General features: G+C 26.8%; 69 protein-coding genes (1 of these 69 only partly in view). 16 read left to right on the plus strand and 53 right to left on the minus strand.

Annotation, left to right across the window (positions count from 1 at the left end; translation table 11 throughout):
* From dnaA to gyrB, 3 genes are all read left to right on the plus strand, one after another.
* On the plus strand, window positions 1–1314 hold the full coding sequence (gene dnaA / locus ADFLV_RS00005; RefSeq protein ID WP_014472717.1) for a chromosomal replication initiator protein DnaA: 1314 nt from the start codon (window positions 1–3) through the stop codon (window positions 1312–1314).
* A gap of 171 nt (window positions 1315–1485) precedes the next feature.
* Window positions 1486–2556 (plus strand): DNA polymerase III subunit beta, encoded by a 1071-nt coding sequence (gene dnaN, locus ADFLV_RS00010; protein ID WP_014472718.1) that lies wholly within the window; start codon window positions 1486–1488, stop codon window positions 2554–2556.
* Between the two features lie 28 nt (window positions 2557–2584).
* Entirely contained in the window at window positions 2585–4906 is a 2322-nt protein-coding gene (gyrB, locus tag ADFLV_RS00015; protein WP_014472719.1) for a DNA topoisomerase (ATP-hydrolyzing) subunit B, read from the plus strand.
* Between the two features lie 33 nt (window positions 4907–4939).
* Here gyrB and ADFLV_RS00020 read toward each other — a convergent pair whose 3' ends face one another.
* Complete coding sequence (locus tag ADFLV_RS00020; RefSeq protein WP_129011398.1) at window positions 4940–5941, minus strand: NAD(P)-binding domain-containing protein; 1002 nt, start codon at window positions 5939–5941, stop codon at window positions 4940–4942.
* Window positions 5942–6081: 140 nt separating this feature from the next.
* On the opposite strand from ADFLV_RS00020, the gene queF reads away from it, so the two are divergent.
* Together queF and ADFLV_RS00030 are read left to right on the plus strand one after the other, a co-directional pair.
* Entirely contained in the window at window positions 6082–6459 is a 378-nt protein-coding gene (gene queF / locus ADFLV_RS00025) for a preQ(1) synthase (RefSeq protein WP_041654956.1), read from the plus strand.
* Between the two features lie 10 nt (window positions 6460–6469).
* Window positions 6470–7075, plus strand: coding sequence for a MerR family transcriptional regulator (locus ADFLV_RS00030; protein ID WP_129011399.1), 606 nt, complete (start codon window positions 6470–6472; stop codon window positions 7073–7075).
* 201 nt (window positions 7076–7276) lie between these two features.
* On the opposite strand, the gene ADFLV_RS00035 is transcribed toward ADFLV_RS00030, so the two are convergent.
* The 5 genes from ADFLV_RS00035 to ADFLV_RS00055 all read right to left on the minus strand — a co-directional run bounded on the left by ADFLV_RS00035 (window position 7277) and on the right by ADFLV_RS00055 (window position 9146).
* Window positions 7277–7543 (minus strand): zinc ribbon domain-containing protein, encoded by a 267-nt coding sequence (locus ADFLV_RS00035; RefSeq protein ID WP_206731472.1) that lies wholly within the window; start codon window positions 7541–7543, stop codon window positions 7277–7279.
* Window positions 7540–7851, minus strand: a complete 312-nt coding sequence (locus tag ADFLV_RS00040; protein WP_129011400.1) for a hypothetical protein — start codon at window positions 7849–7851, stop codon at window positions 7540–7542. Before ADFLV_RS00040 ends, ADFLV_RS00035 begins: the two co-directional genes overlap by 4 nt.
* Window positions 7852–7867: 16 nt before the next feature.
* Window positions 7868–8173, minus strand: coding sequence for a hypothetical protein (locus ADFLV_RS00045; protein WP_129011401.1), 306 nt, complete (start codon window positions 8171–8173; stop codon window positions 7868–7870).
* Window positions 8174–8181: 8 nt separating this feature from the next.
* Entirely contained in the window at window positions 8182–8436 is a 255-nt protein-coding gene (locus ADFLV_RS00050) for a hypothetical protein (RefSeq protein WP_129011402.1), read from the minus strand.
* A gap of 152 nt (window positions 8437–8588) precedes the next feature.
* Complete coding sequence (locus tag ADFLV_RS00055) at window positions 8589–9146, minus strand: hypothetical protein (protein WP_129011403.1); 558 nt, start codon at window positions 9144–9146, stop codon at window positions 8589–8591.
* 192 nt (window positions 9147–9338) lie between these two features.
* Here ADFLV_RS00055 and ADFLV_RS00060 point away from each other — a divergent pair, with 192 nt between their 5' ends.
* Window positions 9339–9593, plus strand: coding sequence for a helix-turn-helix domain-containing protein (locus tag ADFLV_RS00060; RefSeq protein WP_129011404.1), 255 nt, complete (start codon window positions 9339–9341; stop codon window positions 9591–9593).
* 313 nt (window positions 9594–9906) lie between these two features.
* On the opposite strand, the gene ADFLV_RS00065 is transcribed toward ADFLV_RS00060, so the two are convergent.
* From ADFLV_RS00065 to ADFLV_RS00085, 5 genes are all read right to left on the minus strand, one after another.
* Window positions 9907–10581, minus strand: coding sequence for a hypothetical protein (locus ADFLV_RS00065; protein WP_164968519.1), 675 nt, complete (start codon window positions 10579–10581; stop codon window positions 9907–9909).
* 343 nt (window positions 10582–10924) lie between these two features.
* Window positions 10925–11164 (minus strand): hypothetical protein, encoded by a 240-nt coding sequence (locus tag ADFLV_RS00070; RefSeq protein ID WP_129011406.1) that lies wholly within the window; start codon window positions 11162–11164, stop codon window positions 10925–10927.
* Entirely contained in the window at window positions 11152–11367 is a 216-nt protein-coding gene (locus ADFLV_RS00075; RefSeq protein ID WP_129011407.1) for a helix-turn-helix transcriptional regulator, read from the minus strand. The genes ADFLV_RS00070 and ADFLV_RS00075 overlap by 13 nt, the downstream gene beginning before the upstream one ends.
* 112 nt (window positions 11368–11479) lie before the next feature.
* Window positions 11480–12337 carry a hypothetical protein gene (locus ADFLV_RS00080; RefSeq protein ID WP_129011408.1) on the minus strand — a complete coding sequence of 286 codons (858 nt, stop codon included), beginning with the start codon at window positions 12335–12337 and terminating at the stop codon, window positions 11480–11482.
* On the minus strand, window positions 12330–13601 hold the full coding sequence (locus ADFLV_RS00085; RefSeq protein WP_129011409.1) for a tyrosine-type recombinase/integrase: 1272 nt from the start codon (window positions 13599–13601) through the stop codon (window positions 12330–12332). The genes ADFLV_RS00080 and ADFLV_RS00085 overlap by 8 nt, the downstream gene beginning before the upstream one ends.
* A 391-nt stretch (window positions 13602–13992) precedes the next feature.
* On the opposite strand from ADFLV_RS00085, the gene ADFLV_RS00090 reads away from it, so the two are divergent.
* Window positions 13993–14400: a YqaA family protein gene (locus ADFLV_RS00090; RefSeq protein WP_129011410.1), complete on the plus strand. Its 408-nt coding sequence runs from the start codon at window positions 13993–13995 to the stop codon at window positions 14398–14400.
* Window positions 14401–14427: 27 nt separating this feature from the next.
* Here the strand turns inward: ADFLV_RS00090 and ADFLV_RS00095 are convergent, their stop codons facing one another.
* The 8 genes from ADFLV_RS00095 to ADFLV_RS00130 form a co-directional block, all read right to left on the minus strand.
* Window positions 14428–14814 carry a 4Fe-4S dicluster domain-containing protein gene (locus ADFLV_RS00095; protein WP_129011411.1) on the minus strand — a complete coding sequence of 129 codons (387 nt, stop codon included), beginning with the start codon at window positions 14812–14814 and terminating at the stop codon, window positions 14428–14430.
* Between the two features lie 60 nt (window positions 14815–14874).
* The gene (gene clpX, locus ADFLV_RS00100) at window positions 14875–16131 is read right to left on the minus strand and encodes an ATP-dependent Clp protease ATP-binding subunit ClpX (RefSeq protein WP_129011412.1); all 1257 of its coding nucleotides are present in this window, start codon (window positions 16129–16131) and stop codon (window positions 14875–14877) included.
* A complete protein-coding gene (locus ADFLV_RS00105; protein WP_129011413.1) occupies window positions 16124–16948 on the minus strand; it encodes an SIR2 family protein in 825 nt (274 codons plus the stop codon). Before ADFLV_RS00105 ends, clpX begins: the two co-directional genes overlap by 8 nt.
* The gene (locus ADFLV_RS00110; protein WP_129011414.1) at window positions 16941–17465 is read right to left on the minus strand and encodes a thioredoxin domain-containing protein; all 525 of its coding nucleotides are present in this window, start codon (window positions 17463–17465) and stop codon (window positions 16941–16943) included. Before ADFLV_RS00110 ends, ADFLV_RS00105 begins: the two co-directional genes overlap by 8 nt.
* Window positions 17455–18984 carry a sigma 54-interacting transcriptional regulator gene (locus ADFLV_RS00115; protein ID WP_129011415.1) on the minus strand — a complete coding sequence of 510 codons (1530 nt, stop codon included), beginning with the start codon at window positions 18982–18984 and terminating at the stop codon, window positions 17455–17457. The genes ADFLV_RS00110 and ADFLV_RS00115 overlap by 11 nt, the downstream gene beginning before the upstream one ends.
* A gap of 84 nt (window positions 18985–19068) precedes the next feature.
* Complete coding sequence (gene nifT, locus ADFLV_RS00120; RefSeq protein WP_014472729.1) at window positions 19069–19278, minus strand: putative nitrogen fixation protein NifT; 210 nt, start codon at window positions 19276–19278, stop codon at window positions 19069–19071.
* Window positions 19279–19281: 3 nt separating this feature from the next.
* Window positions 19282–20928 carry an L-aspartate oxidase gene (locus ADFLV_RS00125; RefSeq protein ID WP_129011416.1) on the minus strand — a complete coding sequence of 549 codons (1647 nt, stop codon included), beginning with the start codon at window positions 20926–20928 and terminating at the stop codon, window positions 19282–19284.
* Window positions 20929–22035 (minus strand): aldo/keto reductase, encoded by a 1107-nt coding sequence (locus tag ADFLV_RS00130; RefSeq protein WP_129011417.1) that lies wholly within the window; start codon window positions 22033–22035, stop codon window positions 20929–20931.
* 332 nt (window positions 22036–22367) lie between these two features.
* Between ADFLV_RS00130 and ADFLV_RS00135 the strand changes: the two genes are divergently transcribed.
* Window positions 22368–22781 (plus strand): TOBE domain-containing protein, encoded by a 414-nt coding sequence (locus tag ADFLV_RS00135; protein WP_014472732.1) that lies wholly within the window; start codon window positions 22368–22370, stop codon window positions 22779–22781.
* A 17-nt stretch (window positions 22782–22798) separates the two neighbouring features.
* Here the strand turns inward: ADFLV_RS00135 and modD are convergent, their stop codons facing one another.
* The 18 genes from modD to nifH form a co-directional block, all read right to left on the minus strand.
* On the minus strand, window positions 22799–23644 hold the full coding sequence (modD, locus tag ADFLV_RS00140; RefSeq protein WP_129011418.1) for a ModD protein: 846 nt from the start codon (window positions 23642–23644) through the stop codon (window positions 22799–22801).
* A complete protein-coding gene (gene modB, locus ADFLV_RS00145; RefSeq protein WP_014472734.1) occupies window positions 23637–24311 on the minus strand; it encodes a molybdate ABC transporter permease subunit in 675 nt (224 codons plus the stop codon). Before modB (ADFLV_RS00145) ends, modD begins: the two co-directional genes overlap by 8 nt.
* Entirely contained in the window at window positions 24311–25015 is a 705-nt protein-coding gene (gene modA / locus ADFLV_RS00150) for a molybdate ABC transporter substrate-binding protein (RefSeq protein WP_129011419.1), read from the minus strand. Before modA (ADFLV_RS00150) ends, modB (ADFLV_RS00145) begins: the two co-directional genes overlap by 1 nt.
* 11 nt (window positions 25016–25026) lie before the next feature.
* Window positions 25027–25518, minus strand: a complete 492-nt coding sequence (locus tag ADFLV_RS00155) for a molybdopterin-dependent oxidoreductase (protein ID WP_129011420.1) — start codon at window positions 25516–25518, stop codon at window positions 25027–25029.
* Entirely contained in the window at window positions 25515–26321 is an 807-nt protein-coding gene (locus ADFLV_RS00160; protein WP_129011421.1) for a class I SAM-dependent methyltransferase, read from the minus strand. The genes ADFLV_RS00155 and ADFLV_RS00160 overlap by 4 nt, the downstream gene beginning before the upstream one ends.
* A 12-nt stretch (window positions 26322–26333) precedes the next feature.
* A complete protein-coding gene (locus tag ADFLV_RS00165) occupies window positions 26334–27101 on the minus strand; it encodes an ABC transporter ATP-binding protein (protein WP_129011422.1) in 768 nt (255 codons plus the stop codon).
* Entirely contained in the window at window positions 27101–28111 is a 1011-nt protein-coding gene (locus ADFLV_RS00170; RefSeq protein WP_228712387.1) for a FecCD family ABC transporter permease, read from the minus strand. The genes ADFLV_RS00165 and ADFLV_RS00170 overlap by 1 nt, the downstream gene beginning before the upstream one ends.
* Window positions 28104–29123 (minus strand): ABC transporter substrate-binding protein, encoded by a 1020-nt coding sequence (locus ADFLV_RS00175; protein ID WP_129011423.1) that lies wholly within the window; start codon window positions 29121–29123, stop codon window positions 28104–28106. Before ADFLV_RS00175 ends, ADFLV_RS00170 begins: the two co-directional genes overlap by 8 nt.
* The gene (locus ADFLV_RS00180; protein WP_129011424.1) at window positions 29116–30114 is read right to left on the minus strand and encodes an LLM class flavin-dependent oxidoreductase; all 999 of its coding nucleotides are present in this window, start codon (window positions 30112–30114) and stop codon (window positions 29116–29118) included. Before ADFLV_RS00180 ends, ADFLV_RS00175 begins: the two co-directional genes overlap by 8 nt.
* Entirely contained in the window at window positions 30114–30968 is an 855-nt protein-coding gene (locus ADFLV_RS00185) for an ABC transporter ATP-binding protein (protein WP_014472742.1), read from the minus strand. The genes ADFLV_RS00180 and ADFLV_RS00185 overlap by 1 nt, the downstream gene beginning before the upstream one ends.
* The gene (gene modB / locus ADFLV_RS00190) at window positions 30965–31663 is read right to left on the minus strand and encodes a molybdate ABC transporter permease subunit (protein ID WP_014472743.1); all 699 of its coding nucleotides are present in this window, start codon (window positions 31661–31663) and stop codon (window positions 30965–30967) included. Before modB (ADFLV_RS00190) ends, ADFLV_RS00185 begins: the two co-directional genes overlap by 4 nt.
* The gene (locus ADFLV_RS00195; RefSeq protein ID WP_014472744.1) at window positions 31656–32057 is read right to left on the minus strand and encodes a TOBE domain-containing protein; all 402 of its coding nucleotides are present in this window, start codon (window positions 32055–32057) and stop codon (window positions 31656–31658) included. The genes modB (ADFLV_RS00190) and ADFLV_RS00195 overlap by 8 nt, the downstream gene beginning before the upstream one ends.
* Entirely contained in the window at window positions 32054–32800 is a 747-nt protein-coding gene (gene modA, locus ADFLV_RS00200; protein WP_014472745.1) for a molybdate ABC transporter substrate-binding protein, read from the minus strand. The genes ADFLV_RS00195 and modA (ADFLV_RS00200) overlap by 4 nt, the downstream gene beginning before the upstream one ends.
* A 9-nt stretch (window positions 32801–32809) precedes the next feature.
* Window positions 32810–33592 carry a TOBE domain-containing protein gene (locus ADFLV_RS00205; protein ID WP_014472746.1) on the minus strand — a complete coding sequence of 261 codons (783 nt, stop codon included), beginning with the start codon at window positions 33590–33592 and terminating at the stop codon, window positions 32810–32812.
* Window positions 33593–33717: 125 nt separating this feature from the next.
* Window positions 33718–35262, minus strand: a complete 1545-nt coding sequence (gene nifK, locus ADFLV_RS00210; protein ID WP_014472747.1) for a nitrogenase molybdenum-iron protein subunit beta — start codon at window positions 35260–35262, stop codon at window positions 33718–33720.
* A 10-nt stretch (window positions 35263–35272) separates the two neighbouring features.
* Complete coding sequence (gene nifD / locus ADFLV_RS00215; RefSeq protein WP_014472748.1) at window positions 35273–36730, minus strand: nitrogenase molybdenum-iron protein alpha chain; 1458 nt, start codon at window positions 36728–36730, stop codon at window positions 35273–35275.
* A 33-nt stretch (window positions 36731–36763) separates the two neighbouring features.
* The gene (locus ADFLV_RS00220) at window positions 36764–37123 is read right to left on the minus strand and encodes a hypothetical protein (protein WP_014472749.1); all 360 of its coding nucleotides are present in this window, start codon (window positions 37121–37123) and stop codon (window positions 36764–36766) included.
* A gap of 40 nt (window positions 37124–37163) precedes the next feature.
* Window positions 37164–38078 (minus strand): nitrogenase iron protein, encoded by a 915-nt coding sequence (gene nifH, locus ADFLV_RS00225; RefSeq protein ID WP_014472750.1) that lies wholly within the window; start codon window positions 38076–38078, stop codon window positions 37164–37166.
* A 320-nt stretch (window positions 38079–38398) separates the two neighbouring features.
* Here nifH and ppk2 point away from each other — a divergent pair, with 320 nt between their 5' ends.
* Together ppk2 and ADFLV_RS00235 are read left to right on the plus strand one after the other, a co-directional pair.
* On the plus strand, window positions 38399–39157 hold the full coding sequence (ppk2, locus tag ADFLV_RS00230; protein ID WP_014472751.1) for a polyphosphate kinase 2: 759 nt from the start codon (window positions 38399–38401) through the stop codon (window positions 39155–39157).
* Window positions 39154–40398 carry an MgtC/SapB family protein gene (locus tag ADFLV_RS00235; RefSeq protein ID WP_014472752.1) on the plus strand — a complete coding sequence of 415 codons (1245 nt, stop codon included), beginning with the start codon at window positions 39154–39156 and terminating at the stop codon, window positions 40396–40398. The genes ppk2 and ADFLV_RS00235 overlap by 4 nt, the downstream gene beginning before the upstream one ends.
* 10 nt (window positions 40399–40408) lie before the next feature.
* Here ADFLV_RS00235 and ADFLV_RS00240 read toward each other — a convergent pair whose 3' ends face one another.
* The 14 genes from ADFLV_RS00240 to nifN all read right to left on the minus strand — a co-directional run bounded on the left by ADFLV_RS00240 (window position 40409) and on the right by nifN (window position 49943).
* Window positions 40409–41827, minus strand: coding sequence for a PAS domain-containing sensor histidine kinase (locus ADFLV_RS00240; protein ID WP_129011425.1), 1419 nt, complete (start codon window positions 41825–41827; stop codon window positions 40409–40411).
* Window positions 41828–41879: 52 nt separating this feature from the next.
* Window positions 41880–43127, minus strand: coding sequence for an RNA polymerase factor sigma-54 (locus ADFLV_RS00245; RefSeq protein WP_014472754.1), 1248 nt, complete (start codon window positions 43125–43127; stop codon window positions 41880–41882).
* 53 nt (window positions 43128–43180) lie between these two features.
* Window positions 43181–43477, minus strand: a complete 297-nt coding sequence (locus ADFLV_RS00250) for a 2Fe-2S iron-sulfur cluster-binding protein (protein WP_014472755.1) — start codon at window positions 43475–43477, stop codon at window positions 43181–43183.
* A 10-nt stretch (window positions 43478–43487) separates the two neighbouring features.
* The gene (locus tag ADFLV_RS00255; RefSeq protein WP_014472756.1) at window positions 43488–43832 is read right to left on the minus strand and encodes a hypothetical protein; all 345 of its coding nucleotides are present in this window, start codon (window positions 43830–43832) and stop codon (window positions 43488–43490) included.
* A gap of 92 nt (window positions 43833–43924) precedes the next feature.
* On the minus strand, window positions 43925–44317 hold the full coding sequence (locus tag ADFLV_RS00260) for a nitrogen fixation protein NifZ (RefSeq protein WP_014472757.1): 393 nt from the start codon (window positions 44315–44317) through the stop codon (window positions 43925–43927).
* Complete coding sequence (locus tag ADFLV_RS00265; RefSeq protein ID WP_129011426.1) at window positions 44307–44642, minus strand: nitrogenase-stabilizing/protective protein NifW; 336 nt, start codon at window positions 44640–44642, stop codon at window positions 44307–44309. The genes ADFLV_RS00260 and ADFLV_RS00265 overlap by 11 nt, the downstream gene beginning before the upstream one ends.
* 11 nt (window positions 44643–44653) lie before the next feature.
* Window positions 44654–45175 carry a flavodoxin domain-containing protein gene (locus ADFLV_RS00270; protein ID WP_014472759.1) on the minus strand — a complete coding sequence of 174 codons (522 nt, stop codon included), beginning with the start codon at window positions 45173–45175 and terminating at the stop codon, window positions 44654–44656.
* A 10-nt stretch (window positions 45176–45185) separates the two neighbouring features.
* Entirely contained in the window at window positions 45186–45617 is a 432-nt protein-coding gene (locus ADFLV_RS00275; RefSeq protein WP_014472760.1) for a NifX-associated nitrogen fixation protein, read from the minus strand.
* On the minus strand, window positions 45617–46012 hold the full coding sequence (gene nifX, locus ADFLV_RS00280) for a nitrogen fixation protein NifX (protein WP_118915997.1): 396 nt from the start codon (window positions 46010–46012) through the stop codon (window positions 45617–45619). Before nifX ends, ADFLV_RS00275 begins: the two co-directional genes overlap by 1 nt.
* Before the next feature lie 64 nt (window positions 46013–46076).
* On the minus strand, window positions 46077–47330 hold the full coding sequence (locus tag ADFLV_RS00285; RefSeq protein WP_129011427.1) for a nitroreductase family protein: 1254 nt from the start codon (window positions 47328–47330) through the stop codon (window positions 46077–46079).
* Window positions 47314–47757 carry an ankyrin repeat domain-containing protein gene (locus ADFLV_RS00290; RefSeq protein ID WP_129011428.1) on the minus strand — a complete coding sequence of 148 codons (444 nt, stop codon included), beginning with the start codon at window positions 47755–47757 and terminating at the stop codon, window positions 47314–47316. Before ADFLV_RS00290 ends, ADFLV_RS00285 begins: the two co-directional genes overlap by 17 nt.
* A complete protein-coding gene (locus tag ADFLV_RS00295) occupies window positions 47758–48279 on the minus strand; it encodes a thioredoxin domain-containing protein (RefSeq protein ID WP_129011429.1) in 522 nt (173 codons plus the stop codon). It abuts the gene before it with no gap.
* A 1-nt stretch (window position 48280) separates the two neighbouring features.
* Window positions 48281–48658, minus strand: a complete 378-nt coding sequence (locus ADFLV_RS00300; RefSeq protein ID WP_014472765.1) for a hypothetical protein — start codon at window positions 48656–48658, stop codon at window positions 48281–48283.
* Entirely contained in the window at window positions 48648–49943 is a 1296-nt protein-coding gene (gene nifN / locus ADFLV_RS00305; protein ID WP_129011430.1) for a nitrogenase iron-molybdenum cofactor biosynthesis protein NifN, read from the minus strand. Before nifN ends, ADFLV_RS00300 begins: the two co-directional genes overlap by 11 nt.
* Before the next feature lie 225 nt (window positions 49944–50168).
* On the opposite strand from nifN, the gene ADFLV_RS00310 reads away from it, so the two are divergent.
* The 3 genes from ADFLV_RS00310 to ADFLV_RS00320 are packed head-to-tail and all read left to right on the plus strand — an operon-like array spanning window position 50169 to window position 52683.
* On the plus strand, window positions 50169–51803 hold the full coding sequence (locus ADFLV_RS00310) for an AAA family ATPase (RefSeq protein ID WP_129011431.1): 1635 nt from the start codon (window positions 50169–50171) through the stop codon (window positions 51801–51803).
* A 2-nt stretch (window positions 51804–51805) separates the two neighbouring features.
* Window positions 51806–52252 (plus strand): hypothetical protein, encoded by a 447-nt coding sequence (locus tag ADFLV_RS00315; protein ID WP_129011432.1) that lies wholly within the window; start codon window positions 51806–51808, stop codon window positions 52250–52252.
* Complete coding sequence (locus tag ADFLV_RS00320; protein ID WP_129011433.1) at window positions 52249–52683, plus strand: hypothetical protein; 435 nt, start codon at window positions 52249–52251, stop codon at window positions 52681–52683. Before ADFLV_RS00315 ends, ADFLV_RS00320 begins: the two co-directional genes overlap by 4 nt.
* A 14-nt stretch (window positions 52684–52697) precedes the next feature.
* Here the strand turns inward: ADFLV_RS00320 and ADFLV_RS00325 are convergent, their stop codons facing one another.
* Both ADFLV_RS00325 and ADFLV_RS00330 read right to left on the minus strand, forming a co-directional pair.
* Window positions 52698–54038, minus strand: coding sequence for a nitrogenase component 1 (locus ADFLV_RS00325; protein WP_129011434.1), 1341 nt, complete (start codon window positions 54036–54038; stop codon window positions 52698–52700).
* Between the two features lie 101 nt (window positions 54039–54139).
* The gene (locus ADFLV_RS00330; protein ID WP_129011435.1) at window positions 54140–54670 is read right to left on the minus strand and encodes an NAD(P)H-dependent oxidoreductase; all 531 of its coding nucleotides are present in this window, start codon (window positions 54668–54670) and stop codon (window positions 54140–54142) included.
* Between the two features lie 102 nt (window positions 54671–54772).
* Between ADFLV_RS00330 and ADFLV_RS00335 the strand changes: the two genes are divergently transcribed.
* The 3 genes from ADFLV_RS00335 to ADFLV_RS00345 form a co-directional block, all read left to right on the plus strand.
* Window positions 54773–55117 carry a winged helix-turn-helix transcriptional regulator gene (locus tag ADFLV_RS00335; RefSeq protein WP_129011436.1) on the plus strand — a complete coding sequence of 115 codons (345 nt, stop codon included), beginning with the start codon at window positions 54773–54775 and terminating at the stop codon, window positions 55115–55117.
* Between the two features lie 75 nt (window positions 55118–55192).
* Window positions 55193–55582: a NifB/NifX family molybdenum-iron cluster-binding protein gene (locus ADFLV_RS00340; protein ID WP_014472773.1), complete on the plus strand. Its 390-nt coding sequence runs from the start codon at window positions 55193–55195 to the stop codon at window positions 55580–55582.
* A 9-nt stretch (window positions 55583–55591) separates the two neighbouring features.
* On the plus strand, window positions 55592–56133 hold the 5' portion of the coding sequence (locus tag ADFLV_RS00345; protein ID WP_014472774.1) for a NifU family protein. The gene runs 430 nt beyond the window's last position; 542 of the gene's 972 nt are visible here — the first part of the coding sequence; the start codon lies at window positions 55592–55594; its stop codon lies off the right edge, out of view.

Below are 56133 nucleotides of genomic sequence, written 5' to 3' on the forward strand. Positions count from 1 at the left end.
ATGACAAGCAAAGATTTTTTAACAATTATTCAAAAAGAAGCAAACAAAGTTGACTATGAAAGATACCTAAAACAATTGGTATATAAAAAAGTTTCTTCTGATGAAAAAATTGCCATTTTTGAAGTAAATAACAAGTATATTGCCTCTTGGATAAAGAGTAAATTTACAAATTTAATTCAACACTGTTTTGAAATTTATGATGGTTCAAAGCCATCAATTGAAATAAAGCTTGCCGGTGAAAAAAAATCTAAAAAAGAGATTATTTCAGAAAAAGTAAAAAATGAAACTGCCGAAAGTACGATACTTAACCCATCTTATACATTCGATTCATTTGTAGTTGGACCATCTAATCAAATGGCATATAATGCCTCTTTAGCTGTTGCAAACAAACCTGGAACTCAATATAATCCACTTTTTATTTATGGTGGGACGGGTCTAGGAAAAACACACCTTTTACAAGCAGTTGGAAATCATGCAATTGAAAAAGGAAGCACTGTTATTTATGTAACAATTGAACAATTTATGAATGATTTTACTTTTTCAATAAAAAACAAAAATATGGAACATTTTAGAAATAAATATAGAAAATGTGATGTACTTTTAATTGATGATATTCAGTTTTTATCTGGAAAAGAACAAACTCAAGAAGAGTTCTTTCACACTTTTAATGAACTTCACAATGCAAAAAAACAAATTGTTATGACAAGTGATAGACTTCCTTCACAAATTGCAGGACTTGTTGATAGATTAAAATCAAGATTTGAATGGGGATTAACAGCTGATGTTCAAATTCCAGGACTTGAAACAAAAATTGCAATTATTGAAAAAAAATCTGAATTAAATGGAATACACTTAAGTAGAGAAATTATCAATTTTATTGCAACAACTTTAGATAATTCAATTAGAGAAATTGAAGGTGTATTAATCAGAATTAACGCTAGTGCTTCTTTATTAAATCAAGAAATCACTCTTCCAATGGTTCAAAGTCTATTAAAAGAACAAATTAAAGAGACAAAAGAAAACATCAAACTTCCTGATGTTATTAATATCGTTGCAAATCAATTAAATATTAAACCAAGTGACATTAAATCTAAAAAAAGAACAGCAATAGTTGCAAATGCTAGAAGAATAGTAATATATCTTGCACGTGAGTTAACTCACAACTCTATGCCAGATATTGCAAAGTTTTTAGGTATGAAAGATCACAGTGCAATTTCGCATAATATTAAAAAAGCAAATGAATTAATTGAAAAAGATGAAAACTTTAAATTAATCATTGAAAATTTAAAAAATAAAATCATAAATAAGGAGTAGTAAAAGCTTTTAAAACAAAAAGTTTTAAAGACTTATGTGAAAAGATGTGAATACATTGAGTTTTTTAATCACTGGTAAAAGATCGCTATATCAGTGCTTTAAGAAGTGTTTTCATCTTTTCACATACACTACTACTTTTACTAAATTAAATAAAAAATATAGGAGAGAAAAATGAGGTTTGTAATCACTAAAAGTATTTTTGAAAATGTAATAGCTTCAATGCAACCTTTTTTAGAAAAAAAAGATTCTAGTTCAATAACATCACATATTTATTTAGAAATTAATAATGCTAAATTAATCATAAAAGCAACTGATTATGAAATAGGATTAGAATCTCACATAGATAATATTTTAGATACAGTTGATGGAAAAGCAACAGTAAATGGTTCAAATTTATTAGGAATAATTAAAAGATTAAAAAATGAAGAAATAAATATAGAAGCTTCAAATAACAATTTAATTATTAAACAAAATAAATCAACTTTTAAATTACCAACATATGATGCAAATGAATTTCCATCATTAAATAAATCAGAAAATTTAAAAGAATTATCTATGTCAACAATAAATTTTATAAATTCTATTAGAAAAATTACACCTGCAATTGATAATAATAATCCAAAATTTGAATTAAATGGTGCTTTACTTGATATAAAAAGTCAAAAAATTAATTTTGTTTCAACTGACACAAGAAGATTAGCAGTTTCATTTTTACAGAATATAAATAATGACGAAGCACAATTTATTATTCCTAAAAAAGCAATTATTGAAATTCAAAAACTATTTTTAGATGAAGCAAAAATTTCTTATGATGACACAAACTTAGTAATTTCAAGCGAACAAACTAAATTTTTTACAAAATTAATAAATGGTAAATTTCCTGATTATGAAAGAATTATTCCTGCAACATTAAAATACAATTTTCCATTACCAAAAAATATGCTTGTAGAATCAATTAAACTTGTAACATCTCTATTTTCAAATATTAAAATTACATTTAATTCAAAATCAATAATTTTTGAATCATTAGATGAAGATAGTGAAGCAAAAACTCAAATTGATATTGATTTAAATATTGATAAAGAGTTTTATTTAGCTGTTAATGCAAAATATTTATTAGACTTTTTAAGTATGTCAAATAATGAAAAAATCAAAATTGGATTTAATGAATCAAATTTACCATTTTTACTTGAAGATGATAAATTTTTTACTATTGTAATGCCAATAGTTTTAGAAAAATAAAAATTAAACAAAAATAAGGAAATCTATAATGAGTCAACAAGAATACGGTGCTAATAACATTAAAGTTTTAAAAGGTCTTGAAGCTGTTAGAAAAAGACCAGGAATGTATATTGGTGATACTAATACAAATGGTCTTCATCATTTAGTATATGAAGTAGTTGATAACTCTATTGATGAAGCAATGGCTGGTTATTGTAAAAATATAAAAATTACTATGACAAAAGATCATTGGATTAAAGTTGAAGATGATGGAAGAGGAATTCCTACAGCTATACACCAAGGTGAAGGTATAAGTGCTGCAACTGTTGTATTAACTGTTCTTCATGCTGGTGGAAAATTTGATAAAGATACTTATAAAGTTTCTGGGGGACTTCACGGTGTTGGGGTTTCTGTTGTAAATGCATTATCAAAACACTTAAAAATGACAATTTATAGAGAAGGAAAAATTCATTATCAAGAATTTAAATGCGGTATTCCTCAAGGTTCATTGGAAGTTATTGGAGATAGTCCAAGAAAAACTGGTACTACAATTGAATTTTTAGCTGATGATTCTATTTTTGAAGTTACTAAATACGAATTTGCAGTATTAGCAAAAAGATTTAGAGAAGTTGCTTATTTAAACTCTTTTATATCTATAACTTTAGATAATGAAATAACTAAAACTAAAGAAGTTTATCACTTTGAAGGTGGAATTAAACAATTTGTTGAAGATTTAAATAAAGATACTGCAATTTGTGATTCTGTTGCATTTAATGATAATATTGATGGTGTTGAAGTTGATATTGCAGTTATGTATAATGAAACTTATGTTGAAAAAACTTTATCATTTGTAAATAATATCAGAACAATTGACGGAGGAACTCATGAAGCTGGATTTAAAGCAGGTCTTACAAGAAGTATTGTTAAATATTTAAATGAGAATGCAGCAGCACGTGAAAAAGATACAAAAATTACTGGTGATGACGTAAGAGAAGGTTTAATTGCAGTTGTTTCAGTAAAAGTTCCTGAACCTCAATTTGAAGGACAAACAAAAAGTAAATTAGGTTCTTCTTATGTAAAAGCAATTACTCAAAAATTAACTGGTGATGCATTAGATAAATATTTTGAAGAAAATCCAACTCAAGCTAAAGCTATTATGGAAAAAGCTTTAATGGCTGCACGAGGTAGAGAAGCTGCTAAAAAAGCAAGAGATTTAACTAGAAAAAAAGATGCAATGACAGTTGGAACACTTCCAGGTAAACTTGCAGAGTGTCAAAGTAAAGATCCAGCAATTAGAGAATTATATCTGGTTGAGGGAGATTCTGCTGGAGGTTCAGCAAAACAAGGAAGAGATAGAGTTTTCCAAGCAATTTTACCACTAAAAGGTAAAATTTTAAATGTTGAAAAAAGTAGACTTGATAAGATTCTTAAATCTGATGAAATTAGAAATATGATTACAGCTTTAGGTTGTGGAATTGGTGAAGATTTTGATGATGAAAAAATAAGATATCATAAAATTATAATTATGACGGATGCCGATGTTGATGGTAGTCATATTCAAACTTTATTATTAACTTTCTTTTTTAGATTTTTAAGACCTGTAGTTGAAAAAGGTTATTTATATATTGCACAACCACCACTTTATAGATATAAAAAAGGTAAAAATGAAATATATTTAAAAGATGATACAGCATTATCTGCATTTTTAATTGAAAATGGTTTAGAATCATTTACTTTTGAAGGTTTAGGTTACAATGATTTACTTGATTTATTTAAAATTGTTGCAAGATATAGAAGTATGTTAGGACAATTAGGAAAAAGATATTCTTTACTTGAAGTTTTAAAATATTTAATTGAAAATAATGAATTAGTTAATTTAGATTTTTCATCTTTATATGAAAAAGTAAAAGAATTTTTAGATGCTAAAGGTTATAACATCTTATCAAAAACTGTTCTTGATGATAAAATTCAATTATTTGTTCAAACAAATGAAGGTTTAGAAGAATTAATAATTGATGAAGAGTTATTTGCATCACCATATTTTAGTGAAGCTACATACATTTATAATAAACTAATAGAAAGAGATTTAACTGTTTTTGAAGGAAGAGATTTATTAGAAATATTAGATGATATAGAAACTCTTGCTAAAAAAGGTGCATATATTCAAAGATATAAAGGTTTAGGGGAAATGAATCCTGAACAATTATGGGAAACAACTATGATTCCTGATAATAGAAGACTTTTAAGAGTAAAAATTGAAGATGCAGAAATTGCTTCAGATACATTTACTTTATTTATGGGTGATGAAGTAGAACCAAGAAGAAATTATATTGAAGAACACGCAAAAGACGTTGAACACTTAGACGTTTAATTTTTTTAAAGCATAGTTTTTGCTATGCTTTTTTTATTTTGAAAAATTTTCTGTAAAAGAAAAAATCTCCCCTCTTTTTCTCAAAATGTTATTTACAATATGATAACCATGATTTAAAGCAATAGCAATTGAACCACCACTTGCAAATGCAATATCTCCAGCCACATATATATCTTTTGCAGTTGTTTCTTGATGTTTATCAAATATAGGTTTTAAATCTTCATCTACTTCAATTCCACAGGCTTTTAAGAAATCAATAGGTGTTGTTCCTCCAATTGCATATATTATTCTGTCATAAAGAACAGTAAAGCCATCTGTAAAAAGAACTTTTACTTTTCCTTCTTCATTTTCCAGTGATTCAATATCAGTATTCATTCTAAGTCTAAGTTTTTCTTCACCATTATATTTATTTAAAAGCTCTTCATTTAGGTCATTTAATCTTGTAAAAGTAGGTTTTCTATATACTAAAGTCACATTGTTATTTTGATCAGCAAGATGATAAGCATATTCAGCTGCACTATTTCCTCCACCAACAACTAATATTTTTTCATTTGATGAACATCTATCTAAGTTAAAACCAACTTGTGATTTAATAGATGGAGGAATTTTATAATCAGGTTTATTTGGTTTTCCCATTTTGCCAATAGCTACTATTGCATTTTTTGTTTGAATTAAACCTTTTGATGTATGAACTTCTAATAAATCTGTTTCTTGATTTCTTGTAATTTTTTCAACTTCAGTGTTGAATATTGAATCTATTTTTTCATTATCTAACAAATCATTAAAATAATCCAATGTTGTCTCTTTTGTACCATCAAAAAAATCAACATTTCCTTGTAAAGTTATAACTTGACCTTTATAATCTTTATCAACTCTTTTATTGTCTTTATAAAATTTTCTTATTGTGTTTGAGTGATTTTCTGTTTTTTCAATTAATAGAATATTACCTATTTTATGAGCAGATGCTTCAATCGCACAACCAATTCCTCCTGGTCCTCCACCGATAATTACTATATCATAAATTTTATTTTTCATATAATTCTCTCTTATATTATTGGAATAGTTAAAAATTATACTTTAAATAATTAGTTTTTTCAATAAGTAACACTTATAAGGCAATTTTGGATAAAATTGGCAAAAATTTTATATTTATAAAGGTTAGTAAAGATATGGAAATCAAATATGGTGAAAAAGAGATTTTAGAATTTGATATTAATAAAGATGAAAATTTTTGGCCAAATGAACATGATAAAAATTATATAATTGATATTGAATTACCTGAATTTATGGCAAAATGTCCAAGAAGTGGTTATCCAGATTTTGCAACAATTAAAATACAATATACTCCAAACAAAAAAGTTATTGAATTAAAAGCTTTAAAAATTTATATTAATTCTTTTATGAATAGATATATTTCGCATGAAAATTCAGCAAATGAAATTTTTGATACTTTAAATAGTAAATTAGAGCCAAAATGGCTTAAAGTTATTGCTGACTTTAAACCAAGAGGAAATGTACACACTGTTATTGAAATAGATAGCTCAAAATTATAGGAATTAAACCTTGGAAAGATTAGTAACAACTTCACAAGCTGCTGAAATATTGGGCTTATCTTTACAAGGAATACATTATCGTATTAAAAAAAATCAATTAAAATCAATCAAAAAAGATGGAAAAATTTTTGTTTATGTTGATGACAGCCAAAAAAATTATAACTCACAAGAAAAAATCGAACCAATAACTTCTAATAATTCTAATAGTTTTGAAGCAATTATTGAAGTAAAAAATGAACAAATTGAACTTTTAAAGAAATCTATGAAATGGATGAAAAAACAGTATATCTCAGAAATTTTTAGACTTGAAAAAAATCAAAAAAGAATAATAGAGGTTTTCAATTCAGAGATAAAATTGCTTCAAAGTGCATTTAATGAAATGCGTTCAATATATAAACCTCAAATTGCAAATAAAGTTGATGAGAAACAAAAACAATCAAGTGGTTTTTTATCTTTGAAAGATTTTTTTATTTTAATGAAACGTGAAAATAAAACAGAATTAGAAATTAAACATATAATTTTTAATGCAATAAAAAAAGGTGATAGAAGATTTATTTATAATAAAATTGAAAAAAAATTGTTAATTTTAGATGCTAATTTTGAAGATTTGATTTGATTTTTTACAAAAAAAAAGAGTACATAAAGTACTTTCTCCAGACTCCTAATAAATAGCTATAAATCCCTTAATATAGGATTTTTTATAAATAACAATTTCTTAGAGTAACACTTAGAGTAACAAAATTTATATGTTCTATTTTTATTCCTTAAATGTATTTTTTTTTTAATTTGTAAGCGTGTATCGTTGTAATTATTTATTTTAGTTTAATTCTTTATTACAATAACGACAAATTTGTGCTTCTTCTTTTACAAATTCTGCACAATAAGGACATTTTTTCATACCGTCTCTTATTTTTTTTCTATCTAATTCTTCTTTATCAGCTGATATAAGTAAAGAGTGTATTAATGCAAATATAAATAGCATTGCGCCATATATCCACCAAAGAATAAACGAATGACCTTTTGATTGTGCTATTAAAGCAGGTATAAGTCCTAATATTGCACCCCAAATTAGTATTTCTATCATTTTATATATTCCTTTCCATTAGTTGAAATCTTATATAAAAATTCATTATATGGTAGACTAAAAAGTATTTTAGTTTTTTGTGTAACCGCATTTAACATCATACCTCTACATAATAGATTTAAACTACCCATTTCTCTTAAACACATTGCATCTGCACTATCAATAAAATTTGTTTTATTTAGTCTCAAAATAACAAGTGTTTTACCTTCTGGTATCGCACCAATAGGTTGGATACTAAATAAAGTTATTTGTGTGTATGTTACAAATAGTATTATTCCTATAATTAATGAAATGATTGTTTTTTTCATATATTTTCTTTGTATTTTATTTAGATATATACCAACTATTAATCCAAATTTCTGCAGGTCTTTTGTTTTCAGGATAAATACGAATTTTTGTTCGATATTGATTTGAATCATCTATAATACTAATTTCTTGCCCTTTTTCAAGTATAAAACAATAACCATAGTCTATTAAATAATTCATTGCTTTTTCATCTTTATTACCTATTGCATTATTCATTTCGGTTTCTTTATTTTCTGTAATACAACCCCAAGTATTATTTGTATTTATTGTACTTGATGCAAATAGAATTCCTGTAGAGAATAAGATAAACAATATTTTTTTCATTTAAGCTCCTATTTTATATATGCAGTTAATACATAATAGTAAGTATCACCATATCTTATTTTTGAAATATGTTGCCCCTCATGTACTACAGTAAAACCATATAAAATTTTACATTTATCATCACGAATTAAATCTTCCATAACAAAAATCCTAGAATTTTTATCTGTATCTGCAATTAAATAAAGAGAACTTTCACTTTTACAAGCAAACACATTAGCAAAACTAAAACTTACAAAGATAGATAAAAAAAATATTTTTTTCATTTAAACTCCTTTTTTAAATATTAACATAAGAAATAACTAATTTTAAATTATCTAGAAACTTATAATATTTTAGTTATTTAGATTTTAGGAAACCTTTGAATTTTTTTACTCATTCTAAGGTTTCTTAATAACTTTTTTAAATGTAATAAAATTTATTCACTTAAAACAATTTTTTTTGTAGTACCATTTTTTAGTTCAACCTCTTGAAGCATATTACCTCCTTGGTCAGAACCACCATATTTACCAGGTACAGTCCAAGTTACTACGGTAAGGACATAATAAGTTCCATCTATTAAATTTTGGAATTCAAAATTTCCTTGAGAATCACAAACAGTTATTTTACTGTCTTTTGGATAAGGATTTTTCAGATAATTCCAAGATTTCTTGTAGCCTTTACCATTACTAAAATATCCATAAGAATAGTACTCATTTTCAAACTCATATTGTAAATATTCTTTCGAATAATTTGTTTTTGGAAATAAAGCAACTTCATTTCCTGCACAAGTAACAATTCCTCCACCTTGTTGTTTTATTAATGCATTTCCACTAAGATTATTATTTCCAACTGAATTTAAAACCATTTTTATTGCTTCTTTATCATTAGGATTTTTATATACTTTTGGAGGTGGAGGAGGAGGTGGTGTGAAACATCCACTTAAAGTAAATACAAACGACAAGCTTATAGTTGCAGATAATATTTTATTTTTCATTGAGATTCCTTTTTTCGAAAATAATCAATAATTTGATTTTTCAGTATAGTACAAAAATAATAAATAAAAATAACAAATTTTAAATTATTCTGAAATTATAATATCTTTTGTTACATATTTACTCTACATTTGTAACTTGATAAGATTTTTTTACATAACTATACTTGCACTACATTTGTAATGTAGGAAAATATGAATAAAAAGTTTGATGATTTAAGTACAGAAGAACTATATAAACTTATTGGTAAAAATGTTGCTGAATTTAGAAAAAAAGCAAAAATGAGTCAATTAGAACTTTCTTTAGAGATGGGTAATAAATCTACTAGTTTGGTATCATCAGCTGAAATATATAAAAATAATCGTAAATTTAATATTGCTCAATTACACAAAATTTCTAAAATTTTAAATATAGAATTTTGTGAATTCTTTAAAATACAAAAAGACTAAATCCTAAAATCTAATATATCAGAAAAAATATCCAATTTAGCCATAATTATTCTACAATAGTAGAATCATAAAATAGGATAAACGCTTTAAACAGTTAAATTCATAATAAATTAAAACTAAATTATTTCTGTAGAGTATGGTAATTATCGATATTTAAAAGCCTTTATAAAATTTTTGTTATATATTTTTAGGTAAGCGTTGGTGTTTATTCTTTTGAAAAATAAATGGAATGTAGAGTAAAAAAGGGGCTATGGACACCCCTTTATATATGAAATATTTATAGGTAGTACCTATGGATTTATATAATTTATTTTTAAAGACTATCAAAATAGCGTCTTTTATAACCATTTAATAAGATTTCTATCTGTTTTTGATAAATATATTGAGTACAAAACTTTATATCTCCAAAACATTTTTTAGCTATATTAGATATATCATATATGTAATCAGCTATGTTTATATCTTTTAGTTTATATCTACTAATATTTATTGTTACTTCTAAGCGTTTCCAGTCAATCAATTTTTTAGATAATTTTTTGTTATTTTGATTTATTTCTTTTTGGTATTTATCATAATAAAGTATTTTTACAAAAATATCTGTATCATCTTCATTAGCTATTGGATTATTTATATAAAAGCTACTTTTGTAAAGATTTATATTTTTTTTATTATTGATATATTCTTTAAATAGATTTTGGTAAAAAAATTTGTTGGATTTAGATATCTCTTTTTTATTTAAACCATCTACACAAATATCCATAGTAGATATTTTAAATCTATTAATAAACATAGCTAAAATATCATAAGTGTCTTTTTTGATGGTTTTAGTTGGTTGTCTAAGTCCTGCAAATACTACCTCAGCAAACCAAGATTTTCTTTTTTTATTTGATTTTGATAAGTTTATAGTAGTGTCATTTAGTTTGATTATTGCATATCCACTAAGATTATTTACACTTGATATTTTTATAGCTTTTATTTGAAAATCCATTTTACTTTTTAACTCTTTTTGATAAAAACTGTTTATGACTGTATTGCTTATTTTATCTTCTACTTTTAAACCATTTTTATCTAACCATTTGTAAAGAGTATCACATGATATTATAAACCTTATAGTATCTATTCCTAAGGTGTTAATAAATATAATATTGTTACTGTTCAAAAACTAAATTTGCACTATATTAAGAGATAGTACAAAATAAAGTTTATATTAGTCTCATTTCCCTTGCCTATTTATAGGGAATTTGAGACTTTTTTATATCATATGATTTTACCCTTACCAAATCCCATTTTTTGTCGGGAAATAGATTAGATAAAATGACTTAAAAAATATTCTATTCAATTTCTGGTAAATTAATTTTTTTGAAATACTCATTTTGTTTATCCTGAGCTATTTGCATTAATTTATCAAGCACTTTATTATATATATGTTCTTTAGGATAATTTTCCATTACAAGATGTAAACTATTTTGAAATAATACTATTGAATCATAAGCATCAACTGCTTCATTGTAATCAATAGAAATTAAATTTTCTAATAACTCATTGAGTTTATGTAGTTTTACATTTTGCATATTAACTCCTTATTCTCTATGGGGTCTATAAACTCTATCTTTGTATCACTAAATAAACTATTTATTTCATCCAAATTAAAAACTGTTACACGATTTGATAATTTCTTTGGAGTTAATTTCCCTTGTTTTGCATATAACCATACTGTACTAAGTCCGATACTAAGATATTCAGCAACTTCTAAAGCTCTTAAGTATTGTTTCATTTTATGTCCTTTGGACACAATTAGCTAACTGTGTGTTTGTTGTATTTGATTAATCTAAGTGAATTGTATGAAATTTTAGAAAGAAAAAAAGGTAAAAAATATAGTTAAAAATTTACCTATCTGGACTATATCCTATTAGAAGTTCTTTATATCCATATTCTTCAATAAAAAATTTCATATTTTTTAAAATGGTTTTTTTATAGGTATCAACTGAATAAATATTTGTTTCTGAATTAATGTTTGTTTCTGAATCATAATATTTCCATAGTAAGTTATCTATTTCTCCAAATATTTTCTCATCAGATTTATTAGTTGAAGTTTTTAAAATTTTATAACAATCATAAATATAAAACCAATCTGCATATTTTTTTAATTCTGATTTTTTAAATTCCTTTGATAAGCTTTTAGAAGTACGTAATTCCATTATTATTTCAGATTTATTTTTTCCTACTTTTAACTTTGATTTATAAATCAATTTAATGTAATTTTCAATTTCTTTTATTGGTTTGTTAAAATTTATATTCAATTCAACATCATTTCTAAATTCTAAAGGAATATATAAAGTAGGTCGTGATGTACTCATAAATAATTTTCTTTTTGTTTCAGTATTTTCTGAAAAAGCTATTTCTTTTTTTATAATATCCCCATTTTTATTTTTTTTCTTTTCAGTTATATATGTAGATTTAGTTTTCTCAAAATTTGATGGACAATTTTTAAAGTGATTATATTTCTCTTTGTGTATATGATGTATATCTTCTTTCATCAACCAACATTTTTTTTCAATTTCATTTTCAATATTATAAAGTTTTAGTAAATCTAAATTATTTCCATCTTTTTTTAATTCTATATATTCTCTTACTAAAGGTGTTCTAATAGCCATTTCATATGCAATACAATCAGTTATTTCATAATTATCAAAGTTTTCTATATCTGTATATAAATTATTACTTCTAGTAGGCAAATTATTCACTTCTTAGTCCTTTTAAAAAATTACTCCACCACTTAACTAATGGCTTCATTTGCTCAAAAAATTCTGCTCTATGGTTATAGGCTAATTCTACTTTGTTATTATCGTGATGGTCTAAAAATCTTTTTTTCACATCATAATCTATATTGTGTTCTTTTTGATGTGTATCTATCAAACTTCTATATGTTCCTCTGAAGCCATGAAGCGTGTGTTTGTTCTTGTAACCCATTCTTTGAAGTGCTACATTTGGAGTATTTGAATTTAAGACTTTATTGTTTACAGATAGAAAAACATATTCTTGATGTGAGGTAAACTCATATTGATTTTTTAATATGCTTACTACCTCATCAGATAGTGGAACTTTAAAATCAGGTAGGTTTTTATTTTTTACTTTCATTAAGTTTCTTGGAATAGTTAAACTTCTTTTATCAAAGTCTATATATTCCCATTTCAAGTTTGTAAGATTAGATGCTCTTAAAGGTAAATGAATACCTAATTTTAAAGAATTTATAGTGCTAAAGTGTCCGTTATAGTTATATATATCATTGATTAAATTTCTTAGTTCATCTGTTTCTGTAATTTTTGCATAGTGTGTTGTATCTGCTTTTGGTATTATTAAGTCTTTTAATATGTTATCAAAAGGATTTTTTTCTGCATAGCCTAAAGTAATTGCATATTTGAATATTGTATTAAGATGGTTATATAGTTTATTTGCTGTTTCAATCCCATCAGGTGGATTTTCATTATCTTTAGCTGAATGAATCTTTTTATTTAATCTATCTTTTAAAACTTTGATAATATCTTGATGTGTAATATCTTCAATAGATTTATTTTGTAAATATGGATAAGCATCATTTACAACAATTGATTTTTTTCTTTTAAATGCTCTTGGAGTCATCCTTTTTTCTTCAAATTCTAACCATTGTTCAGTAATATTTTTAAAGTTGTTATTTTCTTTTTTAATTAGTTGTTGTTTTTCTTGATGTTTATTATCTATTGGATCTATACCTTTACTGATGAGGTCTAAACATTCGTTGGCTCTATCTCTTGCAGTTGCTAATGAAGTATTAGGATAATATCCAAATGTAGTTTTTCTTCTTTTCCTTTTTCCCTCACTTGTATATTGAGTAGGACTTGAAAAGATAAATTCCCATTTTTTACTTTTATCAGGTTTTATTAATATTTGTAACCCACTACCATCAGACAATGCATAATCTTTTTCTTTTGGTTTCAAACTCTTAATTTTTGTATCTGTAAGCTTACCCATAATATAGCCTTTAGATAAGTTAGTGTTACTTTGAGTATTACTCTAAATTGTTACTTTACATTAGAGGTAACAATTAAGGTAACAAATATGCAAAGATTTTGTTACTCTAACTTAGATTTAGTTAGATTATTGTATCATAAAAAAGTTATAAGATGATTGGTTTTGTGGACTTTGTTAGATTTGATTAGAGTACTTAAAGTACTCTTCTCCAGATACCCAAACACAACACTAAAAAAGGTGCCTTGCTATGTTCCCATCCTGGGGCGTTGTCTTTAGAAATGCTTGAAAAGGTCTAAAGAAGAGCATTCAAAATACCAAAGTATTTTCAATGTTCTTCTCTAAGAAGTGGAATTATATCTTAGCAATCTTTAATTTATAATAAAAGAGATGTATGGTTTATTTAATACTATTTTTTTCTGCTTTAATATCTGCAACTTTATTTCCTTTAGGAAGTGAAGCATTATTTATTTATGATATTAAAGAAGGATATAATATATATTTATTACTGTTTTTTGCCACTTTAGGAAATAGTTTAGGTTCAATAATAAATTATTTTTTAGGTTTAAAAGGTGAAGAATATCTAATAGAAAAAAAGCTTTTAAATGAAAAATATATAAATATTTCAAAAAAATATTTTGATAAATATGGTTTTATTACAATTTTATTTTCATGGTTACCAATAATTGGTGATCCAATAACTTTTGTAGCAGGTATTTTAAAATATGATTTTAAGAAGTTTATGATTTTAGTAGTTATTTCGAAGTTTTTTAGATATTTATTTATTGCTTTAGTAGTTTAAAACAAAGGAAAAACCTTTGTTTTAATATTAAAAATCAGATACGTTAGCGTGAGCTTCTCTTGTAGCCATTGTTATATCAGCTCTAAATTTTTGCTCTTTAACTTCTGGAAGCATTAAACCTTTTGTTTTATGTTCTCTAATTTTATATTCACCTTTTTCATTTCCAGTTAAATAATAAGAATTGAAGTCAACTGTGTAAGGCATATCCCAAACAATTGCACCTTCAGTTGGACATGCTTCAGCACATCTTGGAGAATCAGCATGGTCAACACACTCAACACATGATTCAGGTTTTACATATAAAATCCCATCTTTTGGATTTTTTTCATTTCCATCTGGTAATATAGCTGCAACTGGACATTCAGAAGCACAGGCCTCACAGCTTATACATTCTTCTGTAATTTTAACTGCCATTTTCTATCCTTTTTTATAAAAATATAAATATGACGTTGCAAAAGCTATTCCATTCTAAAATTAGTTAACTATTTTTTTGAATAAAATCTCTTTTGTTGATTCTTGAATATCATTATTTTCTTTATAAACTAACTCAATATCTTTTTCTTTGTTTATATATTCTTTTGTAATAATACATTTTTCCAAATTATCTTCAGAAGGAATAATATATTGTAAAGGAAGCATTATATTTTCTATAATACCTCTTAATCCTCTTGCTCCAACATCTTTTTCATAAGCAATCTCAGCAATTCTTTCAAGTGCATCATCAGTGAAAACAAGTTCAACACCATCTAATTCAAATAAGATTTCATACTGTTTTGTGATTGCATTTTTAGGCTCTTTTAAAACACGTATTAAATCTTCTTTTGAAAGTTTATTAAGTTCTGCAATAACAGGTATTCTTCCAATAAATTCAGGAATTAAACCAAAAGATATTAACTCTTTTGCTTCAATTGCTTTTCTATTTTCTTGGATATCTTCTTTTTTCAAAAATCCCATTTTAGGGGCTTTTTTAGTTTTTTTTGGGCTATCATCTTCTCTTAAACCAACAAATGCTCCACCACAAATAAATAGTACGTGAGTGGTGTCAAAAAGAATTGTTTCAGCACTAGAATTTTTTCTACTTCCTTTTACAGGAACATAAACTTCAGCACCTTCAAGAATTTTTAAAAGTCCTTGTTGAACTCCTTCTCCTGAAACGTCTCTTCCACTTGTTGAACTTTCACTTTTATTTGCAATTTTGTCTATTTCATCGATATAAACAATACCTCTTTTTGCTTTTTCTACATCAAAATCAGCAGCTGCAAGAAGTCTTGAAAGTATTGATTCAACATCTTCTCCAACATAACCAGCTTCAGTTAAAGCTGTTGCATCTGCAACGGCAAATGGAACATCCATAATTCTTGCTAAGCTTTTTGCAAGCAGAGTTTTTCCAGAACCAGTAGGTCCTATTAGCATAATATTTGATTTTTCAATCTCAACATTTTTAACTATTGGTTTATCAATTCTTTTATAGTGGTTATATAAAGCAACTGCTAGAACTTTTTTTGCTTCAACTTGCCCAATTACATAATCATCTAAATGTTCTTTTATTTTAACTGGAACACTAAGTCCTTTTTGGAACTCTTTTTTGTTATCTTTTATAAGTTCTTTTTCTAAAACTTTTGCACACATAGTTACACATTCATCACAAATGTGAGCCTCTTCACTAGAGAATATTTTTTTTACTTCTGTTATCTCTTTTCCACAGAAGTCGCAATTATGTATTTCACTCATGGCTTTTTATAAACTCATTAATACTCATATTTAACGCTGTCAAATTATGAGTTTTAATAAATTTATCCTCTTTTTTAGTTAATTCATCTTTGTTAAATAAAACAATTCCACTTTCTAGACCAATAGTAACTTCATTAGTAACCATTCTAAAAGTATCTCTTGAAAAATCCACACCTAAAAATAGATACTCTTTATTTTTTCTATACTCTTTTAAAATTTCAGGCATTGCATACCCACCCATAGCTTCAGTTAACCAATCAACAAAATCAGCATCAGAGATGATGAAGTTCATTTCAGGTTTTGTAGAACCCATTGGTTTAAATAAAATAGGTAAATCTAAAGTTAATTTATCTTTTTCTACTCTTGTATAAGCTTTTGTATCAACATCATAAAAATAAATAAGATATCTATCCCAATCAGCAGTTATTCTTGATACACCTGTAATTAAGAAGTGATTACAGTCACTATAGATTTTTTGTAAGCTATCATCCATATTTGTATCGATTACATATTTTGGTTTTAAAGTTGCTAACCATTTGTAAGTATCTGGAATTTCATACTCTTTTGAAGAGTAGATATGATTTGTCATTTGAATAATGAACTCTCTACCTTTTCTTTGTTCTAAACTCATAGCAGCTCGGCTATACTCATACATAAGTCTTGGACTCATGGCTCTACCATTATTCAAAGCTAAAATCATTGAATCGCTATCATAAGGAAGAGTTGACCCATCCTTACATTTTGTATCTTCAAATATTCCCATTCCTAAGAACGGAATAAGTTCCCCACTTTTTATCTTTTCAACTATACTATCCATGACAACCTGCTCCTGTGTATGACTGATAGACTTTGTTTAGTTCAACCCTAATTCTTTCTATATCTAAAGGTTTTTCTAAATCACTAGGCATATCAATATGATAAATGGCACCATCTTTACCGATTAAAAAAAGTGCTTTTGTTAATTTATTATCTAATGTACCACTTACAATTTTTGTTCCGTACATAGAAGCGAACTCTTCATTTATATCAAATATTGGAATTAGTTTTTTAAATTTATAAGGAATTTCAAACTCTTTATTAAAAATTATATAAGTAAAAATATCAACTTTTGCATTATTCATAAATTCATCAAAATTTACAATTTCATTTAAAAATTCATCAAATGAAGGAAAAGACATAAATATTTGTATATTTCTATTTGGACTAGCTCTTTTTATTTCAATCACATTTTTATTAATATCTATTGCTTCAAAATTTTCAGCCATATAACCAATATCAATAAAATCATCAGTTAATTCCATCTCTTCACTTTTATATATTATTTTAGATTTCATATTTTTTTATTTTGTACCCTATTTGTCTAAGAGTTATACCTAACTCAGCTGCTGCATTTGAATGATTATAGTCATTATTCTCAAGTGCCTCAATAATTGCTTCTTTTTCCATTTCATCTAAAGTTAAAGTTCTTTTTGAAATAGGTTTATAATCACTTTTTAACTTTTGATCATTTAGTGCTGGAAGTAGTAATAACATATCATATTTACTAATTCCTTCTTCATTTCCCATAAGAACAATTCTTTCAATTGTATTTTCAAGTTCCCTAACATTTCCAGGCCATGGATAGTTGCATAAAGCTTCCATTGCTTCATCTGTTATGGTTACCATTTTTTTATGATTTTTCATTGAACGTTCTAAAAAGAAATTTACAAGTTGTTTTATATCTTCACCACGTTCTCTAAGTGGAGGTAAATCAATAGGAATTACATTTAATCTATAATATAAATCTTCTCTAAATTTACCATCTTTTACCATCTCTTCTAAATTTCTATTTGTTGCTGCAACAAGTCTAACATTTACTTTTATTGTTTTACTTCCACCTACTCTTTCAAACTCTCTTTCTTGTAAAACTCTTAGCAGTTTTACTTGTGCAGAAGCTGATATATCTCCAATCTCATCTAAAAACAAAGTTCCACCATCAGCAAGTTCAAATCTTCCTTTTCTTGTCTCTCTTGCATCTGTAAATGCACCTTTTTCATGACCAAAAAGTTCACTTTCAAGTAAAGTATCTGTAATTGCTGCACAGTTTAATTTAATAAATGGTTCATCTTTTCTATTACTTCTTTTGTGAATTGCTGCTGCAACTAACTCTTTTCCTGTTCCCGTTTCACCTCTAACAAGTACAGTAACATCAGATTGAGCGATTCTTTGAATAACTTTGAACACTTGTTGCATTTTTGGACTATCACCTATAATATCTCCAAAGTTATGTACTTTTGAATCCCACTCCATTTTATAGTAAAGCTTTAACTCTTGAAGTCTATCTTTCTCTTTTTTGTTTAATTGATAAGAGTGAATAGTCTGTGCAAAAATTGAACTTACAATTGTCAAAATTCTAACTGTATCGTCTAGTTCAATTTCAGCTGTTTTTGTTATAACAGTTCCTAAAACACCAATAGCCTCATTGTCAATCATTAATGGAACTGCAACATAAGATTTACCATTAAAATCTCTTTTTCCTGATTTATTCAAAAAAAGAGAATTATTATGAATATTTTCAACTACTACTGGTTCTTTTGATTCTATTACCATTCCAGTAACACCTTCACCTACTTTATAACTTGATAAAGTTTTTTGGAATTTTGACAATTCAATAGAAGCAAAAACATTTAAAACATCATCTTCTAAAATATGTACAACACAATTGTCTAAATTTAGACTATGTTTTAATATCCTCATAGACTTTTCTAAAGAAGTCTGTAAATCATAATGATTAGAAATAATTGATGATATTTCATATAGTGTTGTTAGCTCTCTTATGGTAAGACAGCCCATACAGGCAGATTTATCAAACATCTATGCCTCCTCAATATTTTTAGTTTAATTATAGTTAGTTAATATGACTAAATGAACAGCCATTTGTATAATAAGTAACCAGTATTAATCTGAAATTTTTTTACAAACTTCTTCTTTTGGTAATTTTTTAGCTCCTGGTTGAATCCACCATGTTTCACCATTTGATAAAACAGCATTTCCACCCCAGTTTTCTTCTGTATCAAACTCTATTTCTTCAATAGTTTCTTCCATATCTTTTTTTGGAAAATAAAACGATACAATTCCATCCACTTCTCTTAACATTACTTTTGCCATTTTTTACTCCTTATTTATAAATAAATTTTTGATAATTTTTAAAATATCATTCTCCTTGAATGAAATTTTAAAGAAACCTTTTTTTAGCTCTTTTACTACAAAACTTCTATCATATTCTTTAGAAGTTGTAGGAAAATCTTCTCTAAAATGAGCTCCTCGGCTCTCTTTTCTTTTTAAAGCACTTAGAATTATTGCTTCAGAAATTTCTAGAGCATTTCTTAATTCTAAAATAGCTGTAAGTTCGACATTATTGTTTTTTTCTTTATTTATACAGTGAAGGGTATAAGAAATTTGCCTTAAATATTTAATATAATCAAAAGCCAATGTAAGACTTAGTTCATTTTTGATAATTCCAACTTTTTCAAAAAGTGTTTTTCCTAAATTTATTCTAATTGCATTGAAGTTTTTTGTTGTATCACTAGAAAAAATAAAATCTATCATTTCTATATCTTTTATTACAGTGTTATAATCTATTGGTGAGTATTCATTTTCTTGTGAAAACTTTAGTGCTTCTATTCCAGCTAATTCACCAAATACACAACCTTCAAGTAAAGAGTTTCCTCCAAGTCTATTTGCTCCATGAACTCCATTTGATGCCATTTCTCCACAAACATATAAACCTTTTAGTTCACATTTTGTCATATTTACATCAACTCCACCCATTGTATAGTGAGCTACGGGTTTTATTTCAAGTAGTTCTTCTGCTAGATTAATTCCCGTTTGATTTAATGCTGCATTGTATAAAGATGGTAGTTTTTGTTGAATTTTTTCAACTCCAAGATGTCTTAAATCCATAAAAACTTTTTTACCTTCAAGTTGCTCTTTTAAAATGGCCCTTGCAACTTTATCTCTAGTATCAAGTTCATTTACAAATCTATTTCCATCACTATTAACTAAGTAACCACCCTCACCTCTTGCAGCTTCAGTTACTAAATAGTTTGTTTTTACAAAACCAGTTGGATGAAATTGAACAAATTCCATATCCTTTAAATACAATCCAGCTCTTAATGCAACAGCTAATAAATCTCCCGTATAATCAGGAGCATTTGTAGAAAAACCTCTATAAATACCAGCATATCCACCACCTGCTAAAATAACAGCTTTTGATGAATATATCATTACTTGTGAATTATCTTTATTTAAAGATACTACTCCACTTACTCTATCTTGATATTTTGCAAGATTTAAAATATAGTTATTTGGTAAAAAAGTTATGCCTTTAGCTTTAGCCTTTTTTATAAGTGCCATCGTAATTGCACTTCCTGTTTTATCTCCAACATAACAAGTTCTATTTGAACTTCCTCCACCAAAAGGTCGTTGAGCTATTGTTCCATCTTCGTTTCTATCAAATTCTACACCATATTCAACTAATTTATTTACTATTTTAGAAGCTTGTTTACACATGTAAGTGATAGCTTTTTTATTTCCTAAACCTTTTCCTGAAATCAAAGTATCATTTATATGTTGGTTTATCTCTTTTGTATTATTTGGGTCAAGTACTGCATTTATTCCACCACTTGCCATTGAAGAGTTAGATTTAAAAACATTTCCTTTTGTGATTAGGGCAACTTTGTTATTCTCATTTTTAGCTTCAATTGCTGCCATTAATCCTGCAATTCCACCTCCAACTACTATTACATCATAAATCATTTATACTCGATACATTAAATCATATTTAGCTCTTGATGTTGCAGGAACTTTTGTGATTTCTAAATTCTTTTTTATATGTACTGGTACTTTTGAAGCGAACAAAGATGAAATTAATCCAGGAGTTGAACGAACAAATTGAAGTGCTAGTTGGATGTCATTTTCTAAAACCATTTTAGAATCAAGCAAGTAACCAACTTGGGCATTAAATGATTTTTTAAATAGATTCATTTGTAAAAGAGAAGAACTTGAAATTACTCCTATTTTTAGTCGGTGCGCTGCTTGAAGTAAAGTACACTCTTCATCTTTTACAGTTTGTGTTGGCATCGTATAAATTGAAGTTTTTGCCATGTTAAAAGGTGTTTGAATATATTTAAAGTTGTGATTCTCTCCACCTACTTTTATAGCTATTTCAACTAAATCTTCTAAATTGATATGTTCATTTGTACTTTTATCAATAAAACCATTCCAAACGGCAACACCATAAGATTTTATCATTCCTTTAGTTACCATTTTTTCAAATCTTTTAAATATTGTTTCGATTTTTTTTAACCAGTTTTTATATCCAAGTTTACTTATTTGTATTTCTGGATTATGTAAAAAATAGATATCAAGTGTTTTTACACCAAGATTTTCTAAAGATTTTTGACATGACCATTCTAAATAATCAGGTGTCATACAATGTTGGTCTAGTTCTATATCTTCAAGTTTTGCCAATGAAGTATTAATAATATTTTCTTCAATCCAAGCATAAGGATTTTCGGGAAATGGATAATCAAGTTGAATAAATCCACCTTTTGAACATATTATTAACTCTTCTCTTTTTGTATCACCTTCTTCAAATAGTTCTTTTAAGGCAATACCAATCTCTTTTTCACTTTGTCCATATCTATAGTTACTTGCTGTATCTATAAGATTAATACCACTTTTAATAGCTTCTTTTACACCAGCTATATAGTGAAATAGATAGTTTTCTTCTTTATAAGGTTCTTTATTAAAAGTACCTAGTCCTAGTTTTGAAAATATCAAATTATTGTGTTTTACATAGAAATCTTTATAATGAGCAAATTTTTTTGCAAAATTGTAAGTATCATCAAATGTAGCAATCATAATCTTAACTCTTTTTATTTATAAAATACACTTATTTTAAGAACTTCTTGCAAATAAAAAGAACAAAAATTGTTCTTTTTATTTCTAAGCTTAAAGGGTGTATTAATTATATGCAATAAGTGTTCCATAGTATAAAAGTACTATAAAAATAATTTTTATTTACTAACTTAAATTTATTTTACTAAAGTATTAAATTATCGTTGTTTAGGCATATATATAAGCAACGATGTCTAATTAATATACAATATATTCATAAATAAATAACTAAATTAAGCTTGAATTTATAATTTAAAGTTTAGAATTTTCTTATAATTTATAGTAAAAGGATTGAGATGAAAACAAGTGCAAGAAATGAGTTAAGTGGAAAAATTACAAATATTATCAATGGTGCTGTAATGAGTGAAGTTAAAATCACAGTTTCTCCTGAGGTAACAATAAGTGCAACAGTTACAAAAGATGGAATAGAATCTTTAGGAGCAAAATTAAATGATAATATAACTGCAATTATTAAAGCATCTTCAATTATAATCACAAAAGATGCTGTAAAAACAACAGCTAGAAATGTATTAAAAGGTAAAGTTGTAGAAGTTATAAAAGGTGCTGTTAATAGTGAAGTAAAACTTTCTTTAGGAACAAGTGTAATTTCTGCAATTGTGACAAATGATGCTATTGAAGATTTATCTATCAAAGCTTCTGAAGAAGCTTATGCAATATTTAAAGCTTCAAGTGTAATCTTAATAGCTTAATAATATGGGGAATTTCCCTATATTATTTTTAATTTACTGCTAATATTTGCCATTCCACAATTATAAACAGAACTTGTAACCACTCCATCTATTTTAAATGAAGCATATTTTTCAATATTTGATAGATTTATTCCACCAGCAACTAAAATTTTAACATTTGGGAAATTTTCATTTTTGTAATTTATGATTTTCTCAAGTTCTTCAAAATCTATTTTATCAAGTTGAAGAACATCAACACCAATTTTCATTAGATTTATACAATCTTGTAGATTATCACTTTCAACATTTAGTTTTTTTTCTGGTATTTTTGTTTTTATTCTTTTTAAATCTTCATAAAACTCTTCGTTGTTTTTATATAAAATTCTATGACCTTCAAAAAATAGTACACTTTCAGATAAATTTAATCTATGAGGCATCGCTCCTCCACAAATAGCTGCTTTTATACAAAATCTTTTTGAAAAAGGAAAAGTTTTTCTTGTAGTTAGAAGTTCACAAGTTGGATTTGTTTTTTCTATTTTTTCTTTCATTTGATAGGAATATGTACTTATTTTGCAACTATATTCTAAAAGAATTTGAGTTAATCTCCAAGCTTTATGTATATCTTCATAATCACCAGAAAATCTTAGAATTGTATTTCCTTTTTGGATTTTAGTTTTACTTTTTTCAAAAAATTCTACTTTACAATTCAAAAGTTCAGCGATTTTTGCTGCTTCTTCACTACATGATACGATAATATCTTCTCTTGTATAAACTTCAATTTGAGCTTTTTTATTATTTATATTTTGTAAACTTGTAGTTAAATCAAAATATGGTAAATCATCTTGAATATATTTTTCCAATTCACTAATTGATAAATTAAACATTTTTTCTCTTTTCAAAAAAATTTAGTGCAATAAAAAAAAGCACTGATATAAAAACCAATATACCACTTAAAATCATAGCTAAATTATAGTTTCCATCAAATACAGCATTATAAATAGCAAGGGAAATAGTATCGGTTTTTCCTATGATATTTCCACCTAACATCAAAGTAATTCCAACTTCTCCTAAAGCTCTTGCAGTTGAGATTAAAAGTGCAACAATCAAACTATTTTTTATATTTGGCAATACAATAAATATAAAAGTTTTTAATTCACTTTTTCCACTTATATATGAAGCTTCTTTTATATCTTTTGGAAAAAGTTCAATACTAGCTTGTAAAGGTTTTACCATAAGTGGAAGACCTGCAATAAATGCAGCAATTACAATTCCACTGAAACTAAAAATCAAACTAATATCAAATTTATAAAAAAAACTTCCAATAAAACCGTTTCTTCCTAAAATCAAAAGAAGAAAAAAACCAACAGCAATTGGTGGAAAGATTAAAGGAAGAGTTACTATTGTATTTAGTAACCATTTGAATTTTAGATTTTCTTTTGCAAGTAAATAAGCTATTGGAATACCAATAACTATAAATAAAAATGCACTTACACTGATAGTTTTCAGACTTAATAAAAATGGCTCAAATATAAGTGCAAAATCAAAATTCATTATAAACCGTATTTTTTAAATATCTCTTTTGCTGTTTTTGTAGTTAAGAAATTTGCAAATTCTTCGCAACTTTCATTACAGCTATCAAGTTTTCCAGCAACGATTTCTATTGGAGTGTAGTATTTCTTATCAACTTTAATAAAACCACCAATATTTTCTTTATTTGCAATTGCTTCTGAAAGATTTACAAATCCAGCATCAACTTCATTTGTAAGTATATAAGTCATAGCTTGTGGTACAGTTGCAACAATTATAAGTTTATTATTTAGTTTTTCTTCTAAATTTGCATTTTTTAAAAACTCTTTTCCTGCTATTCCATATATTGCTTTTGATGGATCAGGAATAGTGATTTTTTTTATATTTTCACTTGTTAAATCTTCAACTGATGATAGTTTTTTATCTTTTGGATAAACAACAACAAGTTCACCTTCACCTAAAAGTAGATAATCTTTAAATTTTAGTCCACTTTTAGTTTCCAAAAATTTTTTATCTCCAATAATCAAAGGTATATTTGTTTGTGTTGCTTGTGTTGTCACTTGTTTTAAGTGTCCAAAAACACCATCAACTTTACCACCAACTTTTTCATACTCTTTAAAAATCTCCATCAAAGGTTTTTTATAACCTGCACCTGCTGCTACTTTCAAATCTGCTGCATTAAGAGCTAAAATCGAAGTTATAACAATCAATAAAACTTTTTTAAACATCATTTCTCCTTTTAATCAATTTTATTTACTATAATTTTTTCGAGCCATTTTATATGTCTTGGATTTTCATTTATATCTTCAACACTAATAAGTGCTAATTTTCCTTCATTTTTATCAAGTGACTTTCCATTCTTTTTTAAAAATATAAGAACATTGTCACCAATTTTAGAGTTAAATAGTTCATTCCAAGAAAATAATACTTTGTAGTTATCACTAGCAATAGCCATAATATAGACTTTGTTTAAATCTTTTCTACTTTTTATATTTATTTTTGCTTGGTCGATTATCTCTTTTAGTAAAACACCTTCATAAGTTGTGTCATTTTTTGTAAGAGTTATGGTTTTTGAACCTGTTCGCAAATCGTTTATCTCTTGTAGTTTATCCATATTTAGAACCAATTTTTTTTCTACTAAACCTTCGATTTTTAACTCATTTGTTTCATATGAAACATCTTTTGAAAATAAAGAGGTAAGAAAAAGTAAAATAAGTAGTAGTTTTTTCATTTTTTACTCTCCCATGAAATCATTGCCCAGTTTATATAATCGGCTGTTTTTTTATATTTATATGTTGAATTAAAATACTCTTTTAAAACATTTTTTTCTTCAACATCTAATTCACCTAAACTCCAACCAACTTTTTCTACAAACTCTTCAGATGTTGAACTTTCAAACTTATTGTTTTCACTTTTTATAAAATCAACTTTTGCAAATATTCCCATACTATGTAAAACATTAACTAAATAAATATAATCAGGTCTTGGAATAATCTCTCTTTTTAATTGAGCTAGAATCTCAGTATCAATAAAACTGCCACCAACTTTTGTAGTTAAATAAACTCTTTTATTTGCTTTTGTGTTTAGTTTTATTAAAGCATCTTTTATATCTTTTACTTCCATTGAACGGCTTGCAACTACAATATCCGCATTTGGAACATCTTCCCAATCGTCATACCAAGATTTATGAATTGTTTTTAAATTTTCTATATTTTTTTCTTTGCAATTTTCTTTTACACAATCTAACATTCCTAAAGAGTAATCTAATGCATAAATCTCTTTTAGTTTTGAAGCCATTGCCAAAGAAATAGTTCCAGGACCACAACCAATATCAAGTAAAGAATCACAATCCGTTGTTTCAATTTTATCTACAAAAGTTTTTGTATAGATACTTTTATGAACATTTATATTCATACTATTTGCTCTTTTATCCCATTCTTGGCTACTTTTACCTTTGAAAGTTGAGAGTTCCATCTGTTTAGCATATAAATTTGCAAAATCTAAACTATCTAAATTTGTTTTTATAAGTGGCATATTTTCTCCTTTTTAAATACTTGGTATACAAAATTTGTAACCATTTTCTTTTGAAATAATTTCAACATCTACATCATAAAGTTTTTTAATATTTGTAGAAGTTAGTTTTTCATTTATATTTCCAACATCTAAAATTTGACCATTTTTTAGCATCATTACTTTGTTTGAAGCATATAAAGCATGGTCTGGATAGTGAGTTGTTTTTACAAAAGTGTAACCTTCATTTGAGAGTTCTTTTAAAAATTTTAAAAGTTTTAGTTGATTTCCATAATCAAGCCCAGTAACTGGTTCATCCATAAAGATGATTTTTGATTCTTGGGTTAAAGCTCGAGCAATAAAGGCTAGTTGTCGCTCTCCTCCACTTATTTTTGAGTAGATATTATCTTTTAGGTGACCAATCCCTACTTTTTCTAAAGCTTTAAGTGCAATTTCTTTATCTTTTAATGAATAGTTTGAAAATAGTCTAATATGTGCTAATCTTCCCATTAAAACTACATCAAATACAGTATAATCAAAAGGAATCTGATGAGTTTGTGGAAGATAAGAAATTAGTTTTGCTAGTTCTTTATTTTTGTATTCATTTATATTTTTTGAGAGAATTTTTATTTCACCATTTGATTTAAATATTCCCAAAAGTATTTTTAATAAAGTAGTTTTTCCACAGCCGTTTTGTCCAACTAAAGATAAAACATCTCCTTGATATAATTGGAAATCTATATTAGTTAATATTTGTTTATTTCCATAAGAAAAAGAGATATTTTTAGCATCAATTAATAACATCAAAATCCCTTTTTTGCATTTTTTAAAACCATTATAAAAATAGGTATTCCAATTATTGCTGTAACTATCCCAATAGGAATTTCAAAGCTAAAAATAATTCTTGAAAAATTATCAACAATTAGTAAAAAAATAGCCCCTAAAATTGCACTTATTGGCAATATTATCTTATTATCAGCTCCAAAAAGAAGTCTTGCTATATGAGGAATAATTAATCCAATCCAACCAATTATTCCTGCAAGAATTACACTTAATGCACTAATAAAAGTAGCACTTATGATTACAATTAATTTGATTTTTTTTGTATCAACTCCTAATGCTTTAGCTTCTTCATCACCTAAACTTAATGCATTTAAATATTTTGATACAAAAAGTAAAATAATCATTCCTAAAAACATAGGAATGGAAAGATTCCATACAATGTTTGGTGTACTAAAAGATAAACTTCCCATTAACCAATAAGTAATTGCAGGAAGTGCATCATATGGATCAGCTGCATATTTTACTATTGATAAAAATGCAGAAAAAAGTGAACTACTTATTATTCCACCTAAAACTAAAATAATCATATTTTTTGCATTTGAGTAAATAAATGAAATAGTAAGTGCAAATAAAACAGCAATTAAGCCAAATAAAAAAGTAGAAAGGTTTATAAAAAACCAATTCCATCCAAGAACCATACCAAGAGCAGCTCCAAAGGAAGCTCCACTTAGAACTCCAAGAATCCCAGGAGAAACAAGTGGATTTACAAACATAGCTTGAAATGCAGCTCCTGAAATAGCTAGTGAGCTTCCTATTAAAACAGCAGCTATAATCCTTGGTAGCCTTATATCAAAAATCACACTTTGAAGCATTTCATATTTTTCTAAAGAAATATTTGAGTTAAACCCAATAAAACTTTTAAAAAAGTTTATATATTCATCTAAAGTTATTTGATAATTTCCAATAAAAAGGGAACTATTCATTAAAATAAATAAAAAGATAATTAGTATAAAAAATCCTAGTTTATTCAAGATTTTTACCTATTATTTCATTCAATTGTTCATCACTTAAATCTATACCTAAAAATAAAGAGTAAAACTCTTTTGCTTCTTTATTTATATCTAATTTATAAACTTCAGGATGAAAAACAGAAAGTAACCATCTTAAACCTAATAATTTCATAAATGATGGAGGTCTATCAAACCAACTAAAAGGACCAAAAGGTAAAAAATATACTCTTCTATTTTTCACTGCATCTATATGTTTCCAATTGGAATCTTTATAGATTTTTTGATAAAACTCTTTATCGTAAACCAAAATAATTTCAGGATTGTATGCTAAAACTTGTTCAAAATTTATAGCTTGTTTTCCAAAAAGGTTTGTTGTTTCACATTGATGAACATTCTTTCCACCAGCTAAATTTATAAGTTCAGAATGAATTGAAGTGTTACATTCTGTTTCAAGTCCATTTTTCCCCTCAGCATAATAAACTTTAGGTTTTTTAGAAGCTTTTTGTGAAACTTCTTTTGCTAAATTTAAACTATCTTTCCCATAATTTTCTAACTCTTTGGCTCTTTTCTCATTATTTGTTAATTTTCCAATATATGAAAAAGAATCTACTAATTCCTCTAAACTATTTGATTTTAGATAAATTAGAGGGATATTTTTAGCTCCACCTAAAGAGGCTTTTATTTTTTCATCTCCTAGTTTTTTTGTATTATCTGTCAATAAAATTACATCAGGATTTATTTGTAAAATCATTTCACTATTTGGAGTTTTTCCTTGCCCAAACCAACCACCAAGAACTGGAAGATTTTTCGTTTTTTCATCTAAAAATTTAGCTTCATTTTCATTAAATGGAAAATTTAATCCAGCAATTTTACTTTTATCCACAGCATACAAAGAGTATAAAAGTACAGGATTTGAAGCATAAATCTTTTTTATATCATCTTTTATTTCACTTTTTTCTTTAAACATATCTTCAAAAATAACGGCATTACTATATAGATAAAAACTAAATATTAAAAGTAAGATTTTAAACATAAGGTTTTACCTCCTTTGTATATAAATTTAATATCTCTTTTGCTTTTTCTGTTGAAGTTGTAAGTGGTTTTAGTAATAATGCTTCTATATCAAACTCTTCTTTTAGAGCTTTGATTTGTTCAATACACTCTTTTGGTGTGCCACAAATTGCATTTTCAAAAAGTTTATTACTATCAAAAAGTTTATTTCGTATGTCTATATATTCATTTGTTAAAAGTTTTACTAAAGTTGGGCTTGTATCTTTTGAAGCTCTCATTGATTTTAAAAATAAATCTGCACAATATTGGGACTCTTTTATAATCTCTTCTTTGTTAACGCCAATATTTATACCTCTTGCAACTCTAAAAGATAAAGGTTTTGTTGGATTAAATGTTTTATATGTATCAAATATAAATTTTATTTTTTCTTTACTTATTCCAATACTTCCAATCAATCCATAACCTTTTGTAGCAGCTTCTTTTATTGCTTCAAAAGATTCAGAAGCGATATATGTATTTATTGGTTCATTTAATTTTGGTCTTATTGAAATGTTTTCACAAGTAAAGAAGTTACCTTTAAAAGTTACAAGTTCTTCATTTAATAGTTTGTGAATTAATTCATTTGCTTCAAACATAACTTCTCTATTTGTGAAAGCATCTGCTTTAAAAGTTTTATCATAAATAGGAAATGCTCCTTTTGCAATTCCATATAAAAATCTATTTTCATCAAATGCTTTTATCATAGCAATTTCTTCTGCAAGTTTTATAGGATTGTATAAAGGGAGTAAAATAGCGGCTGTTCCTATTTTTATACTTTTAGTTTTTCCTAAAAGATAAGAAACAGCAGTAAGTGGAGAAGGAATGACACTAAAATTATTGAAGTGATGTTCTGTTATCCAAGCTTCATCAAAACCTAAATCTTCACAGTAACAAATTAAATCAAGTTGTTCAGTGATTGCTTTTTGATAATTATTTTCCCAATTTTCAAATAGGCAAAATAATGCAGTTTTCATTATAAAGTTTGCATCATCGGTGTAAATGCTTTTGTACTAACACTTACACTTTGCCCTATTTTTAAATTTGCTGCTTCTTCATTTCCTACAACAACTTCTACTAATTGTTGACCTATTGATACAATTGCAACGTGAATTACATCTATTTTTACAATATCAAGTAGTTCACCTTCAAATGAGAATTTTTGGCTACCTTTTGTTTTAAGAAGAATATCTTTAGGAAAACCATCATTTATGATTTTCCCAAGATTTAAAACAACAACTCTTGATGCCAAACGATACATTTCACTTGGGTCATGACTTACCATAATAGTTGTGGTATTAAACTCTTTATGTAAAGTTAATATTTCATTTTGTAATTTTGTTCTCATTTCTGGATCAAGTGCAGATAAAGGTTCATCCATCAATAAAAGTTTTGGTTTATTCATTAAAGCTCTACATAAACTAATTCTTTGTTTTTGTCCTCCACTTAATGTATTTGGATATCTATTTTTTAATTCCGTCATTTCTGTCATTTCAAGCAATTTATTTGCTAAGTCTATATCTTTTTTTACATATAAAAGATTATCAATTACTGAAAAGTTAGGAAAAAGTGCATAATCTTGGAATACAAAACCAATATCTCTTTTTTGTGGAGCTAAACTAAACTTATCATCAAGCCAAAGTTCATTATCAATTTTTAAAGTACCTTTAGCCTCTTCAAGTCCTGCAAGTATTCGTAAAAGTGTAGTTTTCCCACTACCACTAAAACCAGAAAGAGCAATAAATTCACCCTTATTTATTTTTAGATTTACATCTAAATTCATTTCACCATTTGAACCATGAAGTAATTTATTTATATTAATTTCTATCATTTATGTAAACCTGTTAACTTTTTTTGTTTTCCATTAAATATATAAACTCCAAGAAGAGTTAAGAAACTTAGAATTACCATAATTAAACTGTAAATATGTGCATTTGTATAATCCATAATTTCAACAAATTCATATATTGCAACTGATGCAACTTTTGTTTCTCCTGGAATACTTCCTCCAACCATTAACACAACTCCAAACTCTCCAACTGTATGTGCAAAAGTTACTATAATAGCAGTCATTAATGAAGGTTTTATATTTGGAATAGCAATTCTAAAAAGAGTTTGAAATTTACTTTTCCCACTTATATAACTTGCTTCTAATAAATTTTTATTGATACTTTCTAAGCCACTTTGCATAGGTTGAACCATAAATGGTAAGCTATAAAAACAACTAGCAATAATTAAACCATAAAAATTGAAAACAAGTTTTATTCCAAAATGTTCTTCAAAAAAAGCTCCAATTGGTGAATTATATGATAAAGCCCAAAGTATATAAAATCCTAAAACTGAAGGTGGTAAAACCAAAGGTAAGGCAGTAACAGCTTCTAGGTAAGGTTTTAATTTTGATTTTGTTTGAGATAAGTACCATGCAATTGGAAGACTTATAAAAAACAAAATCAAAGTAGTGATACCAGCTAATTTAAAAGATATTAAAAAAGGTTCAAACTCTATATTTTTTAACAATTCAATCATCTAAAACATCCTGAATAGATAAATCACTTGCTTTAATTAAAACTAAAACATCTTCATCTTTTTGTAGATTCATCTTTTTAGATGAATCTACAGTTATAATACTTTCAAGATAAGTATCATTGATTTTTAATATTATGTTAGATAGAAGGTGACCATTTTCTATCTTTTGAATAGTTGCAACAAATTGGTTTGATAAACTAATCTCTCCAAATAAATTTTTTGCAATAATTATATTTGTTGGTTTAACACTAAGAGTTACCTTTTTGTCAATTTGTATATTTTTGCCTAAATCTAAACTCATCATTTTTAGATTTTTCCCAAAAAAATCGAACTCAACAATATTTAAACTATCAATAGAATTTATTTTTTTTATTGTTGCAACTAATTTATTCATTTTACAATGTATCCATAATCAACAAATATTTTTTTAGCTTTTTCACCTAAAATAAAGTCATAAAATGCTTTAACTTCTGCATTATCAACTGCATTATTAATGATTACAATACCTTGTTTAATCGGTGTATATAAAGTTGGATCAACACTTGCCCAATTTACATTTTCTTTATATTTTGATAATTTTTCATCATATAAAGATGATTTTGCAATAAAGCCTATATCAGCAGCAGTTGTTGCATAAGTAACTGTTTGTGAAATTGATTCTGCATAAACAAATTTATCTTTAGTTGCTTCTTCTAAATTTGCATTTTTAATTGCTTCAACAGCTGCTGTTCCATAAGGAGCAGTTTTAGGATTAGCAATTGCAATTTTAGAAATTGAATCTTCTTTAATTAAATTTATACCTTTTGAATAATCAAGTTCTTTTGAACTTAACATAGCTAAAGCACCTTGTGCATAAACAACAGGTTTTGTAATTGCAATTTTATCTTCATATAAAGACTCAGGAAATTTCATATTTGCAGCCATAAAAATATTAAATGGAGCACCATTTTTAATTTGAGCAGTTAATTTTCCACTACTTCCTAATGTAACTTGAATTTTTGTATCAGGGTTTGTTTTATTAAATTCTGCAATAAGTTCATTTATTGCATAACTAACATTTGCAGCAACAGCTATATTTACTTGACCAGCAAATATACTTGAACATAAAAATACTAATCCTAAAATTATCTTTTTCATTTTTTTTCCTTATTTTCCTATCATAATATCCGAGGCTTTTATAATTGCACTCACATTAGAACCTGGTTTAAGATTTAATCTATTTACAGAACTTGTTGTTATAACTGAAGCAATTTTATCTGCATTGCCTATATCGATTACTACTTCAGAATTTATTTCACCTTGATTTATGTTGTCTACTACACCTTGGAATTTGTTTCTTGCACTAATATTTAAAGTAATATCTGTTGTTAATAAAACAGTACTTGATTTAAAAATTGCAACAACTTCATCTTTAGCTTTTAAGTCTAGATTTTTAACAGCAGAATTTGTAATAACAGAAACAAGTGTATAACCACTTTTTAGTCTTATAAATACTTCTGCATTTACTTTTCCATGCTCTATTAATTCTACAATTCCACTTATTTGATTTCTTGCACTTAATTGCATTGATAATCTCCTTATAGCTTTTAATGTACCTGTGTTAATATCAGTCATTCTATTTAGATTTTCAAGAAACTTTTTTTGTTCTTCTTTTAGTAAATGATAAGTTTTTAGTAGATTCTCTCCATATGTTGTAAGAGTAGTTCCTCCACCACCAACTCCACCTGTTTCTCTTTGTACTATCGGACTAATTGATAAATTATTCATGGCTTCAACTGCTTCCCAAGCAGATTTATAGCTCATGGGAACTTCTTTTGCCGCTTTACTGATAGAACCAGTTTTTTGTATTGCCATTAATAATTCAATTCTTTTTTCCAATAAAAAGGGTTGATTTAAAATTTCTAATGTCAAGTTTGATGATATTTCCACAAAAATCCTTTTTGGCTATATTTAATAGTATATAACGATAAACAAAAAAATAGTATCATTATATAACTGAATATATAATGATACCTAAAAAAAACTAGAAGTTATAAAAACTTCTAGTATAAAAATTATCTAACTGAATCGAAGAAATAATCTGTTTCAGCAATATTTTTTGTTTGTTCATCAAGATTATCTAAAATACTATTAGTAATCCATGTTAATAGATTAATACCACCTTCATATCCACTAATAGAATATCTATGTAAATGATGTCTATCAAAAATTGGGAATCCAATTCTGATTAATGGAGTTTTAGTATCTCTATATAACTCTTTTCCGTAAACATTTCCAATCATAAAATCAACAGGCTCAGTAAATAGTAAGCTTCTTAAATGCCATAAATCTTTTCCTGCCCAAATATTACATTCAGCAGCTCTTGGAGATTTAGATAAAATTTCTTTCATATCTTCTTCCCAACCTTTTCTTGGCGCATTGTGGCAAAGAACGTGAGTTGGAATTGCTCCCATTTCAACTAAAAATGAAACCATTCCTAATAAGAAGTCAGGATCTCCCCAGATAGCAAATTTTTTGCTGTGCATATATGGATAAGAATCTTGCATTGCATCTACTAATCTTGCTCTTTGTTGTTTTAACTCTTCAGGTACTTCTTTTCCAGTTAATTCAGCAAGTTTCATAACGAATCCATCAGTTCCACTTAAACCAATTGGGTTACAAGTTTCATATTTTTGTTTCCATTTATTTTTAATAGTTTTAGCTGTTAAAACAGTTGAATATTTTTGTAAACTGATAGTTGCACTTGCATTGATAGCTGTTTTAGCATCAGCTATTTTTGTTCCACCAGCATATAATTTATATTCTCCTGCTCCTGTATCCCATTGTTCTTCATGGTCACCAATCATAATGATTTTGTCACCGAACATTTTAGAGATTTTTTTGATCTCTTTTAATGATCCTAAATATGGTTCAAATCCAGGAATGATGTTAATTCTTTCTGCATCTACTTCTTTAGTTACACCTTCACTTAATTGCTCTAAAGTTGATTTCATCATATTATCATAACCAGTAATATGAGATCCAACAAATGAAGGAGTGTGTGCATGAGGAATTAAGATATTATCTAATTCACCTTCAGCTTCTTCTCTAGCACCTATGATAAATGCATTTAAGTCATCTCCAATAACCTCTGCCATACAAGTAGTAGATACAGCAATCATTTCAGGTTTATATAAAGCATTACAGTTTCTTAAACCATCTTTCATATTTGCTAATCCCCCAAATACCGCTGCTGATTCAGACATAGAATCTGAAACACAAGGAGTTGGTTCTTTAAAGTGTCTTGTAAAATATGTTCTAAAATACGCAACACAACCATGAGATCCATGAACGTAAGGCATAGTATTTTCAAATCCTAAAGCTACCATTACAGCACCTAAAGGTTGACAAGCTTTAGCAGGATTAACAGTGATTGCTTCTCTAGCTAAATTTTTTTCCCTATAATCCCAAGATTCAGTCCATTTTTGAATTTCTGCAACTTTTTCAGGTGATGTAGCACCAGCTGCACTTTCAAATTGTTTTTTATTTTTTAAAACTTCTTGATATTCAGGTTTTAAAAATAGTTTTTGTCCATTTACAATGTTTTCAACGTCTTGCATAGCCTTCTCCTTACGCTTCTTTTTCCCATGGAGCTTTTGTGTGGTTCCATACTGGTGAGTTAATTGCTAAATCCATGTCTCTAGCGAAAATTGCGAATGCATCATAACCATGGTATGGTCCTGAATAATCCCAAGAGTGCATTTGTCTAAATGGTAATCCCATTTTTTGGAATACATATTTCTCTTTTACTCCTGCTGCAACTAAATCAGGTCTTAATTTTTTAACGAAAGCTTCTAATTCATACTCATTTGCATCATCATAAATTAGAGTTGATCTTTCAATCTCATCTTTAGTTCTTTTATAATCATCACCGTGAGCGAACTCATAACCAGTTCCAATTACTTCCATTCCTAAATCTTCATAAGCTCCAATAACGTGTCTTGGTCTTAATCCTCCAACATAAAGCATAACTTTTTTACCTTCTAACATTGGTCTGTATTTTGCAATAACAGCGTCAGTCATAGCAGTATATTTAGCGATAACAGCTTCAGTTTTTTCTTGAATTGATTCATCAAAGAATGAAGCAATTTTTCTTAAAGACTCAGTTGTTTTTGAAGGTCCAAAGAAGTTATATTCCATCCAAGGAATGTTAAATTCTTGTTCCATATGTCTTGCAATATAGTTCATAGATCTATAGCAATGTAATAAATTTAGTTTTGCTTTTGGTGCAATTGCTAACTCTTTATAAGTAGCATCTCCTGACCATTGAGCAATAACTCTTAATCCCATTTCTTCTAAGATAATTCTTGTTGACCAAGCATCTCCACCGATGTTATAATCTCCAATAATTGATACATCATAAGGAGTTGATTCGAAATCTTTTTTATAAGAGTTATCAGGCATAATATAATCTCTAATCATATCGTTTGCAATGTGGTGACCAAGTGATTGAGAAACCCCTCTAAATCCTTCACATGAAACAGCTATAGTTTGAGTTCCTGACTCTTTTTTATAAACTTTTGCAACTGCATGAATATCATCTCCAATTAATCCAATTGGACACTCAGATTGAATAGAAATACCATTATTTAATGGGAATAATTCATCAATTTCTGCTAGTGCTTTTTTAAGTTTTTTATCTCCACCAAATACGATATCTTTCTCATTAAAATCTGTAGAGAAGTTCATAGTAACAAATGTATCAATACCAGTTGTTCCAATGTAATAATTTCTTCTACCACCTCTTGAATATTGTCCACATCCAATTGGTCCGTGAGAGATATGAATCATATCTTTAATTGGTCCCCAAACAACCCCTTTAGAACCTGCATAAGCACATCCTCTTTGAGACATAACTCCTGGAACTGTTTGTTTATTACTTTTTGTTGTATCACAAGAACCTTTTGAAGTTTCTGGTGAATCAATACCTAAATGTTTTGCTCTACTTTTTTTTACTTTCTCAGGATATGATTCAAGTACTTCAGCAAGAGCTTCTTTTTGTAGACTTTCTAATGTTTCTGGTCCCATAGTTTTCTCCTCTTTATATAAGAGTTAAGTAGCTTACGCTACTTTAACTCTGTATAGATTCATGTCATCTAATTTTTTACAAATATCTTTAGTTGAATCACCATCTACGTTTTTTGAAATTTCAGAAATTTGATATTTATTTGTGTAATAAATCATTTTGAAATCGTCTTTAGGTGCACATTCTGTGTTTGTATAATAATCAACTAAAGCTGTATGTAAAAAAGTACCAGCTGGCACAGAAAGTTCTTCTAATTTAACACCTTCTCTTGTTTCACTTGTCAAAGTTACAGTTTTCCCAGTTGCATCTATACCTTCTTGAACTTTTTCAATAACTTTGTCAAAACTTACATCATTTCCTTCACTTGCTGGGAAGTGGTATCCACATATAAACATGATTTTCTCCTTACTACTATTTATTTTTGAATTTTAATTATTAAGCTTCTTCAGCTTTTTTACCGATGTTATCTAAATCTGCTTCTTCTTCTAAACCGAATTCCATTAATAGGTTTTCTAAATCATCCATTTCTAATGGAGTTGGGATAACTTTTAAGTCATTAGCAATGATTTTTCTTGCTAATTCTTTGTATTCCATAGCTTGGTCAGATGTTGGAGCAAACTCAACAACTGTCATTCTTCTTAACTCAGCTCTTTGAACGTGGTTAGATCTTGGAACGAAGTGAATCATTTGAGTACCAATTTGCATTGCTAAGTGTTTTGCAAGGTCATACTCTTTATCTGTCATCCTAGCGTTACAAATTAATCCAGCAAGTCTTACCCCACCAGTATTTGCATATTTTAAAATACCTTTAGAAATGTTGTTAGCTGCATACATAGCCATCATTTCTCCAGACATTACGATGTAGATTTCTTGAGCTTTCCCTTCTCTAATTGGCATAGCAAATCCACCACATACAACGTCTCCAAGAACGTCATAAGAAACGAAATCTAATTCATCATCATAAGCACCTTCTTCTTCTAAGAAGTTAATAGCTGTAATAACTCCTCTTCCTGCACATCCAACACCTGGCTCTGGACCTCCAGACTCAGTACAATTGATGTAACCTTCAGTTATTTCATTGTTATCGTAGTGGAATTCACCAGCACCTGGTTTACATACATCTTCTAATTCTAAATCTTCAACTGTTCCAGCTTCAGAAGCTAATTGCATAATTGTAGATTGTGCTTTTTCATGTAAGATTAATCTTGTTGAATCTGCTTTTGGGTCACATCCAACGATTAATATTTTTTGACCATAATAATGACACATAGCTGCTAATGTGTTTTGAGATGTAGTAGATTTACCAATCCCACCTTTTCCGTAAAACGCGATTTGTCTTAATGCTGACATTTTATCTCCTTTGATTTTTATGTTTACGAAATTGGTAATTGCACTTTGTGTTCCACAGAAAGTTTTTTTTTGAAATTTTTTTTGAAATTTTTAGAAAGCCCTAAAATAGGAACTTCTTAAGAAAAATATTTTCTGAATATTCTTTTTTGGAGTTTTTTTATCCTATTTTATTAGAACAAAATTTGTAAATAATTTTGTAAATTTAAAAATAAAGAATAGATTTTTTGGCAAAAAAATAATAAAGTCTTTAATATTTAAATGTAATTCAAATAGATTAAATGTATACTATTTTTTAAATCTCATTACAAAAAGAGTTTAAAATGAAAATAAAAGAATATAAAAAAGAGTTATATGATTTACAAGTTGAGCTTGTAAAGTTTCAAAAAGAGGTAATTGAGAAAAAATTACAAGTGTGTATTATCTTTGAAGGAAGAGATACAGCAGGTAAAGATGGAATTATAAAAAGATTTTTACAACATTTAAGTCCAAGAGAAGTAAGAACTGTAGCACTTAATAAACCTAGTGATAAAGATCATATGTCTTGGTATTTTCAAAGATATGTTCATTTTTTACCTTCAAAGCAAGAGATTATTTTATTTAATAGAAGTTGGTATAATCGTGCAGGAGTTGAAAAAGTTATGAACTTTTGTACTCAAAAGGAGTTAAAATCTTTTTTTGAAGAGGTTGGAAGTTTCGAACAAATGCTAACTCATTCAGGTGTGATATTTTTTAAATATTATCTTGATATATCAAAAGATGAACAAAAAGAAAGATTAAAAGATAGAAAAACAAATCCACTAAAACAGTGGAAAGTAAGTCCTATAGATAATAAAGCTCAAGAGTATTGGGATGAATATTCAAAAGCAAGGGATGAGATGTTTATTAGAACTTCTTTTAGTTTTGCTCCTTGGTATGTAGTTAATGCAGATAATAAGAAAAAAGCTAGATTAAATGTGATAAAACATTTTTTGTCAAATATGGATTATGATAAAAAGAATGAAAAACTTTTAGCTTTTAGTGGTGATATTGTTTGTAAGTTCGATCCTATTTGTTATGAAAAAGGATTAATTAAAAAATGATAATAGATTCACTTTTTACACATTTAATTTTTACAATTTTGTTTAGTTTTTTGATAGGTTTAGAAATAAGAGCTTATAAATTAAAATTCCATCCCACAGATAAGGAGTTTTTTGGAACAGCAAGAACTTACACTTTTGTAGGAATATTAGGTTTTATTTTTTATAAAATAGAACCCGTTAATTTTTCAATTTATATCGCTGGATTTATTGGAATTACTCTTTTATTTTCACTTTTTTATAATAGATTATTGGATGAAAGAAAACATAGTATTGTTTTATATTTAGTTTTATTGATAGTTTATAGTTTTGGTCCTTTGTCAAATCTTTTCCCTTTATGGCTAACTTCTTTAGTTTTTGTATTAACTATATTTTTATTAAATGCAAAGAATAAAATATTAAGTTTTAATATGAATATAAATATTTATGAATTTGAAACTTTAGGTAAAATGATTTTGCTTTCAGCAGTTGTTCTTCCTTTACTTCCAGAAGACAAACTAATTCCTTATTTGGGAATTTCACTTTATAAAATTTGGTTAACTGTAGTTGTAATTTCTGGAATTTCTTATACTGGATATTTAGTTCAAAAATATCTTTTCCCTTCAAAAGGAATTTTTCTTACAGGTTTGATAGGTGGAAGTTATTCTTCAACAGCAACAACTGTTGTATTATCAAAAAAAGCACAAACTTTAGATAAAAATCATATTATTACAGCTTCAATAATAGCTGCAACATCTATGATGTATATTAGAATACTTATAATTTCATATATTTTCAATTTTGAAGTTGCAAAAACAATTTTGTTACCTTTTTTATGTTTCATAGTTTTAACTGCTGTAATTACATTCATTTATTACAAAAGAGCATCAAAATCAATTAATAATATTGAAATGAAAGACTCAAATCCTTTAGAATTAGGAACAGCATTTATTTTTGCATTTTTATTTATTATTACTATGTTAATTACAAATTTTGTTGTTGAAAATTATGGAACAAGTGGATTACAATTTTTATCTACAATTATTGGATTTACTGATATTGATCCATTTATTTTGTCTTTATTAACTGGAAAATATACAATTGAGTCATCTCATATTGCATCAGCAATAATCATATCTTCTGGTAGCAATAATATTTTAAAAGCAATTTATACTTTTTGGTTTGGAAAAGATAAAACATATACAAGTTTTATTTTGCTACTAATTTTAGGAATTTTAACAATAGCAGTAGGATTTCTTTTATAGAACTCCTACTTTAAAAAGTTATAGAAACAATAAAACCTTTATATTCTTCATTATCAAATTTTATATGACAATTATCAAAAGAGAATAAATATTTATGCATTTCTACTATTATTTTATAACTATTTGTTAATCCCAATCCTGTACCTTGACTTTGATGTTTAGTTGTAAAATATGGTTCAAGTATTTTAGGAAGTATATCTTCATCAACTCCTCCTGCATTATCTTGGATTTTTAGAGTAATATGGTTATCTATATTTTCAGTTTTTATTAGAATAATTCTATTATCAATATTTTTTTCAATAAAAGCTTCAATTGAATTATTTAAAATGTTTTTTATTGCTTCAGAGAATCTAAATTTATCTATATATACTTTATTATCAATTTTATAATCAGTAATAATTTTTATATGATTTTTGTTCAAAAGATTTTTCATATCATGCAAGATTTCGTTCATTAATTGGCAAAGGCTATAAGATTTTTCAAGATTCTCAAAAGCCATATCATCAAAATTATTAATTATATTTGATAAATAATTTGTAATTTCTACAATTTTGCTCATATCATTATCTAAATTTGAAACATCATATAATTTTAATTCATTTTGTAGTTTTATTCCACTTGCAATAATTGAAATTGTACTTAATGGCTGTTTCCATTGATGTGAAATATTTTGAATTAATTCATTTAAAGATTTAAATTTTTTCTCCAAATCAATAAGTTTTAAAAGAGTGAAATCTTTAATAATTAATAAAATCTCTTTTTGATTTGGCATCAAATTCATTGTAATATAAGTAATCATTGATTTTTCATATTTTGTAATAAAGGTAGTTTCAAAGTTTTCTATATATTTTTTTTTAATTACTTGCGGTAGTAGTTCTTTTATTTTTTCTTTGTTTTCTTGATGGAATAAATCAAAAACCGGAATATTAATAAGTTCATTGTAACTATATTCACTCAATTGTTTAAATGAATCATTAAATCTTATAAACTTTCCATCTAAATCAATAGTTGCAATTCCATCTTTTGAGCTATAGAATATTGTCTCAAACTCTTGTTCAATTTTTTGTTCTTTTCCTAAATTAATAACTGTTATATATAACAAAATAGATTCTACATTTAATTCAATTCTTTTACTTTTGATTAAAACATCTAATGCTTTTCCATCTTTTGTTTTATGTTTTGTTTTAAATCTATCCCAACCTTTTTCCAAAATATTTTTTTGTCTTTTCTTCATTTCTTCAGGTGTCAGAAATTCTAAAGTTAAATCTTTTGGAGTGATTTCTTTGAACTCTTCTTTTGTATAGTTATATAATTCTAAAGCTTTTTGGTTAAATAAAATAAATTTTTGTGTTTTTAAATCAAGAACTAAAATGGCATCAAGAGATTCATTAAATAAAGTTGATAACAAAGTTTGTTGTTGAATGTTCATAGAAGTCCTTTCTATATAATCGTCATTATATAGAAATAAAATAGCAATAATCTTACAAATTCTCAACTTTGTAGAGTTTTTTTCTCTCTTTAGATGAAGGTATATCTAATATTTTTCTATATTTTGTGATAGTTCGTCTTACCATTTTTAGAGAAAATTTTTCTTCAATATACTCCAAAATAGCTTCGTCAGTCAAAGGTTCGTCTTTATTCTCATAATCAACTAAACTTTTTATATAGCTTTTTATTTGTGAAGATGATAAATCTTTATCAACAGCATTTGTAAAGAAATATTTTAATGGGAAAATTCCTAAGTTACACTCTATATATTTATTTGAAACAGCTCTACTTATAGTTGATTCTGCAAATCCTAATTCTGCGGCTATTTCTTGCATAGAAAATGGTTTAAGTTCTCCTCCAACAAAAAATGAGATTTGTTTTTCTACAATAATTAAAACGATTTTATATAAAGTTGCTTTTCTAAGGTTTAATAAATTTACTAAATCTTTTGCTTCTTTTAGTTTCTCTTTTATATTTTCGTTTTTTGTATTAAAAGGATTTTTTACTTTTATATCTGGATAATAAGAGTTGTTTATTTTTATCTCAATATCTTCATTAATCTCAACAAAAAAATCAGGTATAACTTGAACATTGTCATTTATATAATCAATAGCTGGAGGGTTGTTGAAATATTTAATAATATCTTTTGCATCATTAAATCTGTGATGTGCAGCATATTTATCAATATGTGTTATATCTTTTATAATTTTTTTAGTGAAATTATATAATTCATCATCAATACTTCTATCAATTGAATCAAGCTGAAATAAAAATGATTCTTCAAGATTAAGTGCCCCAACTCCACTTGGTTCTAGCCTTGAAAATCTTTGTCTAATTGATTCAACATACTCTTTATAAACATTACAAGTTATAGCAATTTTTTCTATATCTCCATCAAAATAACCATTTTCATCTATATCACACAAAATTTCAAGTGCAACTTTTTTTGAATTTGGTGTAGGGAAAAGCGTATCATCTTCTATTTGTTCACTTAATTTATCATTTAAAGATTTTGCATAAAAAGCAAGTGATTCAATAAATTCACCACTTGTTCCATTTGATGTAAAATTATTATAAAACTCTTTTGGTTTTTTAACTTCCAAAAATGGATTTTCATAAGATAAATTAGTAAGATATGATTCTAAATCTTGTATTGATGTTTGTAGCATTGGTAGCCACAATTTCAATGATAAATTTAAATTCTGTTTTTGAGAAGTTGATATAGATAATGTTTGTGCCATAATTTTATTATGCCCAAATTCAAAAAGAATTTGGACTTTCCTTCGTATATTTTTTAATACTTAATTCTAACTACACCGTTTGGTTTAATTATTTTCATTTGACAAGATAATCTAGCTTTTTCAGTGTTTGTTCCAGCACCTGCTTCTGCGATTACTTTTTTCTCTTTTTCATTTATTTCAGAAATAAATTCCATACCTTGTTCAATTGAAACTAAACATGTACCACATTGTCCATCTCTACAACCAAATGGTAAAGCTGAACCTGATGCTTCTACTACATCTTGAATTGTACTTCCAGGTTTTACGTTGATTGCTAAAAAGTCATTTACGATTTCTACTCTTGTTGTCATTTTATATTCCTTATTTTAATTTGAATGGTTTTACTAAAATATCACCTTTGATTAACATCATTGGTGCAATTCTGATTTTTGGGCTTATTGTGAATTGTTGACATTGATCAGCTTCTTTTTGACTGATTGCTCCAAGTTTAACTAAGATGTCTAACTCTTCATCTTCCATGTAGCTAGTTGGCTCTTCATTACTTAAATTTTCAACACAAATTAAACAATTAGAATAATCACCATCAACTGCAAATGGAATTGGAATATTCTTTTCCTTTGCTAACCTAACAATAGGCTCTCCTATTTTTCCCTCATACACTCCGTCAGTTTCCATGTCAAAATGCATAAAAATTACTTTTGCCATATTTTCCTCCTACTTTTTTTAGACTTGTATAAAATTTACCAAGCCAAGTGATAAGATTCATTAAATCCTTTCATTTGACTTGAGTAAAAATACTATTTTGAATAGTATTTTTCTCTATGTTTTTTCATAAACTCTAATTCTTCTTGAACTTCATCCCTATAATCTTCCATTGCAAGTAGTTCATGTTCCCTACAACCTACAACTTCAATAAGTGCATTTACATCTAAAAAATGAACTTCATAAACTCTAATTACTTGTAAAAATTCTCCAATAGATTTGATGTAACCAATAGCACCTTTTTGAACCATTATGGCTCCAATTGGTGCATGTGGATATGTTCCATCATTTTTTATATCTTCAAGAAGTTGCACTTTTTGCCCTATTCCAAATTTTGCAACTTCTTCATCTCTTCCTGAACGGTTAGCCGTTACACTATCGTGCAAAAAAGTGTTTGCATCAACGATTTGTTTATGATCAACAGCCACAACTTCCTCCTGTAGATGATGAACTTGAACCACAAGAAGAACAACCTTCTAGTTTTCCAGTTTCATACATATTCCAAACTTCAGCTGCACTTGGTGCATGACCATTTTTATAGTCACCATATACTCTTAGTAAAGAAAATTTTAGAAATTCTAAAAGTTTATTTTCTTCTGCAATTGACTCTAAACCTTTTTTTATTAGACTTCCATACTCTTTCATCATATGAAATCTTTTTATATTTATTAACTTTTGATCAAATTCAATACCAAAAAAGTTAAAAAAATCTTCCGTATCTCTTAATTTATAAAATTCTTCTACAGTTCCCATAATTCATCCTTTTATAGGTCTAATTCACCTTTTAATTGTTCTATCCAATTTTTGATTCTTTCTTTAGTTTTACCTTTTTCATTGTGGTCATCAATAGCCAAACCACATAATTTTCCATCCATTTCAGCCAAAGAAAACTCATATTTATAATCATCTTTATCCACAAATCCAACAGCTGTTGCTCCTAAATCTGTAAAAGTTTTATATAACTTCCCTAATGCTGAACAGAATTGTTCACCATGTTTTACACTATCACCTGCTCCAAAGAAAGCAACTGTTTTTCCAGAAAGGTCTGGTTTTTCATCTTCTAGTTCTAATTGAACATCAACCCATGAGAAATGTACATCTCCTTGTCCCCATGTAGAACTTCCTATGAATAAGATATCGTAGTCTTCAAATTGTTCGATGCTATCAAAATCTTCTTCCATATTTATTACGTCATCTTCATCTATATCAAACTCTTTAGCTAAAGCTTTAGCTACTTTCATAGATGTACCACCTGCAGTTCCACAAAATATTCCCATTTTCGACATTTCTCAATCCTTATACGTTTTTATATTTATTGTAAGTTTCTTGCGCATTTGTAAGGTATTTTTCACCCTCTTTTTCTAAATCCTCATAAGCTCTAAATGAGAATCTATGTGCATCTTTAAAGAACTTTTCACAAATAACGATTTTATCTGTGAAAACAACAACTCTTCCAAAACCTTCGTGACTCATTTCCATAACAACAGAACACATAATTCCTGTTAGTTTTTCAAAAGCAAGTGCAACAGCTTGATAGATAAGTCTTATATCTTTGATTTGCATTTCATCAATATCAGCAATAATAGGGATATTTTTCAAATCCTCTTTTGTTTTGATATATTTCTCTTCTATTAAGTCTTTATCACTTTTATTTGCCCAAGTTCCAAACTGGTCTAAGGCTCTGATTTGACCGATTAATGTATCAATAAATAGTTTTTTAGCGTCCATTATGCAGCCTTTTTTTCAATGATTTTTTTAATAAACGGAGGTGGATTTGTATTTAGCATAGTTGTTAGTTTTTTTATTTCTTCTTCAATTGAAACACTCTCCTTATATTTGATAGGAAAGATTCCACTATTAATAATCTTTGCAGCAGCAATTGCTCCAATATTTGTAAAATAAACAATATCAATATCTTTTAAAAGTTCAACAGTTTTATCTGTATCTTTATCTTCAATTTTTATGATTTCGCAAACGTTAGTAAGGTCTTTCCCTATTTCATAAACAGCGAATTGCTTAGCACTTCCAAAATGTGAATCAATATTTTCTAAATCGCTAGTTGCAAATGCAACTTTTAGATTACCAGTTGACGGTTCATTTGATTTTATTTTTATGCTTTTCATGTTATATCCTAAAAGTTATATATAAAGACCTATATGCAATTAGTGTTCCACAACTTTTTTTGTTTTATTTTCCTATTGCAAAAAGATAAAATATATTATTTTCAGTTTCAAGAAATTCTTTAGAAATATCGTCAAAATAGGCACCTAAGCCACTACATGAAATATTTAAGTGTGTTGAGCGTAGATATAAAATTTGTGAAATAAATCCTGTTAAGATATATAAATAAAAATATTCTTCACTATTTTTTGCTGTAAAAAATAGAGTTATTGCACTATCACCTGAAAGTTTTTGATTTAAAGCTAATTTAGTTGCAATTTCTTTAAAATCGCCCTCTTTTTGTAAATTCACATTTTTGTAAAGACCTTTTTTCATATCTTTTACATTGTTATTTATAAAATAAATCTCTATTTCATATTTTTGTGCAAATTCAAAAATATTTTTTGTAATAAATAAAAAATCATCTTTAGAAATTTCTTCTTTTTTAAAAGCTCTAATTGAACGGCGATTATTTATAGCTTCTTGTAAATCTTCTTTTTTTAAATCATTTAATAAATTTATATTTGAAACAATAGGAAAAAAGTCTTTTTGTGCTTCTATATAAAACTCTTCAATAAAATTTTCTTTTAACTGATAATCACAAGCACTTACATTTACTATTGGAGTTCTTAACTTTTTACACTCAAGTTCTTTATGAATTTGAGTAAATACAGAAGTATAAAATGATTCAAATTTATCAAATGAAAAATCCTCATTTAAAGAGTTTTTATCAAAATTAAAATCTATGTTAAAAGGTATTTTTTCAAGCTCTAAAGCAGCATAAATAGAACCCAAAAGATGACCAGTATCAAGTAAAATATATCTTATGGCTCTTTTTTCATACTTCCAATCAGACCTAAAATAGGCATTACTTATTAAGAATATGATTTTTTTTTGAAATTTATCTTCAAAATAGTATTCAACTCCATCATTACTTAATTCATGGATTAAAGTGATTTTGTTTTCTATTGCTTCATAGTGATAAATTCCATTTACTAAAGATTTTATTCCTCGAAGTTGGATATAAATTTCACTTGGATATAAACCTCCAGCACTTGGATTTGCTCTTAAATCAACTTTTACATTTCCATAGGTTTTAGATGCTGTAATTTTTCCAATATTTTTAATAAATTTTAATTCTTCAAAATCATCTAGATTAAAAGATAAAAAAAATGAAGGATAAGATTTATAGGCTCTTGGTTGAGTCCTATAATCTATAAAATTTGAGCCAGTTAAATACTTTTTAGCATTAATATCAGTTTTATCATGAAACTTTTGCATTTTTTAATAGTTTCACAATTTTTGGAGTAACCGCTAAATCAATAGCTTTAAATCCATCTAAACTTTCAAATTCTGTTTTTGCACCATGTTTTAAAAGAAGTTCAACAAAATCATCTTTTCCTGCACTTGCACAATACATTAATGCAGTTACATTATTTACATTTTGTGAATCTATATCAATCCCTGCTTTGATAACAGCTTCAAAACATTCATAAGAGTTTGCAAAACATGAGTTCCAAAGTGCAGAATTTCCATCTACATTTTTCATGTTTAATTCAACATCCATAGATAAAAGTTCATTTACTAAATCAATTTTTCCTTCACGACATGCTTTCATAAGTGCAGAGTTTCCATACTTTCCAGCACTATTTAGGTTAGTTAAATCATAATCATTTTCTTCTAACCAATTTTTTAATTTAGTTGTCATTTAAACACCCATCCAATTTTCGTGAGTGTGACCTTTTGGTTTAAAGTTAACAACTTCATTTAGTGTGATTGAAAAATCTTCCATTTTAAATTCATCTTCTAAATCTGTTGGAATCTCTTTATATTTTATAACACCCTCTTTATCAATTACGAAAATCGAGTTCGCAACCATAGAATCATCTATATTTACTCCAAATTTATTTGAAAAATCAACAAAGTCATTTGAAATAAACTCTCTATCTAAAGCATACTTTTCTGCAATGTCTTCAATTATTTCTTGACTACTTGAAGTGATGATATAAGGAAAAACTTTTCTTTTTGTTGTATTAATTATTTGATGTAAATCAGAGTTATATTTACTTACATCATTTAAAGTTATCATAACTTGAACAGAAGGTGCCATCAAACCAATAACTTTAACTTCATCATTTAGCATTTTTACTCTAACAGCAGGTGCTTCACCTTCAACTTTTCTCTCTTTTTTACCTAATGTATATTTATTATTTTTAAATGTAATTTCCATATTATAAAATTTCCTTGTGTATTATTTGACAATCTTTATTTATCATTATTAATGATTTTATTAAATTGTTTTTTTCATCATTTAGATTAAACTGTTTTGCAAATGATTTAAAGTCATTTGAAATAAATGATTCATTTAATTCATATTTCTCTATAAGCTCTTTTATTTCATTTTGTGAACTTGAAGTTATAATAAAACACTCAATTTTGTCTTTTGAAAAGTTTATGCTCTCTTTTAATTTATCGTTAAACTCCAATATATTTGGAAGAATAACAATCACTTGAGCCTGTAATTTTGGAAGACCAAGTAGCTTTGTACTCTCATTTAACATTTTTATTGATGTAAATGGAACTATTGGAAGATTTGGATTAATGCTCATGACTCTCTCCTAGTTTATAGTGATTTATCAAATTTGCTAATTCAAAAAGTACATAAGTACTTCCTTCATATAAAACATCATTTTTTAGTTGATTTCCTAATCCTTCAAAATCTGGGAAACCTCTTAGCATCAAGGCTTTTTTATGTTTTATAGTAAGTCTTTCTCCATGAAAGTTTGAAATTAATACATCACTTTCTTGCAAAAATGATTCCACATCTTCAAAATCTCCAATTAAAAGATTTTCACATGGGATTTCATCTAATAGGTCATTTCTGTGAGTAGTTACAATCGCTTTTATTGTAGCTCCTGCTTCTATTATTGTATTTGCAACACTGATTGCTTGGTCTGGTTCAAGAGCAATTACTACTTTTGAACTACCTATTGCAAAGTGTGTATCTAAAAGGGCATCTTGTAATCTTTTTCTCCATCTAACAATTGATGGATGTGGTTGAGAGATATTTTTTAAGTTGCATAAAGCTTTATAAAAATTATCACTTTGTTCTAATCCACCTAAACTATCAAAATGAAATAGATTTAGATTTGTATTTTTTTCAAGCATTTTTTGTCCACATTTTTGAACGCTTTGTCCAATAGTAATTACTAAATGTGAAGTTGCCAATTTTTTAATATCTTCAACACTTATTCCTCCACTACTTAAAGCTCCTTGTTTTAAACCTAAGTGACCATCAAGTGATTCACTCAAATCTGGAAGTGCAAAAACTTCATATCCAAAAAGAGAAATAGTATCTTTGATTTTTTCTATTTCTATTGGTTTTAGATTTACATTTGGGATAATTAGTGCTTTATTTGTATCTATTTCAGAATCTTTTTCAACAAGTTGCTCAATAGTTGCTTCAACTGCTTTTGCAAAACCACTCTCAATTGAGCCTTCAAAATCAGGTGTATTTACGTAAACCATTAGTTGTTGGTCTTTTACAAGTAAAGTTGCACCTTTTATATCATCACCTTTTGTTTCAGTAAGTCCAGTTGTAAAAAGACCAACTAAATCAGGTTTTACTTTTTTAGTAATATTTTTAATACTTTCACTAATAGCATAATCTCCACCATCAATAACAGCAGTTATATCATTTACAGCTGTTGTTTGAACAGCAATTGGGTCATTAAAGTGTCTAGTGAAAAATACTTTTGTAAATGAAGCACAACCCTGAGCTCCATGCATCAAAGGCATACAGTTTTTAATTCCTAAAAAGAAGAGCATCGCTCCCATTGGCTGCGATAGTTTAATAGGGTTTAGTTGTAAAGGTTTTTTACTAATAGCTTCCATGGAATTTCCTAGGTTTTTTTTAAAAACTTGCAAGAAGTGTTCCTTGATAATACATAATTATTTTATGAATAAACGAAGTGAAATCTAATACAATTATGTTCTTATTTGATTATATTTATAATTTATAAATTTCTAGGATATTGATTAATAAGTAATAAATTGAGTCATTTGAGAGTTATTTTTTAGTTATAATCTTGAAAATTAAAATTCATAAAGGTATTTATTATGATTAATAAAATTGGATTTAAAAATTATAAAGCATTTAAAGAAGCTGATATTGAATTAAAACCAATAACAATACTCCTTGGTTCAAATAGTGTAGGTAAAAGTAGTATTATAAAATTACTTTTAATGATTTCTCAAAATATAAATTCTAATATAGTTCCAAAGAATATACTATCTATTAATGGAGAAGTAGTTCAATTTGGTTCATTTGAAAACTTATTGCATAAAAGAAATTTACAACATTCTTTAGAAATAAGTTTTGATTTAGAGAATATAAATTTTGATATTTATTTTAATGATTTGAAAAATAAAATAAATGTTATAGTCAGAAATTTAAAAAAAACATATTTTTTGTGTACAAAAGGACTTAATAATTATCAAGAATATTTTAATGAAATAGATAGAGAAGAAAGAGAAGAAAATATTAATAATTTATTAAATACTTTAAATAGTTATAAATTAAGAATTAATAATATTAGTAAAAGAGAAACGAAAGTAGAAAATCAAAATAATTTAATAGCAAAATTCATATCAATATATTTTGATCAAAATGAAGAAAATATTTATTCTTTTTTCCAAAAAAAAGATGGTTTATTATATTTTGATACAAAAGTTTTAAGACATACTTATGATTTTTTGTCAAATTTATCTAAACATCAATCAAAAAATATAAAACTTATTTATAGTTTTAAATTATCAAAAAATAAAAAAGATATTAAAATTGTAAATTTTGAATTAAAATCTGAAGAAGATATATTATTTAAATATGAAAAAGATTCTTTAAAGAATAAAATTTCAAGTATATATATTGAAGATAATATTGCTAAATTATATGCTAGTAAATTTAATAAATTAGTAAGTCTGAATCAATTCCAAGTATTTAAGATTTTAAGAACAGAAGATAATTTTTTTATTGATACTCTAATTAAAATTTTCCAAAATATTTCAAAACAAATTCATTCAAGTTTTAGTTATGAGAATATAAATTATGTTGACCCTCTTAGAGCCTATCCAAGAAGATATTATTTTTTAGATGAAATAAATAATACTTCTGCATTAAATAAAATTGATGGCGAAAGTATGGCTAAAATTTTGAAAGAAAACGCACCATTAAAAAGAAGTGTAAATAAGTGGATTCAGAAATTTAATTTAAGAGTTAATATAGAACAATTAAAAGATACTATTCATAATATTAAAATTAATCAAAATAGTTTAAGTTTAGATATTACAGATGTTGGTTTTGGTATATCTCAAATACTTCCAATTATTACACAAGGATTTTTTGCGAAAAATGGTTCTACTACAATAATTGAACAACCAGAAATACATCTTCATCCTAAAATGCAAGCTGATTTAGCTGATTTATTTATCGAAATGACAAACGATAAAAATAAAAAAAAGTTTTTAATTGAAACTCATAGCGAATATATGTTGAAAAGATTACGAAGAAGAATTGCTGAAGGAAAAATATCAAATGATGATGTAGCAATATATTCTCTATCTTACGATAATGATAATAGTAGAGCAGAAATAGAAAAGATTGGAATTTCTGAATCAGGAGCTTTTAATTGGCCTAAAGATTTTCTTGATACAGAGTTAGAAGATACTATAGAATTTATGAAACTTCAAGGTTAAAAATGGATATTACTATTTGTAAAAGTTTTATTGAGAATTCTCATTATAATAGAAATACTGCTGTGTTATTTAGTTTCGCAGGACAAAATAATAATCGAGTTGTTATCAATAATAAAATATTAGAAATATATAAAGGAATAGATATTTCAATTATTAAAGAATGGATACTACTAATGGATGCAGTTGGTTTTTGGAAAAAAATTGATGTAGAAGAAACATGTATTGAAAATATTTTTCCTAATACTTGTAAAGCATCTAAGCATAAAATACTTTTTGTTTCAGATTATGAAGAATATGATGATAATTTATGTTTAGATATAAGTGTTTTAAATTCTTTAGATGCGGAACATCTTTTATCTTCTCGTAATCAAACAATTAATGTACTAGGAGAGAGAGCACAAGTTACAACGGGTGATGGTTCAGATATTAATTCAAGGAGTTTATTATGAGAGAACAAGATATTAAAATAACAGGAGAGAACGCACAAGTTACAACGGGTGATGGTTCTCATATCTATAATAATTTAAATAAGACTCAAATAAATTGGTTTTTTTTATCTTTTTTAATTGCTTTAATAGTATGTTTAACGAGTATATATTTTTTTAATTCTTTAAAAATAGGATTAGTAATTGGAATATTCTCATTCATATTTATATTTTTTTTAAATCCTAAGAGAAGATTCTTTAGGATGGGCTGGTTGACTATCGGAATATCATCTTCTTTATTTTCTTTGAATTTTATTAGTTTAGAGATACCTAGAAATGAATATATTTTTGGTAAACTCCAAATTGGTTCTAGTGAATATAGTACAAATTTAGCAATTTTATTGTTATTTTTGAGTGCTTGGTTATTTTATTTAGATAGTAAAGAAAAGAATTAACTATATTTTTATAGTTAATTCCCCCAAGGTTCAGGGTTACCAACTATTTGGAATACTTTATTATTAACAGCATTACAAACATCAATAGCAAGGTTTACTAAACCACTATAAGCTCCATAACTCACTTTTTTCTCTTGGTTTACATCAACAAAAGCTACTTTTTTCTTAATTGCTGTATATAAACTTCTTCCACCTGCAAGTAAGATATCAATATTGTGTTCATCAATTAATTTTGATTGTTCACTTGGGTCTTCCATCAAAATTTTTACATATTGAGCACAAATTTCTCTATCTTCTAATGTAGCTTTTTTTACACTTGTTGCAACTACATCAATTCCTATATCTTGTAAAGCACTAGCAATTGACCAAGTTTTATTTCCACCTGTATTTAAAATTGCTTTTTTGCCCTCTAAAACTTTTCTATATGGAATAAGTGCAACTTCAAGTTTTGCTTCTTCTTCAGCAATAACAGCTTCAGCTCTTTTTGATAACTCTTCATCTCCAAAAGCATTTACGATACTTCTAATTGCATTTGTTGTATCTCGTTTTCCATAAAATGAAATAGAAATATATGGAATTTCATATTTTTCTTGCATTTTTCTTGTTAGACTTATAAGTGATTTTGCACAAACAATTACGTTTAATTTTGCAGTGTGAGCCATTTGAATATTTTCAATTCTTCCATCACCTGCAAGTGTTGAAACAACTTTTATCCCAATTTTTTCAAGTAGTGGTGTATATTGCCACATATCACCAGTTACATTATATTCTCCAATCAGATTAATTCCAAAAGGATGAATCTCTTCTGGTTCTCGTGTTCCAATTAATTGATGTAAAACAGATTCCCCACCAAGTCGTGAGCCTAGATTTTTACCACCAACAAAACCTGGAGAGTGAATAACAACTACTGGAATACCATGTTTTTTTTCCATTCTATCACATGTATTATCCATATCATCACCAATCATTGCAGTTACACAAGTTTCATATACGAAAATACCTTTTGGATTTTTATGTTCAACAATATAATCTATGGCTTCTTCAAGTTTTTTATCACCACCAAAGATTACATCATTTGTATTAACATCTGTTGTAAATCCTGTTACTGTGTTATTCTCACCATGATGAGAAGTTAAAGTTTGTCTTGTCTCCCAAGATGCTCCAATACAAGTTGCAGGAGAGTGAACTAAGTGAACAACATCAGCAAAAGGAAAAAGTGCGATTTGAGCTCCCTCAAATGCACAACCTCCGCTTGTTGCTCCTGGTTTTGGTTTATCACATGATGATTTTTTTGTTTTATTATGAGAACATGCACTTTCGCTTAATAATTCTTTGATTAATTTTTTATTTACCATAACGTCCTCTTTTGTTTTGGATTTTTTTATGATTTATGCAAATTCTATTCCCATAAGAGATAAGTTCTAAATGTCTGTTTAGACATTTAGAATTAAAAGAATTATTTAGATAGTTGATTTATATATTTTATATAATCTTCTGTGTATTTATTTAATACTTCTTCTGGTAGTTTATATTCTGTTCCATAAATAATAAAAGGTTTTTTGTAATCCATTTTTATGTAGTTTGACGTACCTAAAAACGGAAAAAGAAATTCTTCAACACTTTTCTTATCTTTTCCAGTTTCACTAAACGCTTTTTCATCTCCTCCACAACTAACAACAACAGCAAAAGGTTTATTTTCTAATTTATAATTAGCACCATAAGCAAAATCATATTCAAGTACAAGATCAAACCACTCTTTTAAAAGTGCAGGTGAACTAAACCAATACATTGGAAACTGAAAAACAATAACATCATGTTTTAACAATAACTCTTGCTCTTTTTTTACATCTATTTTAAAGTCTGGATAGTTTGTATATAAATTGTTTATAGTTACATTTTCTAAGTTACTAATTGCATTTGTAAGTTTTTTATTTACAACTGAATTTTCAATATTTGGATGAACTAAATTTACCAATATTTTTTTCATAATTAAAGCCTTTTTTATAAATTTAATTGGATTATATATAATTATAAAATAAAATGTAAGTATGTACTTTTATGTAATATACTATCAATTAGGAAAGTGTCTATGAAAAAAAATGAAGAGAATAATATCACGGAAACGCCATTTGGTTATACTTTATCTCTAATTTCTGGAAAATGGAAAATGATAATTTTATATTTATTAGCTGAATATGAAGTTATAAGATACAATGAACTACAAAGAAAAATAGGTGCAATTACTTATAAAATGCTCAGTTCACAATTAAAAGAGTTAGAAGCGGATAAATTAATCACAAGAAAAGAATACCCAATGATTCCACCAAAAGTTGAATACAGTTTAACACAAAGAGGGAAATCTCTTATTCCTATTTTAGATGCAATGTGTGAATGGGGTTATAAAGAAAGACCTGACATAAATTGTATTATTTAAAATAAAAAATCACTCTTTCATTATTAAGGAATAGTATTTGCATTACTCTTTTTGTTAAACAAAAGGAGTCTTACAATGATTGCTATACCATTAGACAAAAAAGATTCAACAACAATATCCGAATTGTTTGGAAATTCAGCTTATTTTGCTTTTTTAAATGAAGAAACAGGACATTTTAAAGTAGTTAAAAATCAAGCTTGTGGAGATGGATTAGAAACAGCTAAGTTTCTTTCAAAACAAAATATTGACAGTACAATTTTTTATCATATGGGAGAAGGAATTTTCAACTTTTTTCAAGAAAAGAAATTGAAAGTTTATAGTTGCGTAAAAAACTATCTAAGTATAGATGAAATTTACAGACAGATATTATCTGACAAATGTAAACTTGTAACAAAATCAAATTGTTCTACTCTTTTGGATTCAGGAATGCCAAGTGGTAGTTGTGCTTGTAGTTCAGCAAAATAGGAATAATTTATGAAAAAGGATTTGGAATATTATCTTAATTTAGAGTATCCCTTTGAAAGTTATTTTGGTGAAAATGAGATAGGTGATGCTTATTTAGTTCAATATTTAGATTTTGATATAAAAGCTGCAAGTGAAGATTATGAAGAAGCAGTAGAACTTGCAAAATCCTATCTAAAAGAATATATAAAAAAACAATTGGAATTAAACAAAGAGATACCAAATCCAAATGAAGGAATGAGATTTATGGAACATAGAACAGCATTAGAAGCATATAAGAATCAAGATTTTAAAAAGGCTTTTGAAATTTGGAGCCAAGAGGTTAATCATAAAAATGATCAAGCAATGGCAAATTTAGGTTTAATGTATCTAAAAGGTGAAGGTGTAGAAAAAGATTTCTCAAAAGCAAAAGAGTGGTTTGAAAAAGCAAGTATTTATGATAATGATTCAGCAAATTTCAATTTAGCTTTAATGTATCAAACAAAAATTGGTGTTGAAGAAGATATTGAAAAAGCAATAGAATATTTTAGAAAAGCTGTTAGAAAAAATCACAT

The organism is Arcobacter defluvii, from assembly GCF_013201725.1.
GTDB classification, from domain to species: Bacteria; Campylobacterota; Campylobacteria; order Campylobacterales; family Arcobacteraceae; genus Aliarcobacter; species Aliarcobacter defluvii.

What these genes read in the sequence shown, in the direction of transcription:
- dnaA (WP_014472717.1), top strand. Translation starts at nt 1, where the DNA reads ATGACAAGCAAAGATTTTTTAACAATTATTCAAAAAGAAGCAAACAAA.
- dnaN (WP_014472718.1), top strand. Translation starts at nt 1,486, where the DNA reads ATGAGGTTTGTAATCACTAAAAGTATTTTTGAAAATGTAATAGCTTCA.
- gyrB (WP_014472719.1), top strand. Translation starts at nt 2,585, where the DNA reads ATGAGTCAACAAGAATACGGTGCTAATAACATTAAAGTTTTAAAAGGT.
- ADFLV_RS00020 (WP_129011398.1), bottom strand. Translation starts at nt 5,941, where the DNA reads ATGAAAAATAAAATTTATGATATAGTAATTATCGGTGGAGGACCAGGA.
- ADFLV_RS00035 (WP_206731472.1), bottom strand. Translation starts at nt 7,543, where the DNA reads ATGATAGAAATACTAATTTGGGGTGCAATATTAGGACTTATACCTGCT.
- ADFLV_RS00040 (WP_129011400.1), bottom strand. Translation starts at nt 7,851, where the DNA reads ATGAAAAAAACAATCATTTCATTAATTATAGGAATAATACTATTTGTA.
- ADFLV_RS00045 (WP_129011401.1), bottom strand. Translation starts at nt 8,173, where the DNA reads ATGAAAAAAATATTGTTTATCTTATTCTCTACAGGAATTCTATTTGCA.
- ADFLV_RS00050 (WP_129011402.1), bottom strand. Translation starts at nt 8,436, where the DNA reads ATGAAAAAAATATTTTTTTTATCTATCTTTGTAAGTTTTAGTTTTGCT.
- ADFLV_RS00055 (WP_129011403.1), bottom strand. Translation starts at nt 9,146, where the DNA reads ATGAAAAATAAAATATTATCTGCAACTATAAGCTTGTCGTTTGTATTT.
- ADFLV_RS00060 (WP_129011404.1), top strand. Translation starts at nt 9,339, where the DNA reads ATGAATAAAAAGTTTGATGATTTAAGTACAGAAGAACTATATAAACTT.
- ADFLV_RS00065 (WP_164968519.1), bottom strand. Translation starts at nt 10,581, where the DNA reads ATGGATTTTCAAATAAAAGCTATAAAAATATCAAGTGTAAATAATCTT.
- ADFLV_RS00070 (WP_129011406.1), bottom strand. Translation starts at nt 11,164, where the DNA reads ATGCAAAATGTAAAACTACATAAACTCAATGAGTTATTAGAAAATTTA.
- ADFLV_RS00075 (WP_129011407.1), bottom strand. Translation starts at nt 11,367, where the DNA reads ATGAAACAATACTTAAGAGCTTTAGAAGTTGCTGAATATCTTAGTATC.
- ADFLV_RS00085 (WP_129011409.1), bottom strand. Translation starts at nt 13,601, where the DNA reads ATGGGTAAGCTTACAGATACAAAAATTAAGAGTTTGAAACCAAAAGAA.
- ADFLV_RS00090 (WP_129011410.1), top strand. Translation starts at nt 13,993, where the DNA reads ATGGTTTATTTAATACTATTTTTTTCTGCTTTAATATCTGCAACTTTA.
- ADFLV_RS00095 (WP_129011411.1), bottom strand. Translation starts at nt 14,814, where the DNA reads ATGGCAGTTAAAATTACAGAAGAATGTATAAGCTGTGAGGCCTGTGCT.
- clpX (WP_129011412.1), bottom strand. Translation starts at nt 16,131, where the DNA reads ATGAGTGAAATACATAATTGCGACTTCTGTGGAAAAGAGATAACAGAA.
- ADFLV_RS00105 (WP_129011413.1), bottom strand. Translation starts at nt 16,948, where the DNA reads ATGGATAGTATAGTTGAAAAGATAAAAAGTGGGGAACTTATTCCGTTC.
- ADFLV_RS00110 (WP_129011414.1), bottom strand. Translation starts at nt 17,465, where the DNA reads ATGAAATCTAAAATAATATATAAAAGTGAAGAGATGGAATTAACTGAT.
- ADFLV_RS00115 (WP_129011415.1), bottom strand. Translation starts at nt 18,984, where the DNA reads ATGTTTGATAAATCTGCCTGTATGGGCTGTCTTACCATAAGAGAGCTA.
- nifT (WP_014472729.1), bottom strand. Translation starts at nt 19,278, where the DNA reads ATGGCAAAAGTAATGTTAAGAGAAGTGGATGGAATTGTATCGTTTTAT.
- ADFLV_RS00125 (WP_129011416.1), bottom strand. Translation starts at nt 20,928, where the DNA reads ATGATTTATGATGTAATAGTAGTTGGAGGTGGAATTGCAGGATTAATG.
- ADFLV_RS00130 (WP_129011417.1), bottom strand. Translation starts at nt 22,035, where the DNA reads ATGATTGCTACATTTGATGATACTTACAATTTTGCAAAAAAATTTGCT.
- ADFLV_RS00135 (WP_014472732.1), top strand. Translation starts at nt 22,368, where the DNA reads ATGAAAACAAGTGCAAGAAATGAGTTAAGTGGAAAAATTACAAATATT.
- modD (WP_129011418.1), bottom strand. Translation starts at nt 23,644, where the DNA reads ATGTTTAATTTATCAATTAGTGAATTGGAAAAATATATTCAAGATGAT.
- modB (WP_014472734.1), bottom strand. Translation starts at nt 24,311, where the DNA reads ATGAATTTTGATTTTGCACTTATATTTGAGCCATTTTTATTAAGTCTG.
- modA (WP_129011419.1), bottom strand. Translation starts at nt 25,015, where the DNA reads ATGTTTAAAAAAGTTTTATTGATTGTTATAACTTCGATTTTAGCTCTT.
- ADFLV_RS00155 (WP_129011420.1), bottom strand. Translation starts at nt 25,518, where the DNA reads ATGAAAAAACTACTACTTATTTTACTTTTTCTTACCTCTTTATTTTCA.
- ADFLV_RS00160 (WP_129011421.1), bottom strand. Translation starts at nt 26,321, where the DNA reads ATGCCACTTATAAAAACAAATTTAGATAGTTTAGATTTTGCAAATTTA.
- ADFLV_RS00165 (WP_129011422.1), bottom strand. Translation starts at nt 27,101, where the DNA reads ATGTTATTAATTGATGCTAAAAATATCTCTTTTTCTTATGGAAATAAA.
- ADFLV_RS00175 (WP_129011423.1), bottom strand. Translation starts at nt 29,123, where the DNA reads ATGTTTAAAATCTTACTTTTAATATTTAGTTTTTATCTATATAGTAAT.
- ADFLV_RS00180 (WP_129011424.1), bottom strand. Translation starts at nt 30,114, where the DNA reads ATGAAAACTGCATTATTTTGCCTATTTGAAAATTGGGAAAATAATTAT.
- ADFLV_RS00185 (WP_014472742.1), bottom strand. Translation starts at nt 30,968, where the DNA reads ATGATAGAAATTAATATAAATAAATTACTTCATGGTTCAAATGGTGAA.
- modB (WP_014472743.1), bottom strand. Translation starts at nt 31,663, where the DNA reads ATGATTGAATTGTTAAAAAATATAGAGTTTGAACCTTTTTTAATATCT.
- ADFLV_RS00195 (WP_014472744.1), bottom strand. Translation starts at nt 32,057, where the DNA reads ATGAATAAATTAGTTGCAACAATAAAAAAAATAAATTCTATTGATAGT.
- modA (WP_014472745.1), bottom strand. Translation starts at nt 32,800, where the DNA reads ATGAAAAAGATAATTTTAGGATTAGTATTTTTATGTTCAAGTATATTT.
- nifK (WP_014472747.1), bottom strand. Translation starts at nt 35,262, where the DNA reads ATGCAAGACGTTGAAAACATTGTAAATGGACAAAAACTATTTTTAAAA.
- nifD (WP_014472748.1), bottom strand. Translation starts at nt 36,730, where the DNA reads ATGGGACCAGAAACATTAGAAAGTCTACAAAAAGAAGCTCTTGCTGAA.
- ADFLV_RS00220 (WP_014472749.1), bottom strand. Translation starts at nt 37,123, where the DNA reads ATGTTTATATGTGGATACCACTTCCCAGCAAGTGAAGGAAATGATGTA.
- nifH (WP_014472750.1), bottom strand. Translation starts at nt 38,078, where the DNA reads ATGTCAGCATTAAGACAAATCGCGTTTTACGGAAAAGGTGGGATTGGT.
- ppk2 (WP_014472751.1), top strand. Translation starts at nt 38,399, where the DNA reads ATGAAAATAAAAGAATATAAAAAAGAGTTATATGATTTACAAGTTGAG.
- ADFLV_RS00235 (WP_014472752.1), top strand. Translation starts at nt 39,154, where the DNA reads ATGATAATAGATTCACTTTTTACACATTTAATTTTTACAATTTTGTTT.
- ADFLV_RS00240 (WP_129011425.1), bottom strand. Translation starts at nt 41,827, where the DNA reads ATGAACATTCAACAACAAACTTTGTTATCAACTTTATTTAATGAATCT.
- ADFLV_RS00245 (WP_014472754.1), bottom strand. Translation starts at nt 43,127, where the DNA reads ATGGCACAAACATTATCTATATCAACTTCTCAAAAACAGAATTTAAAT.
- ADFLV_RS00250 (WP_014472755.1), bottom strand. Translation starts at nt 43,477, where the DNA reads ATGACAACAAGAGTAGAAATCGTAAATGACTTTTTAGCAATCAACGTA.
- ADFLV_RS00255 (WP_014472756.1), bottom strand. Translation starts at nt 43,832, where the DNA reads ATGGCAAAAGTAATTTTTATGCATTTTGACATGGAAACTGACGGAGTG.
- ADFLV_RS00265 (WP_129011426.1), bottom strand. Translation starts at nt 44,642, where the DNA reads ATGGGAACTGTAGAAGAATTTTATAAATTAAGAGATACGGAAGATTTT.
- ADFLV_RS00270 (WP_014472759.1), bottom strand. Translation starts at nt 45,175, where the DNA reads ATGTCGAAAATGGGAATATTTTGTGGAACTGCAGGTGGTACATCTATG.
- ADFLV_RS00275 (WP_014472760.1), bottom strand. Translation starts at nt 45,617, where the DNA reads ATGGACGCTAAAAAACTATTTATTGATACATTAATCGGTCAAATCAGA.
- nifX (WP_118915997.1), bottom strand. Translation starts at nt 46,012, where the DNA reads ATGAAAAGCATAAAAATAAAATCAAATGAACCGTCAACTGGTAATCTA.
- ADFLV_RS00285 (WP_129011427.1), bottom strand. Translation starts at nt 47,330, where the DNA reads ATGCAAAAGTTTCATGATAAAACTGATATTAATGCTAAAAAGTATTTA.
- ADFLV_RS00290 (WP_129011428.1), bottom strand. Translation starts at nt 47,757, where the DNA reads ATGACAACTAAATTAAAAAATTGGTTAGAAGAAAATGATTATGATTTA.
- ADFLV_RS00295 (WP_129011429.1), bottom strand. Translation starts at nt 48,279, where the DNA reads ATGGAAATTACATTTAAAAATAATAAATATACATTAGGTAAAAAAGAG.
- ADFLV_RS00300 (WP_014472765.1), bottom strand. Translation starts at nt 48,658, where the DNA reads ATGAGCATTAATCCAAATCTTCCAATAGTTCCATTTACATCAATAAAA.
- nifN (WP_129011430.1), bottom strand. Translation starts at nt 49,943, where the DNA reads ATGGAAGCTATTAGTAAAAAACCTTTACAACTAAACCCTATTAAACTA.
- ADFLV_RS00310 (WP_129011431.1), top strand. Translation starts at nt 50,169, where the DNA reads ATGATTAATAAAATTGGATTTAAAAATTATAAAGCATTTAAAGAAGCT.
- ADFLV_RS00315 (WP_129011432.1), top strand. Translation starts at nt 51,806, where the DNA reads ATGGATATTACTATTTGTAAAAGTTTTATTGAGAATTCTCATTATAAT.
- ADFLV_RS00320 (WP_129011433.1), top strand. Translation starts at nt 52,249, where the DNA reads ATGAGAGAACAAGATATTAAAATAACAGGAGAGAACGCACAAGTTACA.
- ADFLV_RS00325 (WP_129011434.1), bottom strand. Translation starts at nt 54,038, where the DNA reads ATGGTAAATAAAAAATTAATCAAAGAATTATTAAGCGAAAGTGCATGT.
- ADFLV_RS00330 (WP_129011435.1), bottom strand. Translation starts at nt 54,670, where the DNA reads ATGAAAAAAATATTGGTAAATTTAGTTCATCCAAATATTGAAAATTCA.
- ADFLV_RS00335 (WP_129011436.1), top strand. Translation starts at nt 54,773, where the DNA reads ATGAAAAAAAATGAAGAGAATAATATCACGGAAACGCCATTTGGTTAT.
- ADFLV_RS00340 (WP_014472773.1), top strand. Translation starts at nt 55,193, where the DNA reads ATGATTGCTATACCATTAGACAAAAAAGATTCAACAACAATATCCGAA.